Genomic DNA, 55,239 nt, shown 5'->3' with positions numbered 1-55,239 from the left:
TCGAGCCCACGAACTCCTCAGGCACGATGATGGTCATCTTCACAATCGGCTCGTAGACCTCACGGAGCTTGCCGCCAGGCCAGTCCGACGGATTGTGCACCATCGACTCCTCGCCGTCCTCCGCCACCACGCGGTAAGTCACCGAAGGTGCTGTCGAAATCAGGTCCAAGCCGAACTCGCGCTCCAGACGGTCGCGCGTGATCTCCATGTGCAGCAGGCCCAAGAAGCCACAACGGAAGCCGAAGCCCAGGGCTACGGAGGTCTCGGGCTCGAAGGTGAGGGAGGCATCGTTAAGCTGCAGCTTCTCCAGCGCGTCACGCAGGTCCGGGAAGTCCGCCTGGGAGATTGGGAACAGGCCGGAGTACACCATCGGGTTCGGGTCAGCGTAGCCCTTAAGCGGCTCGCTCGCGCCATTCGACGCCCATGTAATCGTGTCACCCACCTTGGTCTCGCGCACGTTCTTCACGCCGGTAATGAGGTAGCCCACCTCGCCCGGGCCCAGGCCCTTACACTTCTGCATCGTGGGGCTGACGATGCCCACCTCCAGCAGCTCGTGGTTCGTCCCCGTAGCCATCATGGTGACCTTCTGCCGCGGGGTCAGCTTGCCATCCATCATGCGGATATAGGTCACCACGCCGCGATAGGTGTCATACACGGAGTCGAAGACCATCGCGCGGGCCGGGGCATCATCGCCAAACTCGGAGGACGGCGCCGGGATGAGCTCCGCCACCTTATCCAGAAGCTCAGGCACACCTTCGCCGGTCTTGCCAGAGACGCGCAGCACCTCCTCCGGCTCGCAACCGATGATATGGGCAATCTCCAGGGCATACTTCTCCGGGTCAGCCGCGGGAAGGTCGATCTTGTTGAGAACCGGGATGATCTCCAGATCATTCTCCATAGCCAGGTAGAGGTTGGCCAGGGTTTGGGCCTCGATGCCTTGGGCGGCGTCGACAAGCAGGATGGCTCCCTCACAGGCTTCGAGCGCGCGCGAAACCTCATAGGTGAAGTCCACGTGGCCGGGAGTGTCGATCATCTGCATGACGATCTCCTGGCCTTCGAACTCACCGGAGCGAGGAATCCAGGGCAGGCGCACGTTCTGCGCCTTAATGGTGATGCCGCGCTCACGCTCGATATCCATGTTGTCGAGGTATTGGTCGCGCATGTCGCGCTCCTCCACCACCTGCGACAACTGCAGGATGCGATCAGCCAGCGTCGACTTGCCGTGGTCGATGTGGGCGATAATGCAAAAGTTTCGGATCTTGGACGGATCCGTAAACGTAGTGGCCGCGAAGTTTGTAGACATGTGTTTAGAATAGACGACATGTCTAGGTTGGCACGCATTCTCGGTATCGGAGGCCCCGAGCCTGTCGACGTCGGTCTCGAGCGCATCACCGAAGGCCTAGGGCTAAACCAGAATGATTCCGTGACGGAGCCCCGCAAAGCCGCCGACATTCGCGTCGAGTGTGCCGACGCCCACCCGCGCAGCGTTTTCTTCACCCCCGACATGGACGGGCAGGCGGACTCCGGGGAGGTCGTGTGGGTATGGGCGCCCTCGGATGGCAAGCAGTCCCCGCCGCGTGAGCGCGCCGTGCTGATTGTTTCGCGCACGCGCACCACCGTGCTGGGCCTGCTTATCTCCTCCAACCCGGGCCACGCGAACAAGGAAGAATGGCTCGATATCGGCACCGGCGAATGGGATGAATCTGGCCGGCAGTGCTGGGTGCGGATGGACCGCGTGCTGGAAATCTCCGAGGAACAATGCCGCCGACAGGGCACGCTCTTCCCAGAGCGGCGCTTCGAGCGCATTGCCAACCGCCTGCGCTCCCGCTATCACTGGGCGTGATTTGGGAATTAAGCCCACGCCCTGCTAAATTTTTTGGGATGCCGGGGCACGCTGGCGGTCAGGACCTTGGGTCCGCCTTCCTCGGTAAAGAATTCCTACGACTCTAAGAGGTATATCGATGGCAAACATCAAGTCCAAGCAGAAGCGCATCCTGACCAACGAGAAGTCTCGTCAGCGCAACAAGTCCGTACGCTCCGCCGTGCGTACCGAGATCCGCAAGTTCCGCGAGGCCGTCGCCGCTGGCGACAAGGCTGCCGCTGAGAAGCAGCTGCGCGTTGCTTCCCGCGCACTGGACAAGTCCGTGTCCAAGGGCGTCTTCCACCGCAACACCGCGGCTAACAAGAAGTCCGGCATGGCCACCGCCTTCAACAAGATGGCCTAAATGAAACCGCTCCTGAAGTGGGTGGGGGGAAAGCGCCAACTGCTGCCCGTTATCCACTCCGTGCTGCCCGAGAGCTTCGACACTTATGTCGAGCCTTTCTTGGGCGGCGGAGCGGTTCTTTTTTCTTTGGCGCCCGAACGCGCCCGGGTCAATGACCTGAACACCGAGCTCATCACCGTCTACGAGGTGGTCCGCGATAACGTGGACGAGCTCATCGCCCTGTTAAAGGGCTATCCGAATGATTCGGATTTCTTCTACGAGATGCGCGCCCGCGACCGCGAGCCGGGTTTTGCGCACTTGAGCCCCGTCGAACGGGCTGCCCGCACGATTTATCTGAATAAGACCTGCTACAACGGGCTTTATCGGGTGAATAACGCCGGCCAGTTCAATGCCCCATTTGGCCGCTATGCCAACCCGAAGATTTGTGATGAACCCAATCTGCGCGCGGTTTCGGAGTATTTGTCCACCCACGACGTGACGTTTTATAACGGCGACTATGCGGCGGTGGAGGCCAACGAGGGGGATTTCGTTTACTTCGACCCGCCTTATGATCCTGTCAACCCCACGAGTAATTTCACCGGCTACCAGTCGGGTGGTTTTGGGCGCGCGGACCAGATTCGGTTGAAGGAAACCTGCGACGACCTCAACGCCCGCGGGGTGAAGTTCCTGCTATCGAATTCGGCGACGGACTTCATCAAGGAGCTGTACGCGGACTACCTCATCGAGATCGTGGGGGCTACGCGCGCGGTGAATTCCGTGGCGTCGAAGCGCGGCAAGGTCGATGAGGTGCTCGTGCGCAATTATGCTTAACGACGCCGCCTGGGACCGTGTCTATCCCCACCTCGCCGCCGACATCGCGGCTCAGGGCTTTGCGGTGTTGCCCGCCGCGAAGCTCAAGGAGCTCTCCGGCCGCGAGCCGCGGTTGATGGCTAAGCATGATTTTTCCGCCGCGCGCCCCGAGGTCTTTCGCCAGCACGGGTTGTCCATGCTGCCGATTCGCCGCGATGCCTACCTGATTGGCCGCTTTGACCTGTACCAGCCTTTCCCGGAGCAGGCTGGGCCGTTGAAGTCGATGCCGGTTCCGCGACACATCCAATCCATTGACTTCGAGAACCTGACCTCGGAGGCAGCGGCACTCACCGCGGCGAGCTTAAGCGGGATGCTCGATGATTTCCTGGGCGGTGAGCTGGTGCCGACGGTCAGCGGACGCATGTCGACGCTCACGCTGCCCATGCGTATCGGCGGGCGCGACGTGGTGGTGGACCGCGCCCAGATGGAGATCGATGCTGGCTTCGAATCCGCCGAGCACCTCGTGCTCGTAGAGGCGAAGAATCACCTCTCCCCCGACTTCAACATCCGCCAGCTCTACTTCCCTTTCCGCCGCTTCTCGCTGGCTCTGGACAAAGAGGTGGTGCCGGTGTACCTGGTGTATTCCAACGGCATCTTCCACTTCTACCGCTACGTGTTTAGGCAACCGGAGGACTTCCGCAGCATCGAGCTGGTCAGCGCGGCGCGCTATGTTTTGGGCGAGTCTGGCGTGACTGAGGCGACGGTGCGCGCGGTGCTGGCGCGCACACAGGTCGAGGGCACGCGCGTTCCTTTCCCCCAGGCGGATTCCTTTGCGCGGGTCATCAGCTTACTGGAGAACCCAGTGGCCAAAGCGGAGATGCCCGAGAAATTCGGATTTACCCCGCGCCAGGCTGATTACTACACCAACGCCGCCCTCTACTTGGGCCTGACGAAGCTCAGCGGCACGCGCGATGAACGCAACCTCACCCTCATCGAGGCGCTGGCTTCCCGACCGGTGCTCCGGGACATGGTGCAACACGTCGTGACTAGCCGCCGAGCGGTGAATAAAGAAGAGGCGATGGTCTTCATGCGCGCGGCCAACCTGGGTCTCAATGACACGACCCTGCGCCGCCGTTCCGGCACGGTCGCGGCGTGGTCGCAGTGGCTGGCGGAGCTCCTCGCACAGGCTTAGGTGGCTTGAATGCCGGCCCACGCCAAGGCGCAGCCAGCCACCACGAAGAAAACGCCGGAGGCGATATCAATCCACGGGCCCACGGCCAGGAGGCGGCGGCGAATCGCGCGAGTGGAAATCACCGTCGAGAGGAAGACGAAGAGCAGGTAGCTCGACAGCGACAGGCTCAGCACCAGTGCCACAGAAATCCACACCGGCGGATGCGGCGGCAGCAGCGGGGCGACCATGGCGGCGAGGAAGAGCACGATCTTGGGGTTGGACAGGTTGGTGGCCAACCCCGTGCGGAAGACCTTGCCCACCGAGCCCAAGCGCGCGGCGGCCTCCTCCTCATCCACCGGCGGCTGCTTACGCAGCTCCAACCCGGAGCGAATGGAGAGCACGCCCATGAACACCAGGAAACAGCCACCGATCACCTGAATCAGCGAGAGGACGCCAGGGAAGGCGGTGAGCAGGGCGGCCGCGCCGAACACGGTCAACGTGCACCAAAACAGCACGCCCACCTGGATGCCCGTCGCCGCAGCAATGGCGTGGCGGCGCGAGCGCGTGGCATAGCGCGTCACCAAGACGATGTCGGGGCCGGGCGCTGCCGCACCGACGAGGTTCATCAGGAGAATGGCCGCGAACGCGGACCAGCTCATGACAGGCGCTCGAGAAGGTCCTCGCGTCCAAACATGCGGGCCGAGTCGAGGGCATTAGGCTGGCCGGCGGAGGGGTCGGCGCCGGCGTCGAGAAGGGCGTCGATCACCGCGTCTTCCTTCTTAAAAACCGCCCCAGCCAAGGGCGACTGGCCGCGATCGTTGAGGAGGTTGACGTCGGCCCCCGCCGCAGCGAGCTGGCGCACCAGCTCCGCGTGGCCGTGGTAGGCGGCGAGCATGATGAAGGACTGCCCGTCCTGGTTCACCATGTCCACGTTGACGCCCTGCTGGATGTACTCGAGCAGCGTGGCATCGCCGTTGCGGGCAAAATCAAAAAGCTTGGTGGCAAAGTTCTGGATATCATCCATGGAGGGTTAGTCTAGCGCGCCAGCTCCGCCACCCGTTTAACGGCCGCCTCGATGGCGAAGGACTCGTCGCCCCCCTGCCCCTTGACCGCGGCATCCAGCTCCGCCATGAGGATGACGGCCTTGGTGATATTCTCCCCCGACCAGCGCCGCGCCACGGGCTGCGTGAGCTTTACCGCATAGGGCGCCATGCCGGTCTGGGAGGCCAGCGAGTACTGGTCACCGCGCGCGGAGTAGAGCCGCGCGATATTGCCCACCTTGTTAGCCAATGCCGAGGCGATGGCCACCGGGCTCGCCCCCAACTGCAGCGCTCGGCGGCACGTGGAAACCGCCGCCTCCACGCGGCCAGCCACAGCAGCATCTGCGATATCCCAGTTGGCCACCTCGGCCACGCCCACGTAGTACGCGTGCACCGCCTCACGGGTCACCTTGCCGCCTGTGTCGAAGACCAGCTGCGAGATGGCGGAGGCCAGTTCGCGGAGGTCGGAGCCAACACCGTCGAGAAGCGCCTGCACCACATCCGGTGTAGGCCGCACCCCGTGCGAGGCGAACTCACGGGTAGCCCACTGCGCGAGCTCGTTCGGGTATAGCGAAAAGACCTCATGCACCTCGGCCGTCTTGCGCAGCGCCGCGATGAGCTCCGGCGGCTTCTTCTTTTTCTTCAGCGTCTTCGCCGTCACCGAGTACATCAGGATGAGCGTGATGCCGGGCATGGGGTTGGCGCAGGCGTCGAGAAGGATCTTGGTTACCTCTTTGCCGGCCCTCTCCACGTCACTGATGACGATGACGCGGTCTTCCCCGAACAACGAAGGGCTCGTCGCTTCCAGGATTTCGCCTTCGCTCACCTCGGAGGCCTTGAGCTTGGTTACCTCGCCGTGTTGGATACTCAGGCGGGCGCGCTCGGCCAGGAATTCATCATCGCCGAGGATGAGGTGCACGGGGGCTGAAGACATGCCTGTCATCTTAGCAACGCCGCAATGACCCACCCGCCAAGCAGGAGCATCGCAATGGGCCCCGCCGCCACGGTGGTCACCGGCATGGCCGCGGCGACGAAGTGGATCCAGTCCGCCAGCGGTTCAATGAGGATAACCAGCGGCCTGCCCAGCCCCACTTGTGCAAGCGCGGCGGCGATGAGCCCCACGACGGTGATGACCGGCACGACGGGCGCCACCAGCACGTTGGCGATGACAGAGACCACCGAGACACGCCCGGTCATCAACGCGATGAGCGGCATGGTCACGATATCCGCGGCAATGGCCACGGCGAAGGCACGCGCAACGATGCCAGTCCCCAGCACCCGCAGCAACAGGGGGCTAAGCACCACGATGCCGGCGGTGGCCGCCACGGAGAGCGCGAAGCCGAAGCTGACGGCTAGGTCGCTATCCGCCGCCAGCAGGAAGAGCACCCCGAGGGACAACGCGTGCAGCGGCTCCATCCTCGAAGAGTTCAGCACCGCCACCAGCCCCGCCAGCCCGGCGACGGTGGCGCGTTGGACGGAGGGCTCCCACCCCACCAGCGCTACGAATAACGCCAACGCGCTTGCCGACGCCCCCACCCGCACCCGCTGCCCCGACACCACCAACGCGGCTGCAGTGCACACGATGGCCACGTTGGAGCCGGACACAGCACTCAAGTGCGAGAGCCCAGTGTCGATGTAGAGCTGCTGATCCTCGGGGCTTTGCAGGCTAGTATCGCCCAGCACCATGCCGGGGATCAGCCCGTTATCGCACACGGCGCGGAAGTTTTCCGCCACCGCGGCGGTCCAGCTGTGGGCGTGCGCGGTGAGCTCGCCGCTAAAGACAGTTGTGCCTACCCCGACCTGCTCCGAGGGGCCGGGGTGGCCGTGCACCGTCACCAGCGAGCCACCGAAGGCCTCCGGTTTTTCTTTGAGGAAGACCGGCAGCTGCGCCGGGTAGCCCGGCACGCGCAGGCGCACCATCCACCCGGATGCCGTCTGCAGAGGATCTGCGGCAAGCCTTCCCGTCACCTCCGTACCAAAGTGAAAGCCCGCTGCACGCACCGAGCGCACAAAAGCCAGGGTGGCAAAGATGACTCCGCTCGCCGCGCACAGGATGCCCTGGCCGCGCCACTGACCGCGCGCGAAAGCGAAGAGCACGAGCCCGCACAACAGCCACGGATGCCCGAAAAGCACGGCGAGCGTGGCCAACCACGCCACCACCGCGGCGGGCACGAGCCGCAGTTCCCTCACGGACGGACCTTATCCTTCAGCTGCGCAAACTTCGCCGGACCAATACCGGAGACGTCCATGAGCTGCTCCACGGTGGTGAAGCTGCCGACCTCCTCGCGGTGCGCAATAATCGCCGCAGCCGTGGCCGGCCCTATGCCGGGCAGCTCCGTCAACTCCTCCTCGCTGGCAGAGTTGAGGGACACCAGCCCCTCCCCCGCGGTTTCTGGGGCGTTGGGTGGGCCGCCGACGGTGATCTGCTCGCCGTCGTTAAGCTTCTGCGCCAGGTTGAGGTTATCGGTGGGCACGCGCGGGCGCGCCACCTCGAGGGCGTCGTTGATGCGCGCGCCCGGCGCCAAGGTCACCAGCCCGGGCTGCTCTACCTCACCTACGACCGAGACCACGATATCGGCCGCTACCTCGCTGCTCGGCGCGGCCACCTCATAGGGGTTCTCCGCGCTACGGCTCATCCCCAGCCAGGCCAGGAGCGCGACGCCGGCCACGCCCGCCGCGACAAGCGCCAGCCAGGGTGGCACGCGCACGCGCGGGAAATCGACGTTGAGCAGTTCTTCTTCGCCTGTCGGGCGGGTGAGGTCACGGAGGCGATCAGCAATGGCATTCATGCCCGCGACGCTACGTAAGCGCCTTCACCCCCGTCGAGGGCTCAAGCCGCAGCCTGTGGATAACTTGTTGAAGGCATCAACAACGTCAGCTAAAGACCGCGGAGACGCCGATGGCTCCGGGGCCGACGTGGACGGAGAGGACGTCGGTAAGCGGCACCAGCATGAAAGAGGAATCCGGCAGCGCCAAGCGCAGCAGGTCCTCCAGCCGGCGGGCCGAGACCTTATCCTCGTTGTACTGCACCGCAATGAACGCCGGATTGCCCTCCGCACGGGAGGCCACCAGGTCCACGAGCTTGGTAAAGGCCTTGGTTTGGGTGCGGGTCTTGCCCACCATCTCCAGCTTGCCGCCTTGGATAGCCATGATGGGTTTGGTGGCCAGCAGGGCGGTGGACAGCATCGCCGTGGCCGCAGACATGCGCCCGGAACGGCGAAGCTCCTCCGTTGAGTTGAGATAGACCCAGGTGTGCCCGCGCTCAAGGGTGTTGATGGCTGCGGCATAGCATTCGTCGAGTGAGGCGCCTTCCTGGGCAAGCTTGGCCGCCGCCATGGCGGCCGCGCCCATCGCCATGCCGGCGGTGCCAGAATCGATAACACGCACGGTGTCCGGGAAAACGCCAGAGGCAGTCACCGCCGCTGACCACGTCGAGGACAGCTCCTTCGACAGGTGGATGGCCAGCACCCCATCATCGCCGGAGCGCTCCATCTGACGGCCATACAACGCAGCCAGCTCGAGGGCAGTCAGACCCGAGGTGGACAGCTCCGCGCCGTCCTTGCCGTGGCTTTCCATGACGTGCAGATCGACAACACAAATGTCGAGCTCCTCGACGATATCCGCCGGCAAGCCCGCGGCAGAATCGGTGACGACGCGAATCACTAGACGTCCGCCCCTGCACCACCAACGACAGCGCCACCCATGTTCCAGCCGTCGAAGTACCACTGGGCACGGCTGACGTTCTCCGGGGTGAATTCCAGCGGGGAGAGCGGACGAGCGGCGTCGAACTCGGGCCGCGCGGTCAGCTGCGACCAATGGGTGTTTTTCAGACCGGACAGGATCCCGTACTGGTGGTGCTCAAGGCCCAAAAGATGGCAGGTCAGCGCGGAGATAGCGCCGCCGTGCGCGACGACGAGCACCGCTCCCTCGTCCCACTGCGGGTGCCTCTGCATGAGCTCATCAATAACGGGGCGCGCGCGGTTAGCCACGTCGACACGGCTTTCGCCCTGCGGCGGGGCCCAGGTGGGGTCGTGGCGCCACAGCGCACGCGCCCCGGGAAACTGCTCATCTACTTCAGCGGAGGTCATCCCCTGCCACTCACCGAGGTGGGTTTCGCGCAGGCGCTTATCGACGGACACCTCAAGCCCCAAGCGCCGAGCAATAATCTCGGCGGTATCGCGGGCACGGATGAGATCCGAGGAGACGATCGCGGTGATGTCTTTGCCCTCCAGCAGGTCGGCGGCGGCACGGGCCTGAGAGTGGCCAGCTTCCGAAAGCTCGGTGTCCAAGTGCCCCTGCATCCGGCCGGTGGCGTTGTAGGTGGTCTGGCCGTGGCGGATGAGGAGGAGGCGGCGGGTCATAATTCGTCGTCTTCCGGCTCTGGCTGGGCCAGGGGAATCTCATCGATCGAGTCCACGTCGCGCGGGTTGACTTCATTAGACCACTCGCCGGGGCGTTCCGGGGTGTCCACGCCGGGGATGTCGAGAAGCGGGCAGTCGTGGTACAGGCGGTCCAGACCGTAGAACTCGCGCTGATCATTGCGCTGAACGTGGACCACGATGGGGCCATAGTCCAGCAGGACCCACCGGTTCTCGCGATTGCCTTCGCGGCGCTTGGGTTCAAAGCCCTTCTTGGTCAGCTCGTCTTCGACTTCCTCCACGATGGACCCCACCTGGCGCTCGGTATCAGCGGAGGCCAAGACGAAGACCTCGGTAATCGCCAGCACGTCGGAAACGTCAATAGCGGCGATGTTGGTGGCCAGCTTTTCATCCGCAGCCAAGGCGGCGGTTTCCGCCATCTGGCGTGCTTCATCAGTAATCGACATGACAATCCCTACACAAGTACGTTTTCTTAAGATCTCTAGTGTTACACGACAAGGCTCATTTTCCTAGTCGAATTCCCCGAGAATGCGCGGAGGCTACAGGGGCTTTTCCGGGTGGGGGCTATAGAGGTGGTTCTTGGCAATGTATTGCACCACCCCATCCGGAACGAGGTACCACACCGGCTGGCCCTGCTGGGCGCGGGCGCGGCAATCGGTGGAGGAAATGGCCATGGCGGGGATCTCAATCAGCTCGATATCATCCTGGGAATCCTGCGGCAGCATGTCCTTGCGCAGGTCATAGCCGGGACGGGTCACACCGACGAAGTGGGCCATCTCCAGCATCTCCTCCCAGTTGCGCCAGCTCATGATGGAGGCCACCGAATCCGCGCCGGTGATGAAGTAAAGCTCGGCGTCCGGGAAAATTCCGCGCAAATCACGCAACGTATCGATGGTGTAGGTGGGCCCCTCGCGGTCAATGTCCACACGCGAGACGGTAAAGCGCGGATTCGACGCCGTGGCCACCATGGTCATCAGGTAGCGGTGCTCGGCGGCGGTGACCTGCTTATCGGCTTTTTGCCAGGGCTGACCGGTGGGGACGAAGACCACCGTGTCGAGGCGGAAGCGGTGAGCTACCTCGCTGGCGGCGACGAGGTGACCATTATGGATGGGGTCGAAGGTGCCACCCATGATGCCAATGCGTTGTGGACTAGTCATGGCTGGTGAGTATACCGGCCACTGCGTCAATGACCTGCACGTCCTGCTCGGAAGACTCCCCCAAGAAATAGGAGGCGTGACGCTCCGCCTTGGTGGCTAGAGCGCGGTTGGCGGCGCCGAGGGAAAAATCGCATACGAAATCACCGTCGAGGCAGTAATCGACAGAGCGGTTCCCAGGGAGCCCGGCGCGGTTTTTAGCCCACGGGACCTGGTGAAGCGGGTTACCGAAGGTGAGCATGGCGTGCAGGCGCCCGGTCTCGGCCAAATAGCCCTCCACGCTCGTTGCGACGAGCGCTCCCTGCGAGTAGCCGGCGGCTACCCACCTCGGGTGGCAACCGGTGGTGGTCTCATAGTTGTCCACCACCTTCGGTGCGTTGCGGGCACCGGTACGCAAACTATCGATGGCCCCGAACGTGACCGAATATGCCATTTCCCCGAGGGAGTGCTGCTGGAGAATCCCGAATGCCCGCTGCATCAGCTGAAGTGGGCTTAAGTCCTCGCCCTCCTGCGCCAAAGGCGGCAGGTTCATGGCGGCCGGATAGGCCTCCGAATCCAGCGCCAGCACGTACACGCCTTCCATAGCGCCCGGATGACGCTGCTCTACCTTGTGGAACAGGGCAGCAAAGTTGCGCCCTTCAAAGCCCGTAGACTCTGGTGCGCGCTCGGAGTAGCGCTGCGGGCCCACGTACTCGCCTTGCTCCTCGTTCTGGTCCGAACCGCGTGCGACGAGCACCACGGTCTCGGGGCAGGCTTCAACGCCGCTCGCCGACGCCACCGGCGCGCTGAGAAGGGACGCCGCCGTGCCAAAGGCGGCAGCTACACAGGAAACACGAAAAGAAAGAGACTTCATTCTTTCTGTTTAGCGGAAACGGACGCCATCTACCATGCGGCCGATGGAATCGTAGACCTGATTATCCCACTGGTGGTTGGTGAAGAAGTACTGGCTATGGGAGCCGCCGGTGGGCTTAGCGGCGTAGAGGGTCTGGGCGGAGAGGTCGCACACTGCGTCGAGCGGCAGGCAGTAGTCTACGCGGCTGACGTTGGCGCGCATCTGTGGGAAGTAGCCCATCGGGCCACCCGCGCCCTGGGTTGCGCCGACGACGGCCGGGTCCCCTGCGCGGGTCAGCGGGTTGCCAAAGGTCACGACGCCTGCGAGCTGACCGCGGTGGGCCAGTTCCACCTCGTGGTTGGACAGGATCATGGCGCCCTGGGAGTAGCCAGACAGGATGTATTGCGGGTGGCAACCGGTGGCGGCTTCATAGCTGTTGATCGCGCTGGTCGCGCCACGATTGCCGGTCTGCACGGAGTACATGAACTGGTTGATGGCGGAGACCGCGGTGTTGATGACCGGGTTGGCGTACTGCGTGGCCAGGCGCACGAGGTCAGCCGCGGTGTTCGGAACCGACTCGTTCGGAACAGAGTATTCCGGGTAGGTCGCCGGGTAGTATTGCGGCTCCAGCCCCAACACGTAGACGTCCTTCATCAGCGAGTTGCCACCGTGTGTGGCCTGATAGCGTGCTTCAGCACCCTGAAGCATGGCGCGGATGGATTCTCCTTCCCACCCGTTGGAGGCTCGGCCACCCTGGTTGGAGTACTGCGTGGGGTAGATCTGGCCGTTCTGGCCGGAACCGCGCGCGGCGACGACGACCACAGCGGGGCACTGTTCGTCGGCATGCGCGGCGGGGGCGGAAATGGTGTGGGGGACGATGAGGGCGGCTGCGGCCACGACGGCGGCGGCGACGGAGGAAGCAATGCGGGACAGCATGAGAGGAAGGCACCAATCAGTTCTTTGTTATTACCGCGCTTTAGAGTACCCAGTCCTGTCCCGCCGCGCAGCACGAACCCCACACAAGGCGAACAATCTACTCGAAAAGTTTTCGAGTAGGATGTTTTGCGCAGGTCAGGCTCGAAAAATTCCTTTCGAGTAGCTTTCGAGTAGCCTCCAGCGGCGCGTCTGGCCAGTGCATTAGAGCACCCACTTGGTAGACGTCACCTGATTTAGGCCAATGTAGCGTGTAACAATCCCACCCCACCACCGAAAACCACCAGGTAACAGTGTCAAGAGTCACGTTGCCCACCCATCCAAGACTTAAGTCAGGTCACAACGACCGTTTCCGTAAAACACTGCACGTATCTTCGCGAAATGAATTACCTTCTTTGCTCCCCTCGCAACGCGCAACGTCTGCATGCCTCCATCGACATGCTGGAGACATCTGACAAAAGGCGTCTGGCAAAAGGCATCTGCCATAAGGCGTTTTCACGGCTAAAAACGCCTTTTACTCATTGCAGATGGCGTTTTTGGACCCAAAGATGCCTTCTGCCAGATGCCTTTTGCGAGACGCCCTCCTGACTGAGGGCAATGTAGTGCGGAACAATCCCACCCCACCGCCGAACAGCACCAAGTAGTAGTATCAAGAATGACGTTGCTCACCCACCTATGTCCTAAGTCGGGTTAGAGGACCCAGTGCTCCCCCGGCGTGCAGCACGAACCTCGCGCAAGGCAAACAATCTACTCGAAAAGTTTTCGAGTAGATTGTTTTGCGCAGGTCAACCTCGAAAAATTCTTTTCGAGTAGCTTTCGAGTAGCTTTTCTAGCTGCCTCTAAGGGCGGGTCTGGCCGGTGCCCTGCAGCACCCACTTGGTGGACGTTAGCTCCGGCAGCGCCATCGGGCCGCGCGCGTGCAGCTTCTGGGTGGAGATGCCGATTTCAGCGCCCATGCCGTAGACCTCACCGTCGGTAAACGCGGTGGAGGCGTTGAGCATGACCGCTGCGGCATCCACCTCGTTAGCAAAGGTCAGCAGCACGTCAGCATCTTGGGCGGCAATGGCTTCGGTGTGGCCGGTGGTGTACTCGGCAATGTGCGCGATGGCGCCGTTGACACCATCGACCACCTTGGCGCAGATATCCATGGAGAGGAATTCTTCGCACCACTCCTCGTCGGTTGCCTCCACGGCGTCCTTGACACCGAAGGCCTCAAGCTCCTTCACATCGCCGTGGATGGTAACCCCTGCCTCCTGAAGGGAGGTGATGATGCGGAGCTTGGAGGCGTCGTCCAGCGCGGCGTCGATCAGAACGCCCTCCGTGGCATTGCACACCGAAGTGCGGCGGGTCTTGCCATTGATGACCATGTCGATGGCCTTGTCCAGGTCGGCGGAGGCATCAACATAGAAGTGGCAGTTGCCGGTACCGGTCTCGATGGCGGGGACGGTGGCGTTTTCCACGACGGCGTTGATAAGGCGCGCGCCGCCACGCGGGATGACCAGGTCCACCAGGCCGCGGGCGGTGATGAGGTCCTGCACAGAATCGTGGGTCTCACAGGGCAGAAGCTGCACGCCTTCGCGCGGCAGATCGAACTCCACGAGGGTGTCCTGGAGGAGCTCCACGAGCTTGGCGTTGGAGTTCTTCGCGGACTTGGAACCGCGCAGCAGCGGCACGTTGCCGGACTTGAGGGCCAAGCCGAAGGCATCGACGGTGACGTTCGGACGGGCCTCGTAGACCATGCCCATTACACCGAGTGGCACACGAACCTGCTTCATCTGAATGCCGTTATCCATGGTGCGGCCCTGCAGGATCTCCCCCACCGGGTCCTGGAGGGAAGCTACCTGGCGCAGGCCGCCGGCAATGCCTTCGATGCGGTCGGCGTCCAGCGACAGGCGGTCGATGAGGGACTCGGACATACCGTTGGCGCGGCCGGCCTCGATATCAAGCTGGTTAGCAGCAAGGATATCCTCAGTGTGCGCGATGAGGTTCTCGGCAGCGCGGTTGAGGATTTCATTCTTGCGCGGGGTGGGCAGCTGCGCGAACTGTGGCGCCACCGCCTTGGCGGCGCGGGCTTTGGACAGAACTTCTTCACGTTCGGTGTTGCTCATGCCATACCAGCGTACGGAAGGTCTGCCCGCTTGTCAGGGATTCTGTGCAGCTATGGGTTCTTAATGAGCGCCAGTTTTAGGCCCCAAGTTCGCGGCGGCGCTCCGCCGCGGCACGCAGGCGCTCGGCGCGCTTTTTCTTTTCCCCTTCGGAAAGCTCATCGAAGAGTTCTTCATCCGACTCGCTGAACTTCAGTACCCCGCGCGCAGCCCAGGAAGCGAAGAACGCGATGACGGGCGAGATCCAGAAATAGCTCCAGTCGAAGACAAAAAGCCCAAGGAAGAGGGCGATCATCGCCACCGACCAGATGACGGAATCCACTATCTGCACCTTGCGCCCGCGGGAGAGCATATCCTCCAGCTCCGCCTCGTGGGGGGTGGCGGGTGCCGAAGCACGTGGGGTGGAAAGCTCCGGCAGGTCCGCAAAGAGCTTTTCGACGTCTCCGCGCGTGCGCGCCGCGGCAGCCTCGCCGGTGCGCTGCTCAAATTCATCGGGACCCAACGCACCGTTGACGAAGTGCTGGCTCAGTTGCTCCAGGGCCTCAGAGCGCTCCGCATCACCAACACGGATATCGGGGTTCTCCATTAGTAGCCTGCCTTCGGGTCAACCAGAGTAGGCAGCTTGTCCCCCGCCGCGAAAGCCTTGGCCACCTTGATGGTGTGCGCGCCAATCTTCTCGCGCACGGAGCGCTGCGTATTAGCAATGTGTGGGGTGATAACCACGCGCTTATCCTGCCACAGCGGGTGGTCCTCCGGCAGCGGTTCAGGGTCGGTGACGTCGAGTGCCGCACCCGCGATTTCGCCTGCCTCCAGTGCCGCGACGAGGTCCTCCGTCTTGATGAGCGGTCCGCGGCCCACGTTGACCACGACCGCGTGATCCGGCATCTGCTTAAATGCCTCCGCGTCCACCATGTGACGGGTCTCCGGGGTCAGCGGGGCGATGAGCACGAAGTAGTCTGCTTGCGGCCAGACCTTGTCGACCTGGGAAATCGGGTAAGTCTCCTCCGCGCCCTCGACCGGGTTGCCGGAGCGGTTGACCGCAATGATGCGCGGCCCAAAACCGGAGAGCATGCTGATCAGACGCTTGCCAATGCCACCGGCGCCAATAATGGCCACCGTCTTGTCGTCGTAGAGGTAGGAAGTGTGCGCCTCCATCTCTGCATAGGAATCAAACGTGCCGTTGACGCGGCGGTGCGCATGTAGCTGCGCCAAAAGTAGCGCGATGGTGGATTCCGCCACCGTGTTGTCATAGACACCGGCCGCGTTCGACCACGGCACGCTGCTCCCCTTCATCACTTCAAGCACGTGGTCCACGCCCGCCGAAGGAATCTGCACGAAGCCAATATTCTCCGGCAGCGGGTCCGGGAAATCGCTGCCGTCGCCGGTGTAGATGAGGAAGGAGGCCTCATCTAGCGGGGCGCGCTCAAAGCCCGCGGCGTCAAGCACCTTGATGGTTTCCTCCCAGGGGTGCGGTTCGATGGCGTACTTCATGCATATCCTCCTTAACTAGTAGCCGGCGTCCGGGTCGACGCGCGTGGGCATGTCCTCGCCGCGCTCCCACGCGGCGGCGTTGGCATTGAAGATAGCACCCAGGTGGTACTGGGCCACGTGATCCGAGGCCGCCATGTGCGGCGTCAGCGTGGCGTTGGGTAGATCGTAGAGCGGGTGGCCATCCGGGAGCGGCTCCGGGTCCATGACCTCTAGGCCCGCGCCGGCAATCTCGCCGGAGCGCAGGGCCTCCACGAGATCGTCCGTGACCACGGTGCTGCCGCGGCCGACGTTGACGAATACCGCCGAAGGCTTCATGGCGCGGAACACCGCTGCGTCGAAGAAAGCTTCCGTGGCGGCCGTCGCCGGCAGGATGCTCACGACGAAATCCGCCTCAGACCAGGCCTCGTCGACGCGCTCGATGGGCAACGTCACGTCTGCTCCCTCTACCGGGCGGCCCGAGCGGTTCACCGCGGTGATGTGTACACCGAAGGGCGCGAGGTAGGCCATGAGCTGCTTGCCGATGCCTCCCGCGCCCACGATGAGCACGCGCGTTGGCCCCTGCTGCTCATAGAGCCAAGCCTGGGATTCATCGAGTTCACGCGCCACCGACCAGGACTTCGCCAGGGCGAAAGCCTTGTGGTGGTGCGCTTGGGAGAGCATGAGCCCCAGCGCAGATTCCGCCACGGGCTTAGCAAAAGCGCCGGCGGAGTTGCACCACGGCAGGCCATCCCGCCGGATGAGCCCGGCATCGATGTGCCGGTTAACCCCGGTGAAGCAGTACTGCACCCACTTGATGTTCTCGGGGATCTCCGGGGTCTGCGCCGGGTCCGAGGCGGTATTCACAAAGACCTCGGCGTCCTCCAAGCTCTCGACACGCTCGTGCCCGGCGGCGTCGATATCTGCCACGGTTGCCGCCCACACGTCGGGGCCCATGAAATAACGCATTAAATACGGGAGGCGAAGTTGGACAGGTAGTCGGCATGGACAACCGGGCGGCGCATATCCTCCGGCAGCTCATCGGTGTGCTTGCCCAGCAGGTTGTGCAGCGTGGTGGAGTCATAGCCCACCTCGCCGCGGCCGATGACCTGGCCTTTGGGGCCCATGATGTCCACGATCTCGCCGGCGTTGAACTCGCCCTTAATGTCGGTAATGCCCACGGCCAGCAGGGAGTTTCCACCGCGGACTACGGCCTCCATGGCGCCCTCGTCCAAGCGCAGGGATCCGCCGGTATCCGCGCAGTAGAGAGCCCAGAACTTCCAAGCAGACAGGCGGCGCTCCTCGCGGGTGTGGAAGACGGTGCCTACGGAGGCGTCGTCAAGCGCCTGCCCGATGTTATCGGCCGAGGTCAGCAGCACGGGAATGCCGCCGCGCGTGGCCAGGCGGGCAGCCGAGACCTTCGTGGCCATGCCGCCGGTGCCGACCTTGCCGCCATCGCCGGCAACGACCGCCTTGAGGTCCTTGCCGGTGCGCACCTCCTCCACGAACTTGGCATCGGGCTCCGCCGGGTTCTTGTCATAGAGACCGTCCACGTCGGAGAAGAGGAAGAGAGCATCCGCGCCGACCAAGTTGGCCACGAGCGCAGACAGGCGGTCGTTGTCACCGAAGTGCATCTCGGAGGTCGCGACGGTGTCGTTCTCGTTGACGATGGGCACCGTGCGCATCTGGCGCAGGCGGTCAATGGTGCGCTGGGCATTGCGTGCGCGATCGCGCTTGCCGACGTCCGACGCAGTCAGCAGCACCTGCCCAATGGTGCGGTTATAGCGAGCAAAGGACACGCCCCACTCGTAGGCGAGGTGGACCTGGCCCACCGCGGCGGCTGCCTGCTTGGTAGCCAAGTCGGTGGGGCGCGTGGTCAGGCCCAGCGGGCCCATGCCCGCAGCCACCGCACCAGAGGAGACGATAATGATGTCCGAGACACTCATGCGGGCGCACACGGCATCGACGATCTTGTCAATCTTCTCCGTCGAGGTCACGAAGTCATCGCGCGTCAGCGAGGAGGAGCCGATCTTGATGACGATGCGCTTGGCTTTGGAGATCTCCTCACGCAGGGGTGAGGAGAAGCCGCTGGATTTTTCCGACAGCGTGGTCGTTTCCGGATAGTCCATATCCGGGGTTGGCCCCTCAAAGGGTTCGAGGGGAAGAGGATAGTCGATCTGGTTGTCGTGTTCGGATGACATACCGGCTCAGTATACCGGGCTAGCCCTGCCAGCGATCGCGGTTTGCGGACTCGCGCGTAACCTCCCCATCGGTACCAAAGTCAAACTCGTCGACGAGACCGCGGCGTGCCTGGGAAGCGCGTTTACGCTCGGCAGCCGAGACTCGCTCGGTGCTCATGAGGCGGCCATCCTGTCCGCGGCCAGCATCAGTCGCGCGGCCACCAGCCATGGGCTCATACTCGAAGGTGATGTCCCCGATGGTCACCGGGCAGCCTTCCTCCGCGCCCTGGCGGTGCAGTTCCTCTTCGACGCCGGCCTTCGCCAGACGGTCTGCGAGGTAGCCCACGGCCTCGTCGTTTTCGAAGTCGGTCTGGCGAATCCAGCGGTCGATCTTGTCGCCCTCGACGATGAATCCGCCCTCCACCTCGGGGTCTGGGGTGACGGTGAAGTCGGCGAACCTGCCCTTCTTTTTCTTGCCCACGGACTTGGGCTGAATGATGGTGTGGTTCTTGTCCGCGGCGACCTTGGGCTGGGACTTGCGGTGCTCGTTGACCATCTCCATGAGCTTGTATTTGAGTGGGTCGAGGCCCTTGCGCGCGACGGCGGAGATGATGAAAACCGGCCAGCCGTACTTCTCCTCGAGGTCCTCCTTGACGAACTCCGCCAGCTCTTCGGCTTCGGGGATATCTGCCTTGTTGAGGATGATGACGCGTGGGCGCTCGCGCAGATCACCCAGGCCGGTGTCCTGCTCGAGCAGTTCTTGGTACTTGGCCAGCTCGGTTTCAAGAGCCTCGATATCCGAGAGCGGATCGCGGCCGGGCTCGATGGAGGCGGTATCTACCACGTGCGCGAGCACGGCGGTGCGCTCGATGTGGCGCAGGAAGTCGAGTCCCAAACCCTTGCCCTCGGCGGCACCGGGGATCAGACCCGGAACATCCGCCATGGTGAAGGACTCATGGCCCATGTCCACCACGCCCAGATTGGGTTGGAGGGTGGTGAAAGGATAGTCGCCAATCTTTGGCTTGGCCGCCGAGAGGACCGAAATGAGCGAGGACTTACCCGCGGAAGGAAAGCCGACGAGGCCGACGTCCGCCATGGACTTCAGCTCCAGGATGAGATCGCGCGCCTCGCCCGGCTCGCCCTGGAGGGCGAAGCCCGGGGCCTTGCGGGCTGCGGAGGCCAGTGCTGCGTTGCCGAGTCCACCGAAGCCGCCCTCCGCGGCCACGAAGCGGGTTCCCGGGACCGTGAGGTCCGCGAGCATCTCCCCATCCTCGGTATAGACCACGGTGCCTGCCGGCACCTCCAGAATGAGGTCCTTGCCGCGCGCACCGTTACGCCAGTCGCCAGCACCGTTGCCGCCGCGCTCGGACTTGATGTGCGGGCGGTAGTGAAAGTCCATCAGTGTGTGGATCTGGGTTGAGACCTCCAGCAGGATGTCTCCACCGTGGCCGCCGTTGCCGCCATCGGGCCCGCCGAGCGGCTTGAACTTTTCGCGGTGAACGGAGGCGCAGCCATGTCCGCCGTCGCCTGCCTGCAGGTGCAAAACCACTCGGTCAATGAATCGTGCCATGCCCGCTAGTCTAACGGTTCCTGGCATACCGTCCTAGTTGAATGCTGCCGGGGATCTGAAGCAACGCCCCTTTAGTTTTCTCCACGCTCCCCCACCACGCCGGACGCGTGAAAACGACAAAATCCCGAGCAAAAAGCTCGGGATTAAGCCATGAAGCTCTTAGGCAGTAGCTTCTGCAGCGGCCTCTTCAGCCGGAACAATGTTGACCAGACGACGTCCACGCTTGACGCCGAACTCAACAGAACCTGCAGCGAGAGCGAACAGGGTATCGTCGCCGCCGCGACCAACGTTCTCACCCGGGTGGAACTTGGTGCCGCGCTGACGCACGATGATCTCGCCGGCCTTAACCTGCTGACCACCGAAGCGCTTGACGCCGAGACGCTTGGACTCGGAATCGCGACCGTTGCTGGAGCTGGAAGCACCCTTCTTGTGTGCCATGTGGTTTCCCCTCCTTCAGGGATGAATTAGTGCCGGTTAAGGCTTACTTGATACCGGTAATCTTCAGCGTGGTCACCGGCTGACGGTGACCGAGGCGACGCTTGTAACCAGTCTTGTTCTTGTACTTGAGGATGTCGATCTTCGGGCCCTTGCCCTGCTCGACAATTTCAGCGGAGACGGAGACCTTCTCCAGGTCTGCAGCCTTCGACTTGACGGTTGCGCCATCGACGAGCAGAACCGGGGTGAGAGCAACGGAGGAACCCGGCTCACCCTCGATCTTCTCGACCTTGACGAGGTCACCTTCAGCAACCTTGTACTGCTTTCCGCCGGTCTTGACGATCGCGTACATAGAGGGCTACCCCTTATCTAAACTCGGCTCGCTAGCAGCTGGGTGGTGCCGCTAGCGAATGGACATTGGACAATTGCGTTCAGATCATAAGCCGCGAGAGACGCGCGAAAACCGCGTTCGTCCCATCCAGCGCATTCATGGTCTAAACAGCGACTGTCAAAGACTACCCCGTGAGGGGGCGAAAAGGCAAAACGCCTTTTCTAGCGCGACCTGCGCCGTGTCACACGACGCCTCCCGCGCCCACCCCTACGTGTCGTCGGCGCGCCGGTCCGTGCGGCGCCCTCGCGCTCCTTCGCCTCGGTGCTGCGCTCCACGTGCGTGCCACGTTCATTCGGAGTTTGGGCGGAGTGGCTCTGCGCCATCTTGCGCACCACTCGGCGGCGGCCCCGTCCGCGGGAAGTACGCGCGTTTGTGCTTACACCGGAGTCCGCGTTCTTTCGCTCAGCCTTGCCCTCCTTCTTAGAGGTAGCCAGCTGGGCGTCCTTAGCCGGAGCCTCCTCCTGTGCGAAGTCTTCGCGCTTCGGGCGAATATCCGAGCGGGAGTTTCCGCGTGTGCGGCGCTTGCGACGCGGTGAGTTCTCGAAGGCCGCTACGGCCTCCTCGTAGGTCTGCTCCGAGCGCTGCGCGGAGGATTTTTCCGCTTCAGCGTTGTTAGCGTTCCTATCCTGCTTCTCCTGCTGTGCGCGTGGGTCTTCGCTTATTTCCTCGCGCTGCGGTTCCTGGAAGGTACGCGTTGCCCGGCGCGGCTTGCGCGAGCGCTTCTGCTTTGACTTCGGCCTCGAACGCTGTGCTTCCAGACTTTCCGCTACGGCATAACCAATGGACGCGCTATCCGGCGTATCCGTGTCATCTTCATCGACAACGACCACGCTGGCCACGAGCTCTTCCAGTGAGGATTCCTCGTCACGCGCCGCTTCTTCGTTATCAGCCTGGGAAACCTCGTGCTCAGACGGTGTGTCCTCGTCATGGCGGTGCATGCGGACGGCTGCCGGGTGTTTCTTTGGATCCCGCTGCGGTGCGCGGCGTTCCTTCCGAGCATGGCGCTGCGGCTTCGAGTTCTCTTCCTCGGTGTCCTCATCAACCGGGTAGTCGTGGATGATGATTCCTCGGCCGTGGCAGGCCTCGCACTCGGTGGAGAAAGTCTCGATGAGGCCGGTGCCCACGCGCTTGCGCGTCATCTGCACCAAGCCCAGTGAGGTCACCTCGGAAACCTGGTGGCGAGTCCGGTCACGCCCCAATGCTTCCTTGAGGCGGCGCAGCACCAAGTCTTGGTTCTCCGGCAGGACCATATCGATGAAGTCCACGACGATCATGCCACCGATATCGCGCAGGCGCATCTGACGCACGATCTCCTCGGCTGCTTCGAGGTTATTGCGCGTCACCGTCTCCTCGAGGTTGCCACCGGAGCCGGTGAACTTGCCGGTATTGACGTCGATGACCGTCATAGCCTCCGTACGGTCAATAACGAGCGTGCCGCCCGACGGCAACCAGACCTTGCGGCCGAGAGCCTTCTGCAGCTGCTCATCGATGCGGTAGGAGCTGAAGGCATCCTCACCATCGTGCTCGCGCGCGTCATAGCGCACCACGCGGTCGGCCAAGTCATGCGCCATGGAATCCACGTAGGCGCTGACCGTGTTGTAGGAACGCTTACCATCCACCACCAAGGTACTGAAGTCCTCATTAAAGAGGTCGCGCACCACCTTGATGAGCAAATCCGGCTCTTCATACAGGGTGACCGGCTTGGCGCCCTTCGTTGCCTTTTCATGCGCGGCGCGGGCGCTGATGTCCTCCCACAGGGAGTGCAGGCGGTTGACGTCGGAGGCAATGTCCTCCTCCGACACGTTTTCCGCGGCCGTGCGGATGATGGCGCCGCCATCTCCTGGGATGACGCGCTCCAGGATTCCCTTGAGGCGCTTGCGCTCCGGTGCCGGCAGCTTGCGGGAGATTCCCGCGCTGCGCCCGCCGGGCACGTACACCAGGAAGCGACCGGCCAGGGAAATCTGGGTGGTCAAACGCGCGCCCTTATGACCGATGGGGTCCTTGGCCACCTGGACGAGAACCTGATCACCAGACTTCAAGGCGTTTTCTACCTTGCGGCTGCGCCCGCCAATCCCCAAGGCGCGCCAGTCGATGTCGCCCGCGTACAGCACGCCGTTTCGGCCCTGTCCAATATCGACGAAGGCCGCCTCCATCGAAGGCAAGACATTCTGCACACGGCCCAAGTAGATATTGCCTATCTGGGAAGGGTGCGTTTCGGTCGTGACGAAGTGCTCGACCAAAAGGTCATCCTCCAACACACCAACCTGCGTGATGATGCCCGCGCCGTCGGTGCGCTGCTTATCGCGCACCACCATGGTGCGCTCGACCGATTCGCGGCGCGCCAAGAACTCCGCTTGGGAGACAATGTGCTGGCGCTCCCGTCCCTTCTCCCGCAACTCCGCGCGGCGACGGCGCTGTGCCTCGATACGGGTCGAGCCCTTAATCGCCTTCGGCTCTTCGATGTGCTCGACTTCCTCACGGGCGGGCCCACGGCCTTCTGCCCCGCGGCCACGGGAGGTGCCGCGGCTGCCACGCCGGCGACCGCGCGGCTGGCTTAGCGGCGCTGCATCCTCTTCGGTCTCTTCCTCGCGTACTTCCGGCTTCTGGCGCTTGGCTGGCGGCGTGATCTTCGGCGCCATGAAGACTGGCGCAAAGTCGTACACGTCCGGGTCTTCCTCCGCCATCGGGGTAATCAGCGGGGTGAGGTCATCTTCCTCGTCGCTTTCGCCGGCCTCAGCGAGCGCCTCGTGCAGCATTTCTGCATCGACCTTGTCGACGATCTGCGAAATCTCGTTATCAACGTTCTTACGAACGCGCTCGCGCAGCTTCTCTTCTTCCTCGCTCAGCTGCTCCGGCTCCGCAGTCTGTACCGGCGTGACTTCCCGGGACTCCCCCGCGCCATCCGGTTGCGCCGCAGACTCTTCCGGTGCAGGTTCCTCTGCCTGCTCCTTCGACTCAGCCTTCTTGCCTGCCTTGCTCACGCGCTTGACCGCACGCTTGGTCCGCTTCTTCTTGACGGTCTTCTCTGGCTTGTCCTCTGCCGGAACCTCCGGCTGGTCAGCATCGTCGACCTGAGCTGCCGACTGGTCGGCGTCCTCGGCTGCGGCCTGCTCGGGGGCTTCGGTGGCGGGCGCGAGGGCGTCGATAAGCTGGCCCACCTCTTGCGGTGTCAGCGAAGACTGCGCGGACTTCTTGATTCCCATCTCCGCAAACTGAGCCACCAACTCCTTGGAGGCCACACCCAGCTGCTTTGCCAAAGCATAAAGGCGGGTCTTGGGTGCGAGCGCCTCGCGGTCAATCCCCGCTACAGCTGCGGCCAGCGTCGATTCAGTGCGTACTTCTTCTGTTTTCTTCTTGGATGCCATCAGTGGCTAATCTCCTGAGGTTGTGCTCACCCCGGGCGCAGGTTGCCGCCACACGGTAGTGAGTCTTTGAAAAAATTCTCTTCGTCTTTATTAAGTTGTCAGCGCCTTCCATTCTGGCACAGAGCTCGAACGAGGCTCACATGTTAGTATCGCCGCTATGCCCGATAGCGCGCCCACAAACACACCGGCAGAGCGGAAATTGCCTGAACCGGCACCACGTACTGTGGCCCAGGCGCGCGCCCGGAACGAGATTGCGCTACAGGATATTGTCACCGTGGCCGTGCCCGCGGGCATCGCCTCCGGCCTTCGCGTCGTTGACTTCCCTTATCCCTACGCGGTTCCGGTCTACGGGGTGCTCATCATGGTGATGCTCTACGGAGCCTTCCGCATCATTCGCAGCGAGCCAAAGTTCGTCCAAGCTGCGCAAGAAGAGTACCGGGCGGGCGATTACCCTCTTCTCGCCTACTTTCTACCGGTGCTTGCTATCTTCTCCCCTCTCATCACTGAGGGAATTAAGTCCACCGGGATTATCGGCGATATCTCACCCAACCCCATCCTTATCGCCGCTGGACTTACTGCCTTCTCCATCCCCGCGTTCATCTTCGGCGGCCGTGCGTTCGGCACAACCTCCTACCGAGTGGGCAGGCGCCGCATCAAGGCGATCACCGAACAAGGAAGCCTCGAAGGCGTCACTCAAGCGAGCATCGCCGCGGTAGAAACTCACCCGGAAGTCCTCAGCGGGCTGGTCGCCGCCGGCGCAGTCACTGGCAATACCACCTCCATCTCTGAGCTGGGGCGGCTGATCGGCTACGAGGAGGGGCTCGAAGAAGAACTCCGTGAACTCGAAGCAGCCGGCGTGGTGAAGCTGCCTGGTTTCATCAAGTGGAGTGGTGAGCGGACCTTTAACATCACTCTGACCGAATCCGGCGTGCGCAGCATGGACGCTGCACGCACGCGCTAGCGCGGAAGAGTGTCATCTCCTGGGAAGAGTTTCGGACCAATCCACAGCATGAAATAGACCAAACCAACGAGGACTGGGATCTCAACAAGGGGACCAATCGTTCCGGCAAGGGCTTGAGCAGACATCGCTCCGAAGGTGCCGATGGATACCGCAATAGCAAGCTCAAAGTTATTTCCTGCTGCAGTGAACGCCACGCTGGCAGACTGCGCGTAATTCATGCCAACGGCCTTTGCTACGCCCAGCGACAGCACAAACATGCCCACGAAGTAGATAACCAGCGGCACGGCCACGCGCACTACCGTTGCTGGCTGCTCCACAATGTGCTCGCCCTGCAGGGAAAAGAGCAACACAATTGTGTACAGCAGACCAATCATGGCCAGGGGCGATACGGCTGGGAGGAAGCGGTTCTCAAACCATTCCCGTCCTTTTACCTTTTCGCCCCACACGCGAGACAGCGCACCCAACAGGAACGGTATGCCCAAGAAGACGAGTACGGCCTTGACGATGGCCCAGAAGGAAAAGTCAGCGCTCGTCGTGTCCAGTCCCAGCCATCCGGGGAGGACGCGCAGGTAGAACCAGCCCAGAACACCAAACATAGCGACCTGGAAGATGGAGTTCAGGGCGACAAGCACAGCCGTTGCCTCGCGGTCAGCGCATGAGAGGTCCGACCACACAAGCACCATGGCGATACAGCGAGCAAGGCCCACGATGATGAGGCCGGTGCGCAGCTCCGGCTGGTCCGCCAAGAACAGCCACGCCAGGGTAAACATAAACGCCGGCCCCACCAGCCAGTTGAGGACGAGCGATACCGCCATGAGGCGGCCATCCGTGGCAATTTCCTTGGTCTTCTCGTAGCGAACCTTGGCCAAGGGTGGGTACATCATGACGAGGAGACCAATGGCGATCGGAATGGAAATCCCGCCGATTTCAACGGCGCCCAAGGCTTGGCCAATCCCGGGAATGAAGTGGCCAATGAGCAGTCCGGCAGCCATCGCCAGAATGATCCACATGGGTAAAAATCGGTCAAGAAAAGACAACGTCGGGCGCTGCGACACGGCCATGCCTCTCCCTCCTTCAAGGTTGAACAGAGCACGATACGAACATGCAATGTACAGCACGTATTGATACACGTCAATATAACGTAGGGTGCAAGGATAACCCCTATACTGATCGCATGGCTTCCTCTTCCACGCCCGAAACCAGCGCGCCCAGCACTGAGTGTTGCTCCTTAAGCACAGGCCCGCTCAGCGACGCCGAGGCGAGGCATTTTTCGCAGCAATTCAAAGTGCTGGCAGACCCTGCCCGCCTGCGTCTTTTGTCCATCCTGTGTGATGAAGGCTGTGGGCCCATGAGTGTCACGGAACTCACCGAGCTCACTGCGCTGAGTCAGCCCACGGTCTCGCACCACCTAGCGCGCCTGCGGGAAGCCGGCTTGCTATCCAGACAGCAATGCGGCCGCACCGTCACCCATCAGGTGCACAAAGACGCTTTTGCGGCCTTGCGCACGCTGCTGTCGTTCGACTAACCGGTACCTGATCGGATCTGCGCTCGAGCACACAGGACGGGTTCGGGGTAAGGGGCAGAAATAACAAAGGCCCGAGCGCTATGCTCGGGCCTTATTGCGCGCTAGGTGCGATGAACTTCTTAGAGGTTCGGGAACCAGATGGAGATCTCGCGCTCAGCGGACTCCGGGGAGTCGGAACCGTGGACAACGTTCTCGCCAACGGTCAGAGCGAAGTCACCGCGGATGGTGCCCGGGGTGGCCTTCTCAACCGGGTGGGTGCCACCGGCCAGCTGACGCCATGCGGCAATAGCGGACTCGCCCTCGACGATGCCAGCAACCAGCGGCGCAGAGGTGATGAAGTCAACGAGCTCGCCGAAGAAAGGCTTGTCCTCGTGCTCGGCGTAGTGCTTCTTTGCGGTCTCCTCGTCGGCGACACGCAGATCCATGGCGACGAGCTTCAGGCCCTTGCGCTCGATGCGGGAGATAATCTCGCCCACGTGGCCGTTCTTGACGCCGTCCGGCTTGATGAGAATCAGTGTACGTTCAGTCATAGGGCACATAGTACAGAATGGGTGCTCCCGCGTCCTGCCAGTGGGCCAATTATTAAGCGCTACGTAAGACGTTGCACGATTTCCTCCGCGCGCTCATGGCTCGTGCCACGAAACCACAACTGCACTTGGCGCACCGCCGTGCCGTACTGGCCGCTGTCTAGCAGGCTTTTCAGCTCCTCGCGATGCCACTCTTCCAGATCCGCAAACTCCACCGGCCGCTCATCGCGCTGCTGCTTGAGCATGCCAACAACAAGGAAGACGAAAGCCGGAATCAGCAATGCGAGCGGAAACGCGAAGCCACCAAAGTACAGTTTGGCCACGAGTGCGGCGATGCACAGCAGTGCGGAAAGACCGTAGAGCAGAAAGAGCATGCCCGTTAGTCTAGCGCGTTGAGAATCGACTGCAGCCAGACACGAGAGCTCATGAGCAGGCGCTTTGCCGCCGCAGTATGGGGAGCCCACAGCTCGAAGGCATGCACCCCGCCGTCGATGACCTCGCACTGTGTAGGCACGCCAGCAGCTTTCAGGCGCTCGGCGTAATCCACGATTTCGCCGTAGAAAAGCTCGCTGCTGCCCGCGTACAGCCACGCCGGCGGTAGGCCAGACAGATCCGCGCGGCGGCCGGGCACGGCATAGGGGGCGTCCGGGTTGCCGTTGACGTAGTAGCGCCAAGCCTGTGCGTTGGAGTCCGCGTCCCAGATGGGGTTGCGGTCGGTGGAGGCTGTGCGGTCATCGAGCATCGGGCAGAACAACCACTGCCCTGCTGGTTGAACCCCGCCTTCATCGTGGAGGCGTTGGCACAGTGCCGCGGCGAGCCCTCCCCCGGCGCTCTGCCCGCCGATAACAATCCGATCCTGGCTGATTCCCAGCTCTTCCGCATGCGTGAGGAGCCAGTGGTGGGCCGAGTGGACGTCGTCAAGCGCGGCCGGATAAGGGTTCTCCGGGGCGAAGCGGTAGCGTGGCGCGACAACGGCGACTCCAACCTCCGCGGCCGTCTCCTTGAGGTGTTTGACGTCCTGGCGCGGATGCCCCATGAGCAGCCCGCCACCGTGGATCCACAACACAGCGCCGCGCGGTTTCTCCGGGCTATAGATAGTCGCGTGGATTTCGGCGTTCTTCACCCGCCGCGTGCGCACGCCCTGGATTAAGGGCGCGGGCCACAGCGCTGGCATGATGCGCCCGGCGCGGCGGATCAGCGGGTTGGTCGGATCCCACAAAGACATGAATACCGCTCCCGCGCGCAGCTCGGGCCGGATATACACCGCAGCGACCTACTTCTCAGTCAGGTGCTGCGTGGTGAGGTAGCCGCGCTCCATGCGGGCGACGATCACCGAGCGCATATAGGCCGCGAGTGCCCAGAGCAGGGCGAAGATGATGAAGATGGTCGCCACGGACCAGTGGACCATAAAGCCGAGAACGATACCGATGACGTGGAGGACAATCTGCACTCCAACGATCCACGGCTTATTCATGAAGGGGAAGGACGCCAGGAGCAGCACCATAAAACCGATCACCACGCCATAGTTGAACGGGGTCCACAGGGTGCCGTCATAGAGCTTGTACAGCATCGGCAGCGCCAAGACAAAGGTGATGAGTTCCAGTGTGAGGGAGCTGGCCACCACCATGCCGCCGAATTGCTTGAGCGGATCCTTGGCTGGTGCCTCGCCCAAGCCAAGCGGGCCAATCTCTTCCTCAGGGACGGGTTTGCGGGGGCTCATGCGGGTTCCTTTCCAAAGAGTGCGCGGGCGTCACCGGCTGTGACCACCGAGCCAGTAATCACGATGCCAGACCCAGACTGCACGTCGGCATCCTCCGCCAATTCAACGGCCTGAGTATAGGCACTGGGGAGGTCGGGCTCGACGTACACGCGCTCTTCGCCGAAGATGTCGCGGGCGAGCTCCGCCAGCTCATAGGCATCGCGGGCACGCGGGGAGGTGTTCTGCGTGATCACGACTTCCGTGAGGACCGACTCGAGGGCAGTGAGGATGCCGGCGGCGTCCTTGTCCGTGAAGATGGACACCACGCCGATGAGGCGCGCGAAATCGAAATCGCGGTCGAGCGCTGCGGCCAGGGCCTTGGCCCCGTGCGGGTTGTGGCAAGCATCCAGGAAGGTCGTGGGGCTGGTGCGCACGCGCTCCAAACGGCCGGGTGAAACGGCCTTGGCAAAGCCGGTGCGCACGGAGGCGATGTCGAGCTGATTGCCTGCCGACGCCCCGAAGAAAGCCTCCACCGCAGCCAAAGCGACGGCCGCGTTCTTGGCTTGGTGCTCGCCGTGCAGCGGCAGGAAGATGTCTTCGTACATCCCACCCAGGCCCTGGATGGTGAGCTGCTGGCCGCCGACGGCAATGCGGGATTCCAGCGCGGCGAACTCAGAACCGGCGCGGGCCACGCCCGCACCGACGTCCACGGTGCGCTGCAGGATAACCCGCATTGCCTCGGGGTCTTGCTCGGCCACAATGGCGATGTTCTCCCCGGGCGTAAGCACATCATCGGCATCGTGTTCGCGGGCCTTGATGATCCCGGCCTTTTCACCGGCAATCTCCGTGATGGTGTCACCGAGGTAATCCGTGTGGTCGAGGCCCACCGGCATGACCACGGCCACCTCTGCGTTGACCACGTTGGTGGCATCCCACGTGCCGCCGAGGCCGACCTCGACGACGGCGACGTCGATGGGGGCATCGGCGAAGGCTGCGTAGGAAATACCGACCAGCACCTCGAAGGTGGACATGGGGATGTCGGAGCGGGAATCCACCATTTCCACATAAGGCTTGATTTCGCGCCAAATGCGCACGAAGTCGCGCGGGTGGATGGGGTGGCCGTCGATGCCAATGCGCTCGGTCACCAGCTGCAGGTGGGGGCTGGTGACGAGGCCTACCCGCCGATGGAAGGAGCGCAGCAGCGAATCGATCATGCGCGCGGTCGAGGACTTGCCGTTGGTGCCGGCGACCTGGATGACGTGGAAGGAACGCTCCGGATTACCCAGGAGATCCATGAGCATCTCGATGCGCTCGAGGCTGGGCTCAATGATGGTTTCGGGGGCGCGGGCGTTAAGCTCCGCCGTCACCTGAGCCAGCTCCGCTAGCTCCTCTGGCGTGGCCTGCTCAGGCGCTGCCTCCTCGTAGTCATCCTCGCCGCCGAGGTTGAGGGTTAGGCCAGAATCGGTGATTTCCACCGGCCCACCATCGGTGCCCTCCGCGAGGGCATCGACGACCTCAAATTCCTCGAGGTTCTTCTCCTCCGCCACTACTTGAGTCCCTCCAGACGTGCGGTGATGCGCTCGACCTCCTCCTGGGCCACCTGCTGACGCACGCGGATCTTCTCCACGACTGCCTCCGGCGCCTTGGACAGGAAGGCCTCGTTCCCCAACTTCTTGCCGGTCTGGTCCAGTTCCTTCTGGGCCTTGGCCAGATCCTTCTCCAAGCGCTTGCGCTCAGCGACGACGTCGACGGCACCGGAGGTATCCAAGGTGACCTCAACGGTGGCCTGGGACAGACGCACCTCGATGGAAGCAGACGCGGTGAAGTCCTCGCCCGGCTCCGTGGTATTGGCCAGGTTGCGGATGAGTCCCTCCTGCTCCTGCAGGTCAGCCGCGGCGAAGTCGAGGCGGCCCGGGACCTTCTGGGAAGGCTTGACGCCCTGATCGGAGCGGAAGCGGCGCAGCTCGGTGATGAGCTTGTCGGCATCCTGAATGCGGCGGGCAGCCACCTCATCCTTCTCCGCGCCACCGTTGGTGTGCTCCTGGGTAGGCCACTGCGCGGTGACGATGGTCTCCCCGCCAGTCAGAGCCTTCCACAGGACCTCGGTGACGAAAGGCATGGTCGGGTGCAGCAAGCGCAGAACCAGGTCAAGAACGCGGCCCAAAACGATCTGGGTCGTGCGTCCGGTGGCCTGCTCCTCGGCGCTCGCCGCATCGAAGTCGCGCGGGATCTGGGTCTTGGCAATCTCCAGGTACCAGTCACACAGCTCATCCCACACGAAGTGGTAGAGCAGCTCATTGGCCTTGGCGAACTGGTAGTCATCCAGGTAGGCGTCGACCTTGGCGCGGACCTCCTCGGAGCGGTCGAGGATCCAGCGGTCGGCGTCGGTCAGCGCGTCGCGTGCCGGCAGCTCCGCCACGCCCGCGCCGTTCATGAGCGCGAACTTGGTGGCGTTAAAGAGCTTGGTGGCGAAGTTACGTCCGGCGGCGGCAGCGTCGACTGCCAGCGGCAGGTCCACGCCCGGGTTGGCACCGCGGGCCAGGGTGAAACGCAGCGCGTCCGCACCATAGTCGCGCACCCAATCCATCGGGTCGATGCCGTTGCCCAGGGACTTCGACATCTTGCGGCCCTGCTCATCGCGCACGAGACCATGGAGGTAAATATCCGTGAACGGCACCTGCGGGCGGCCATCCTTGCCTTCGCCGAGCAGCTCCGGGGTGTGCGCGCCGGCAAAGGTGCCGAACATCATCATGCGTGCGACCCAGAAGAAGAGGATGTCATAGGCGGTAACCAGCACGTTCGTGGGGAAGAACTTCTCCAGATCGGCGGTCTTTTCCGGCCAGCCCATCGTGGAGAAAGGCCACAGCGCAGAGGAGAACCAGGTGTCCAGAACGTCCGGGTCCTGGACGTAGCCTTCCGGCGCTTCCTCGTCGGGACCAAGGCAGATGATGTCGCGCTGGCCGTCCTCGCCCTCTGGCCCGTACCAAATGGGGATGCGGTGACCCCACCACAGCTGGCGGGAGATGCACCAATCGTGCATGTCATCGACCCACTCGAAGTAGCGCGGCTCCAGGGACTTCGGGTGGATGGTGGTATCGCCCTCGCGGACGGCGTCGCCGGACATCTTCGCCATCTTCTCCACGGCCACAAACCACTGCAGGCTCAGGCGCGGCTCAATCGGCTCGCCGGAGCGCTCCGAGTGGCCCACGGAGTGGACGTAGGGGCGGATCTCCTTGACAATGCGGCCCTGTTCGCGCAGCGCCTCACGGATCTCTACGCGGGCCTCTTCGCGGGTCAGGCCGTCAAACTTCGTGCCGGTATTCGCGATGTGTCCGGTGGTGTCCATGATGGTGGGCATGTCCAGGTCATGGCGCAGGCCCATGGCATAGTCATTCGGATCGTGTGCCGGCGTGATCTTCACTGCACCAGTACCGAATTCCATGTCCACGTAGTCATCGGCAATGATCTTCAGGCTCAGGTCATCGCGGAAGGGGTGTGGCAGCTCCTGGCCCACCAGGTGGGCGTAGCGCTCGTCCTCGGGGTGGACGGCAATGGCGACATCGCCCAGCATCGTCTCCACACGGGTGGTGACCACGATGAGGTGCGGTTCATCGTCGTTCAGCGAGCCATAGCGAATGGAGACAAGCTCGCCCTCGACGTCCTTGTACACCACCTCGATATCGGAGACGGCGGTCTCCAGCACCGGGGACCAGTTGACCAGGCGGTTGGCCTGGTAGATCATGCCCTCGTCGTAGAGGGTCTTGAAGATGGTCTGGACGGCGCGGGAGAGGCCATCATCCAGCGTGAAGCGCTCACGGGACCAATCCACCGAGTCACCGATGGCACGCATCTGGTTTTGGATGGTGCCGCCGAACTCTTCCTTCCATTCCCAGACCTTGTTGATGAATTCTTCGCGCTCATAATCCCAGCGCTTCTTGCTCTCCTGCTCACGCAGGCGGGCCTCCACCTTGGTCTGGGTAGCGATACCGGCGTGGTCAGCGCCCGGCAGCCACAGGGTGGCATAGCCCTGCATGCGCTTACGGCGAATGATGGAATCGATCAGAGTGTGGTCCAACGCGTGGCCCATGTGCAGCTGGCCGGTGACGTTCGGCGGCGGCAGCACGATGGAATAGGGCTCGGCCTCCGAGGACGCGTCCGGGGTGAAGTAACCGGCGTTTACCCAGCCTTCGTAGAGGTCTTTCTCTACTGCCTGCGGCTCCCAGGACTTGGGAAGCTGGTCCGCGCGGTTGGTGCCAACGAGTTGCTCTTTATTCTGATCAGTCACCTGGCCAACTCTACCCTGTACGTCAACTGGCACTAGCGCCCTGTCTAGAGTAAGAGCATGTCTCACAATCCTGGCCACCGCGCCCGTCTCCGCACCCGCTTCTTTGCTCAAGCCAAAGAGAACTCTCAGGCCTTTGCGTGCCTGACGAGCTATGACTGCATGACCGCCGAAATCTTCGATGAAGCCGGGGTGGATCTCCTGCTCGTCGGCGATTCCCTGGCCAATGTGGTCCTGGGCCGCGAAACCACGCTCTCGCTTACCCTCGATGAAATGATTCCGCTGGCCCGCGCCGTGGTTTCAGCTACCTCCCGCGCCTTCGTGGTGGTGGACTTGCCCTTCGGTTCCTATGAGGCCGGCCCCGCCCAGGCACTGGAGTCTGCCGTGCGCGTCATGAAGGAAACCGGCGCGCAGGCCGTGAAGCTCGAGGGCGGTGCCGAGCGCGCACCGATTGTTGCCGCGCTTGTCGCCGCCGGCATCCCCGTCTGCGCCCACATCGGATTCACGCCCCAACAGGTTCACGCCTTGGGCGGCTTCGTGGTCCAGGGCCGCGGTGCCGGTGCGGAGAAGCTGCACACGGACGCCCGCGCGCTTGCCGACGCCGGCGCCTTCGCCGTGGTACTGGAGATGGTCCCAGCTGCGTTGGCTGAGGAGGTGACCAAGGAACTGCCCATCCCCACCATCGGTATTGGCGCCGGCGCACAGACCGACGGCCAGATCCTCGTGTGGACCGATGCCTTCGGGCTGGGCGGACCCAAGGCGCCGCGCTTCGTGCGCCGCTACGCAAACCTGCGCGGCGCGCTGCTGAAGGGTGCGAAGAATTACGTGGCCGATGTGGGCGAGCGCTCCTTCCCCAACGCCGAGGAATCCTTCGAGGACTAAAGTTTGGGCCATGCAGATCCTTACAACTAAATCTGAACTCCGCGCCTTCCGCGCGGCCGCATCCGGCACCGTGGGATTGGTGCCCACGATGGGCGCGCTTCACGAAGGCCACGCTTCCCTCGTTCGCCGCGCCCGCGAGGAGAATGACACCGTGGTGTGCTCGGTCTTTGTCAATCCCCTCCAATTCACCGACCTCGGCGATTGCGAGGACTACCGCGCCTACCCGCGCGACCTCGACGCGGATGCAGCACTGCTCGATTCTCTAGGCGTGGATGCGGTTTTCGCTCCCACCGTGGAGGAGATGTACCCGGGTGGCACCCCGCGGGTGTGGGTGCGCACGGGTGAGATGGGCTCGGTCTTGGAAGGCGCTTCGCGCCCCGGTCACTTCGACGGCGTGGCCACTGTGGTGAGCAAGCTATTCACTCTCGTGCGCCCCGACCGCGCCTACTTCGGGCAGAAGGATGCCCAGCAGGTAGCCATTATTCGGCGCTTGGTGGCGGACCTCGACCTGCCACTCGACATCGTCAGCGCGCCCATCGTCCGCGCGGCGGACGGCGTGGCCGAGTCCAGCCGCAACGCTCGCTTGAGCCCTGCCGAGCGCGAGCAGGCCGTGGCGCTGTCCCAGGCGCTCTTCGCACTGCGGGATGGTGCATCCCTCAAGGAGGCTGAAGCCCAGCTTGCTTCCTCCCCCGGCGTGACGGTGGACTACCTCACCGTGGTGGATCCAGCCACGCTCGAGCCCGTTGATGCACAACACCGGCCCGCCCTGGCGCTCGTTGCAGCGCAGGTGGGGCCAGTGCGGCTCATCGATAACTTAGTGCTTGAGTCTTAGTCCTTGAGCAGGTGGGCTACGGCCTCGCGCTCCTCACGCAGCTCTTGAACCGAGGCCTCGATGCGTTCCTTCTGGAAATCGTTGAGCTCGAGGCCTTGCACGATTTCCCACTTGCCGTCGCGGGCGACGGTGGGGAAACCTGCGACGAGGCCCTCGTCCACGCCATAGGAGCCATCGGAGACGACGGCTGCGGTACGCCAGTCCTCGGTGCCATGGATCCAATCGTGCATGTGATCCACCGCGGCAGAGGCTGCGGAGGCAGCTGAAGACTTACCGCGCACGGCGATGATCTCAGCGCCGCGCTTGGCCACCTTCGGAATCATCTCTTCCTTGTACCAGGTCTCATCAACCTCGGCGTTGGAGAAGGTCAGGTCCGGAAACTGGGAGGCAGAGTGATTGCCCCACACGGCAACCTTGGTCAGCTCCGCGGTAGGCACGCCCGTCTTGAGGGAGACTTGGCTCTGGGTGCGGTTGTGGTCCAGGCGCATGAGCGCGGTGAACTGGCTCGGGGCCAGGTCCGGTGCGCTGTTGGCAGCGATATAAGCATTGGTGTTGGCCGGGTTACCCACGACGAGGACGCGGACATCGCGCGCAGCGACGTCGTTCAGCGCCTTGCCCTGGACCGTGAAAATGGCACCGTTGGCTTCCAGCAGGTCGGCGCGCTCCATGCCCTTGCTGCGCGGGCGGGAACCGACGAGGAAAGCAGCCTTGGTGTCCTTGAAGGCCACGTTCGGATCATCGGTGACGGTAATGCCGCGCAGGAGGGGGAAAGCAGAGTCATTAAGCTCCATGGCCACGCCTTCAGCGGCGCCCACGGCGTCCGGGATTTCCAGCAAAGCCAGCTCCACCGGGGTGTCCTTGCCATAGACATCGCCCGCAGCGATGCGCCACAGCAGAGAGTAGGCGATGTTGCCGGCGGCGCCGGTCACGGTGATCTTGACGGGTTTCGATGCAGTCATGTGCGAGTCCTTTCGGCTGGGTATTCACCTTCCCACCCTAGTCCCGTTTTTCGCCCCCGTGGGGTGTGATTTTACCCCCGAAAGATGCGAGTTCTTTGTACTTGAGCTCCACGGCCGTCTTTTTTCGGCATAGTGGACAACTGTACGCATATCCATCGACTAGACGGGACCTTCCATGAGCACTGAGACTTCATCGGTCGACTCCGGCTCTGTTGAGCACGTGATCGATGTTGCGATATCGGAGTTTTCGGAGCATGGTTATGCCGAAACCAAGCTCGAGACCGTATCGAAGCTGTCTGGGATGTCCAAGCGCATGATCCACTACTACTTCGGGGATAAGAAGGGGCTCTACCAGCAAGCCTTGGCAGCGGCAGCGCGGCGCCTCAACCCGCCAGAGGGCAGCCTCGAGATCAATTCTGCTGTCCCAGTCGAGGGCGTGCGCACCTTGGTGGATTGGTTGTTCCGCCAACATGTGAATAACCCCGAAGCCATCCGGATGCTAACGATGGAATCCTCCCACAGTGTGCTGGAGTCCTCGCAGGCGCTTGTCGACGTGTCCGAGATCTCCCTCCACCTCGACAGGCTGCTCATGCTGGGCCAAGATTCCGGCGCGTTCCGCCCGGGAATTTCCGCCAACGATATTTTCACGCTGATTTCTGCGCTCTCGATGTACCGGGTGACGAATCACGCGATGATGAGCAACCTGCTCGACATCAACATGTACACCCACAACAACACTGAGGGGCTGCACCGCATGGCGGTCGATGCTGTGCTGGCTTTCCTTACGGCGAACATCCCGGACATCGGCTTCGAGTCCTACCTCACCCAGAACGAAACCGAGCTCGATGCTGAGTCCGCGCCCTTGGATGTCTACTCCACCGAGGACGAGGGCGACGCGTCAGCGAGCCTCTACGAATGACGCGCCGGCGGGGACTCTACGGTTAGAGCCCTCTCCCCAGCACCGCGCGAGCAAAGAAACCAAAGTAAAGGAACCATCTGCGCGCCGGCCTGAGCACAAGCCCAGGTCACAATTTCACTCCACAGCTACATGGTCCCATTCATCTGGTTCCTTTGCCCCAACAGGCAGATGGCATCTGACAGAAGGCGTTTTTAGACCTGAAAACGCCATGTAGACAGCACAAAAGGCATCTTCAGCCTTGAAGATGCCTTTTAAGAGATGCCGTTTAGGCGGATTCCTTCGCCTCGTCCGAGTACACGAACTCCGGCTCGCCGCCGTCAGTCACGCAGTCCTGCGTGATGTGGACGCTGGCGATGTCCTCGCGGTCTGGGAGGTCATACATGATGGGCACGAGCAGCTCCTCCATGATGGCACGCAGGCCGCGGGCACCGGTCTTGCGCTCGAGCGCGAGCTCGGCGATTGCCTCCAGCGCCTCATCCTCGAAGTGCAGCTCCGCACCATCCATGCTGAACAGGCGCTGGTATTGCTTGACCAGCGAGTTCTTCGGCTCCACGAGCACCTTCACCAGCGATTCGCGGTCCAGGTTATCCACCGTGGCAACCACCGGCAGGCGGCCGATGAATTCTGGGATGAGGCCGAACTTCACTAGGTCTTCCGGGCGCACCTGGGAGAAGAAGTCGACTGATTCCTTCTCGTCTTTGGTCTCCAGCTTGGCGCCGAAACCCACGCCCTTCTTGCCCACGCGCTCCGAAATCACCTTATCCAAGCCCGCGAAAGCACCGGCCACGATGAAGAGGATGTTCGAGGTATCCAGCTGGATGAACTCCTGGTTCGGGTGCTTGCGCCCGCCCTGCGGAGGGATTGCTGCAACGGTTCCCTCAAGAATCTTCAGCAGGGCCTGCTGCACGCCTTCACCGGACACATCGCGGGTAATCGAGGGGTTCTCCGACTTGCGGGAGATCTTGTCCACCTCATCGACGTAGATGATGCCGTGCTGCGCACGCTCCACGTCAAAGTCCGCTGCCTGCAGCAGTTTGAGCAGGATGTTCTCCACATCCTCGCCCACATAACCGGCCTCGGTCAGGCTCGTGGCATCCGCGATGGCGAAGGGGACGTCGAGCAGGCGCGCCAGGGTCTGCGCCAGGTAGGTCTTTCCGGAGCCCGTCGGTCCCAGCATCAGGATGTTGGACTTAGAGATCTCCACCTCTTCATCCTGCGACTTCTTCCGACGGCCCTCCAGGCCCGCGGCTTCCTCAGCCTTGATGCGCTTGTAGTGGTTGTACACAGCCACCGACAACACGCGCTTGGCCTGGTCCTGGCCAATGACGTACTTATCCAGAAAAGCCGAAATCTCCGAAGGGCGCGGAAGGCGCATTTCCTTCTCTTCGTCCGCCTCGGCCTGAGCCGCGCCGAGCTCCTCCTCGATGATTTCATTGCAGAGCTCGATGCACTCGTCACAGATGTAGACACCGCCGCCGGCGATAAGCTTCTTCACCTGCTTCTGACTCTTTCCACAGAAGGAACACTTGAGCAGGTCAGCGCTTTCTTGCATACGTGCCATGAAGGCCTTTCAACTCTTTTCTCTGGGGTTGGGTGGAGCGATTTTACCGCAGTTTATTCCACTCTAGTAAACCACCCAGACCCCAGCGCTATTCCGCACGCGGCGGCGCGCCACTGAATTTAAAACGGCAGTCAGTAGACATAGACAGAGCGGTTCACTAACTTACATCGAAACCGCTCCATCAGCAGAAAGATTTTCATGGACATCCGCGAACTCATCGACCGCTCCCCCATGGGCGCGCGCCAGTGGCTCATCATCGTCATTGCCCTCTTCCTCAATGCCCTCGACGGCTACGACATGGTCGCCATGGCCTTCGGCGCCGGACCTGTCAGCGGAGAATTCGTCTTATCCGATTCCTCCCTAGGCTGGCTCCTCTCCGCCGCACTCATCGGTATCGGCCTCGGCTCACTCTTCCTCGCCCCGTTAGCTGACCGCCTCGGGCGCACCACCCTCATTACGGTCTCGCTGATCATCGACCTCGTCGGCCTCGTGCTCACCGCGCTCGCGCCCACGTTCAGCCTTCTCCTGATTTGCCGCCTCATCACCGGCATTGGCGTCGGCGGCGTGCTTGTCTGTGTCACCGTACTCGTCAGCGAGTACTCCAACCTGCGCTTCCGCGGCCTAGCCGTCGCCATCTACGCCTCCGGCTATGGCCTGGGTGCTTCATTCTGCGGAGTTATCGCCTCCTCCTTCGATAGCTGGCAGCCCATCTTCTGGGTTGGCGCAGCGCTCACCGTCTTAGCCCTTATCCTCACGGTTGCTTTCGTCCCCGAGTCCGCCGACTTCCTCGCCGCCCGCGGCCGCATGGATTCGGTCCGCACCATCGCCGCCAAACTCGGCCTCAAGGGCGAGGTCAGCGTCCGCCCCCGCACCACCCACAAGGCCTCCTACAAAGACCTCGTCTCGCCACAGTTCCTGCGCACCTCCATCAAGCTCTGGCTGGCGTTCAGCTTCATCATGTTTGCCTACAACTTCACTTCACAGTGGACCCCGAAGCTGCTTACCGCCGAGGGGCTAACCGCCCAGCAAGGCATCATCGGCGGCATCATGCTCTCCTTCGGCGGTGCAATCGGCGCCATCCTCTTCGGCCTTTTCACCACGCGCATCGACGCCCGCCCGCTTCTCATCGCCTTCTGCCTCGTCTCCTCCGTCGTGCTCGTCGGTTTCATCAACTCCACCGCGGTGCCCACCCTCATGTTCACCCTCGGTGTCGGCGTAGGTCTTACCCTCAACGCCTGCATCTCCGGCCTTTACACCGTCACCCCGGAGGCTTACCCTTCGGCGCTGCGCACCACGGGTACGGGCGCTGCCATCGGCATCGCTCGCGTGGGCGCTACCCTCGCTCCCATCCTGGCGGGCTATCTGCTCGAAAGCGGCTGGACCCCAACGGGGCTCTACACCCTCGCCGGCGCTACCGCTGTGTTGGCCGCAATCTCCCTCATCGGTGTGCGCGCCTACACGGCAACCACCAAGCAGACAGCACCCCAGACCGTGGCGGCCTAGGCTGGAGGGGCACACAGCCCCAACCGCTTAGGAGCAGTACATGTTTAATCTTCAGGACCACGTTGCCATCGTCACCGGCGGCGCCGCCGGAATCGGCCGCGGCATCGTCAGCGCTCTACGCGAAGCCGGCGCGACCGTCGTCATCGCTGACCTCAACCTCGAGGCCGCGCAGAAGACTGCCGAAGAACTCGGGGCGGACGCCCTGCTTGTCGACGTCACCTCGCGCGACTCCGTCCGCAACCTCTACAGGGACGTCGTCAAGCGCTATGGCCGCATCGACATCGTCTGTTCCAACGCCGGTGTCTTCCCCAACTGCCCGCTCGAGGACATAACCGACGAGCAATGGGACGCCATGTTCGCCATCAACACGCACGGCACGTTCACCGTGGTGCAGGAAGCACTGCCCTACATGAAGAAAGCGGGCTACGGGCGCATCGTCATCACGACGTCTATCACCGGCTCGCACACCGGCTACCCAGGCTGGGCGCACTACGGCGCTTCGAAGGCCGCACAACAAGGCTTCATGCGCTCCGCGGCACTGGAAGTTGCCCGTGATGGCATCACCATCAATGGTGTTCTGCCAGGCAACATCCTCACCGAGGGTTTGGAGGGCCAGGGTCAGGAGTACCTCGACCAAATGGCACGCTCCGTCCCTATGCACCGCTTAGGTTCCCCGCGCGATATCGGCAACGCCGCGGCCTTCCTCGCCTCCCGCGAAGCAGGCTACATAACGGGCCAGACCATCATCATTGACGGCGGCCAGATCCTCCCCGAGTCCCCCGAGGCCATCCTGCCGCCCTACGAAGCCTAAGCATGGCCGAAGCCCCGCTATCTACTAGACAGCGGGGCTTTAAGCTTGATTACTTAGGCGTTGAGCTTGCGGTAATCAAAGACGGTATCGATGAGACCGTAGTCAACGGCTTCCTGCGCGGTAAGAATCTTGTCGCGGTCAGTATCGATGCGCACCTGCTCCGCAGTGCGGCCGGTGTGCTCAGCCAGGGTCTCCTCCATGAGGCGGCGCATGCGCTCGATCTCGTTGGCCTCGATCTCAAGGTCCGACACCTGGCCCTGCGTGCCCTGCGTACGCGGCTGGTGAATCAGCACACGAGAGTTCGGCAGCGCAGCGCGCTTGCCCGGAGCACCGGCGGCCAACAGAACAGCCGCTGCGGATGCCGCCTGGCCCAGGCACACGGTCTGCACGTCCGGGCGGACGTAGCGCATGGTGTCGTAGATAGCCATCAGCGCAGTAAACGAGCCACCCGGGGAGTTGATGTACATCGTGATATCGCGGTCCGGGTCCTGGGACTCGAGGACCAGCAGCTGCGCCATGATGTCGTTGGCGGAGGTGTCATCGACCTGGGTGCCCAGGAAGATGATGCGCTCTTCAAAGAGCTTGGAATACGGGTTGGTGGTCTTCGATCCCTGTGCGTTCTGCTCAATGAACTCCGGCAGAACGTAGCGGGAAGAAGGCATCTGAAGGTTAGACATAGTGATAAAGCTCCTTGTTCCCTAGTTGGTGATAGGACCGTTGACGGACTCGATGACGTGGTCGACGATGCCGTATTCCTTGGCCTGCTGGGCGGTGAACCAGCGGTCGCGGTCCGAATCCTTGGTGATTTGCTCGAAGGTCTGGCCGGTGTGCTCAGCGATGAGCTCAGCCATCTCGCGCTTGGTCTGCGCGAACTGCTCGGCCTGGATGGCGATATCTGCGGCGGTACCACCCACACCAGCGGAAGGCTGGTGCATCATGATGCGTGCGTGCGGCAGGGCGTAGCGCTTGCCCTTGGTGCCGCCGGAGAGCAGGAACTGGCCCATCGAAGCGGCCAGGCCCATGCCATACGTAGCCACATCGCACGGCGAGTACTTCATCGTGTCGTAGATGGCCATGCCCGCGGTGACCGAGCCACCCGGCGAATTAATATAAAGCGAAATATCGCGCGTGGGGTCCTCTGCGGACAGCAGGAGGATCTGGGCGCACAGTTTGTTGGCAATCTCATCATCCACCTGGGTTCCCAGGAAAATAATGCGCTCGCGCAGCAGGCGCTCATACACGCTATCGCTCAGATTCATACCCGTAGACGACGAGTTCATTGAAATCTTCTCAGACATTAATGGTTCTCCTTCAAGTGAAGAATGCTTTAACTGGCCCCACCTTACCGGCATTCCTCTCAAACTTGGCCTCTGTTCGCTATGAGCGTTGGGGCGCAGCACCAAAGGCGCATACGGAAGCTGGGTTAACATTTGCTCATGTCTGTTTCCGAGCTATCCACCAGTACCCAGAACTATTTGAAAGCAATCTGGGGGCTAAAGGAATGGTCGTCCGAGCCCGTTACCGCCACACTTATAGCGAAACAGTTGGGACTCAAGCTCTCCTCGGTTTCCGATGCAGTGCGCAAAATGTCGAAGCAAGGGCTCGTGTCACACACGCCCTATGGCTCTGTGGAGTTAACCGAACTTGGCAGGCAGTACGCATTGGTCATGGTGCGCCGCCACCGATTGCTTGAGTCTTTTTTGGTTCAAGCATTGGACTACACGTGGGACGAAGTCCATAATGAAGCCGAAAATCTCGAACACGCGGTGTCCGACATGCTCATAGAACGTGTAGATAAGTTCCTTAATTACCCCACTAGGGATCCGCACGGCGATCCTATCCCTACGGTTGATGGACAGATCACAATCCCCAGTGCGCACCGTCTCACCGACAGCGGTGCGCAACCGCAAGTGACCGTGGAACGCATTTCTGATTCCGACCCACAACTGCTGAAGTTCCTTGAAGAGCGCGGCATTGTCACAGGGGCTGTTCTTAGCACGCGCGAGGGAGCGCCCTTTTCAGATTCTCTCGAAATACAGGTGGCCGGCAGCACTCAGTGGGTAGTGCTTGGACGCCCAGCTACCGACGCAGTGTTTGTAGCACACCACAGCCGTTAGACCTTCCCCTTTGCATTAATCCTACTCTCACCTGCCCTTTTCAAAACTACGTTGGGCCGTAGTTGCAACTACGCCATTGCGTAGTTAGTCTTTTCGAATATCACCTATCCCACTTATGGCTAAGGCCAGGATGAGCAGGATTGCTATGTCAGACTCACCAGATTTGGTGTATTTTTCTAGCGTTTCAGAAAATACAAAAAGATTCGTCGAACGCTTAGATAGACCCGCGGTGCGCATTCCACTGCGCCCCAAGAAAACCGGGATGATCCAGGTTTCACACCCGTACGTACTCATCGTTCCCACCTACGGCGGAGGCTCGCTCAAACGCGCAGTCCCCAAACAGGTCATCGACTTCCTCAATGACCCAATCAACCGCTCCTTTATCCGGGGCGTTATTACCTCAGGGAATACCAACTTCGGAAGTGCTTACTGCGTCGCCGGACGCATCATTTCCGCCAAGTGCCACGTACCGGAGCTGTATCACTTCGAGCTTCTCGGCACCCAGAAGGACATTGCCGCCGTAAAGCAGGGCCTTCAAAAGTTTTGGGAGCAGCAAAAGCAGCTAACGATGACACCCCATTAATCCCCCGCAAGATGAAGAACCCATCCGCATCACACAGATTGGAAGACACAATGTGGCCTCTCGATGCCACCCCCACACAACCTCATGGCACTACGCTCCGCACCGCTTCAGCAAACAATGCCGGCGGTGTCGGCAAGCGCAAGAGCTACCACGCACTCAACGCGCAGCTGAACTTGTTCGACGCTTCTGGAAAAATCCAGTTTGACAAGGACATTCAGGCAGCACAAGACTATGTCACGCACCATGTCGCTCCCCGCATGCATCAGTTCGATTCCACCAAGCAACGCTTGGAATGGTTGGTTGATAACGAGTACTACGAGCGGGATTTCCTTGAGCTTTATGATGACGCCTTTCTGTGCGCCATGTATGACAGAGCTCATCGAGCTAAGCACCAGTTCCGCACCTTCCTCGGCGCATTTAAGTTCTTTACTTCATATGCACTGAAAACCTTTGATGGCTCCCGATTCCTAGAAGGCTACGAAGAACGCGTCGCCACCACAGCTTTATACCTTGCACAGGGCGACGAAGAGCTCGCAGAAAAGCTGGTGGATGACATCATGACAGGACGATTCCAGCCCGCCACCCCTACTTTTCTCAACGCAGGCAAAGCCCAGCGCGGCGAAATGGTCTCCTGCTTCCTCCTGCGAATCGAAGACAATTTGGAGAGCATTGGTCGCAGCGTGAACTCTGCACTGCAACTATCAAAGCGCGGTGGTGGAGTGGCCTTGTTGCTGAGCAACCTGCGCGAATCCGGAGCCCCAATCAAAAAGATAGAGAACCAGGCTTCCGGCGTAGTCCCAGTCATGAAGATTCTCGAAGATAGCTTCAGCTATGCCAACCAATTGGGCGCCCGGCAGGGCGCTGGAGCCGTCTACCTGCATGCGCACCATCCAGATATTCTTCGCTTCCTGGATACCAAGCGGGAAAATGCCGATGAGAAAGTCCGCATCAAGACTCTTTCGCTGGGGGTTGTTATTCCAGATATAACCTTCCGGCTGGCCAAAGAGAACAAGGATATGCATCTTTTTAGCCCGTATGACATCGCTCGCGAGTACGGCGTAGCCATGTCTGACATGTCCATCACCGAGTGCTACGACGAGTTGGTTGCCAATCCGCGAATTTCTCACACGACCATTAAGGCCCGCGAGTTTTTCACCACGCTGGCTGAGCTTCAGTTTGAATCCGGATACCCCTACATCCTCTTTGAGGATACGGTCAACCGCGCTAATCCCCTCAAAGGACATATCAATATGTCCAACCTGTGTAGTGAAATCCTCCAGGTCAACACGCCATCGACCTACGGAGCTTCGGGTGACTACACCACCGTCGGCCAGGATATTTCCTGCAATCTAGGTTCGCTCAACATTGCGAAGGCTTTTGAATCACCGGACTTTGGGGAGACCGTCGAAACCGCAGTACGTGCCCTCACGAAGGTTTCAGACCTGACGAATATCGAAGCTGTTCCTTCCATCGCTCACGGAAATGCCTCCATGCATGCCATTGGTCTGGGCCAAATGAATCTCCACGGCTTCCTTGCTTCACAGCGTATTCCTTATGGCTGCGCCGAGGCACTGGACTTTACAAATATCTATTTCCTCACGGTGACCTACCATGCGCTCCGCGCATCCCATGCACTCGCGGTTGAAAAAGGTCAACGATTCACAGGCTTCGAAGAATCCACCTATGCCACTGGCGCCTACTTTGACAAATACATCGACCAAGACTGGGTGCCAGCCACTGAACACGTAAAACAGCTCTTCCATGAAGCAGGCGTGCAGATTCCTCAACGCGAGGATTGGCTACGGCTCAAGAAACAAGTGATGCAAGACGGCATCTACAACGCCTACTTGCAGGCAGTTCCACCCACTGGATCAATTTCCTACATCAATGACTCCACCGCGTCCATCCACCCGATTGCCTCCAAAATTGAAATACGCAAGGAAGGCCGCTTGGGGCGCGTGTACTACCCCGCGCCGGAAATGACCAACGACAACCTGGAGTATTTCGATGACTCCTACGCCGTGGGATACAAAAAAATCATCGACACCTACGCCATGGCCACCCAACACGTGGACCAAGGACTTTCCCTGACCTTGTTCTTTACCGCTGATACGACCACGCGAGACATCAACAAGGCACAAATCTATGCCTGGAAAGCCGGAATCAAGACCCTCTACTACATCCGTTTACGCCAATCCGCGCTCCAAGGAACCGAGGTCGAAGGCTGCGTCTCCTGTGCTTTGTAGGAGCACGGTCCTCCCCTTGTCTACAACCATTCACTCAGAAAGAAGGAAGCTATGTCTTCAACATCGAACAGTGCTGAACTAACCAGCATTTCAGTTACCCCGCCGAGCTACCGGCATGATCCTTCAGCCCGCATCCGCGCCATCAATTGGAACCGGGTGAGCGATGACAAGGATCTTGAAGTGTGGAACCGTCTCACCGCCAATTTTTGGTTGCCAGAGAAGGTCCCGCTTTCTAATGATCTCCCGGCGTGGCAGAAGATGACGCCCGAGGAACGCAACCTCACCATGCGGGTGTTCACGGGACTCACCACCCTGGATACTGTCCAGGCCACTGTGGGAGAAATCTGTCAGATTCAAGATGCCCGCACCGAACACGAGGAGGCCGTGTATACCAACATCGCCTTCATGCAGTCAGTCCATGCCCGTTCATACTCTTCAGTGTTTTCTACCCTGAGCAGTACAAAGGAAATTGATGAAGCATACCGCTGGGCGGTGAATAACGACCTTCTCCAGGCACGCGCCAAGAAAGTGCTCGCGCACTATTTTGGGCCGGATCCACTCAAACGCAAGGTGTCATCGACGCTCCTTTCCTCATTGCTTCTCTACGCGGGTTTCTATCTTCCCTTGCACTTTTCTGTCCACGCCACCCTGACAAATACGGCAGACATGATTCGCCTCATTCTGCGTGACAAGGCAGTGCACGGCTACTACTCGGGCTACAAGTATCAGCGCGGTTTGGAATCCACGACCCCGCTACGGCAGAAGGAAATGCATGATTTCACCATTTCTTTGCTCGAAGAGCTTTATGCACTAGAGCTGGACTATTCCGGCGAGCTATATGAGCCTTTGGGACTCATGGATGATGTAGCCGTGTTCGTTCGCTATAACGCCAATAAGGCACTCATGAATTTGGGCTACCCGGACTATTTCCCGCCCGAAGAAACGGAAGTGAACCCAGAAATCCTCGCGGCCCTAGCCCCCGGAGCAGATGAGAACCATGACTTCTTCTCCGGATCTGGTTCCTCCTATGTCATTGGTACTGCTGAAGAAACGAGTGATGATGACTGGGATTTCTAAACCTTTTCCGCGACCGGACCAAGGAAGCTGGCTTGAGACCATCGCGCTGTTTGAAGCCATCCGCGAAGGAAACCAACCCGCAGCCATGCGGCTGTTGAATACATCCGCCGCACGAGAGGCCGTCCTCGGGGGTCTTCTAGGGCTCATCGAACTGTACTTCCGCCATGAAGAAGGAGACAAAGTAGATGGCTTCCTCACCGCCGCCCACGCTGCCGGCCCACCACCGGCCTTTGGCTGCAAGCCTTTTCTCCCTTGACCACGTCTCCCTACACCCAACTAAGAAAGAAGGTTTACCATGACCACCCCACGTATCAGCGTTATCGTCGGCAGCCTGCGCCGAGAGTCATTTGCACGCAAGATTGCACACGAGGTGCTCACGATGATCCCTGAAGACTACGAGGCAAACATCGTGGAAATCCGTGACTTGCCGCTCTATGACTTCGACTACGATGACCCCGCCGTCACGGACAAGCCCACTCCGGCTGAGTACACCACCTTTCGCGAGACCATCAAGAACTCGAGCGGGATCCTCTTCATTACGCCAGAGAACAACCGCACTATCCCTGCCTGCCTCAAGAACGCAGTGGACATCGGCTCTAAGCCCAACTCAGATGTGGCGTGGAAGAACCTTCCCGCAGGTATCATTAGCCACTCTGTAGGCCGCATGGGCGGCTACAGTTCACAGAAGAACCTTCGCCTCGCCCTGTCCTACTTCGATATGCCGCTCCCTGGTCAGCCCGAAGTATTTCTGGGCCAATCCCCCACCCTTTTCGAAGAGTCCGGACATCTCAATCAACGCACCGCAGACTTTGTCAAGGATTACGTTATGCGCTTCCTGCAGTTGACCGACGAGGCCTTTAGAGCCACGAACGGCTAGCGGTATCCCCAGCCAACACCCATCGCGCCCTCTACGAAGTACTCAAAGACTCCTAGAGGGCGTTCACAATGACACAAACCCCGGATTCAGGCTCATCCTTGAGTTACCTGAATCCGGGGTTTCATGCGCGCTCGCCACCACACATGTGGCAGCAGCGCGTTACAAGCGGGAGATTACTTCTCCTCGGAAGCTTCAGCAGCGTCCGCTTCTTCGATTTCACCGAAGTACTGGTCAACGTCAACCTTGTTGCCCTCTTCATCGGTGACCTCGGCACGGCAGATGGCCATTGCCAGGGCCTTGCCACGGCGAACGTCAGAGAACAGGTTACCCAGCTGGTTGCTGGACTGCAGCTGCTGGATGAACTGGTTCGGGTCCATGCCGTAAGACTGCGCGGTGAACAGGATGTGGTCGGTCAGCTCCTGCTGGGACACCTCCGGCTCCTCGATCTCAGCCAGGGCGTCGAGGAAGAGCTGGGTGCGGACGGATTCCTCAGCGGACTTGCGAGCATCAGCGTCGAACTCCTCGCGGGTCGTGCCCTGTGCCTCAAGCAGCTGGGCCAGAGCCTTCTCGTCGTGAGCCAGCTGGCCCATGACCTGGTGCAGCTGAGCGTGAACCTGCTCATCAACGATGGAGGACGGCAGCTCGAAGGAAACCTCAGCCAGAGCAGCCTTCAGGACCTCATCGCGGATGGCAGCAGCCTGCTCGGACTTCTTGGTCTCCTCGACGCGGGACTTGGTGTCCTCACGCAGCTCGTCGATGGTGTCAAACTCGGAGGCCATCTGTGCGAACTCGTCGTCGAGATCCGGCAGCTTGCGCTCCTTGCTCTGCTGGACGTGGACCTTCACGGTGGCCTCTTCGCCCTCGTGCTCACCGGACTGGATGGTGGTGGTGAACGCGTTGTCCTCGTCAGTCTTCATGCCGCGCAGTGCGGTATCGAGACCCTTAATCAGGTTGTCGTCACCGATGCGGTAGGTCATACCCTCGTGGGAAGCCTCATCCAGCTTGGTGCCGTCCACCTCGGTGGTGATGTCGATGACAGCGAAGTCACCGGTCTTCATCTTGCGCTTGGTGTCCTTGAGCTCACCGAAGCGGAAAGCCAGATCCTCGAGCGCCTTGTCGACGTCCTCTTCGGAGGTCTCCAGTGCAGGCACCTTGACAGAGATCTTGGAGAAGTCCGGCACCTCGAACTCGGGGCGGATATCTACCTCAGCGGTGAACTCGACGAAGTCGTTGTCCTCCAGCTTGGCAATGTCAATCTCCGGCTGACCAATAACCTTGAGATCGTTTTCGGTAACGGCCTGCTCGTAGCGGGACGGCAGCATGTCGTTGACTACCTGCTCGAGGATGGGGCCACGACCAAAGCGGGCGTCGATAAGCTGGCGCGGAGCCTTGCCCTTACGGAAACCCGGGATGGAAACCTGCTGCGCGATCGCCGCGTAGGCCTGATCGATTTCCTTGTCCAGCTCAGCGAACGGAACGTTGACGGTGAGCTTGACGCGGGTATCGCTCAGCTTGTCTACGGTGGTCTTCACGAGAAACTCTCCTGATTGTGATCGTTCAAAGATGAAATTAGGGGGCCTGGATGAGTGTCCAGGCCCCCATACGTCGGGGCGACAGGATTTGAACCTGCGACCCCCTGCTCCCAAAGCAGGTGCGCTACCAAGCTGCGCCACGCCCCGTATGGAAAGCCTCTGCGCCCGGAAGTTCCGCACGCAGCTGCGCTTCATACTGGGGCTAGTGTACCGATAGCAGCTTGACTATCCCAACACCGGCCCCATTTTATGTTCATTTGCGCATGTCAGATGATATTTCTATTCCTAGAAGTCGAAGTCGAAATCAAACATGCCGCCATCGCCTCCGTCGCCGCCGAAGAGGCCATCGAAGAAGCCACCTTCGTCGCCTCCCCCGGCATCACCGGCACCCATATCGCCGCCGGCTCCGTCCATGGCACCACCGTCCATGCCTTCAGCGCCGCCGAGGCCTCCGCCCCAGTCGCCGCTTTCAGCCGCCGCTGCGGAGTAGCCGACGCCGGACATGCCCGCGAACATGGCGTTGAACATCATGGAGTAGCCCACCATCCACACGCCGGTAGTCAACGCGTCAGCCCACCACGGGCGCGAGTACCAACCGGCCGGGACCGGGCGCCCAGCCACGACACCGCCCGGGTAGTAGTTCGGGGTTTCTGCAGATGCGCTTGGCGACGCCGTCAGCGTCTCCCCGTTTGCCTCCACCGTACGGGTCTCCGTCACCTTGCCGGCCTGGCGCTGGCCCTCCAGCGGTGGCAGCTCCGGGCCCGGATCCATGCCCATAATCTCGCGCGCGGCCGCAACGTAGTAGAGCCCCTCCAGTGCAGATTCGCGCGCCAGGTGCGCCTGCTTCGCTGTCGTGGCCTGAGAAATTGCCGAGTTTGCAGCGGTAAAACGCTCGGAAGCATCCGCCATGGCCTGCTGGGAGGCGGTATCCGTGCCGCTGAGGTTCATCACCTGACCGCCGAGACGCTCAGTCCAGCGGCGCGCATCCGCCATCGCGTCATCAAAACGTTGGGATTCTCGCAGCTCCTGCTGCTTCTTCCCGTTACGCGAGGACAGAAACCATGCGCCGCCACCGACGACAAGGATAAGGAGCAATAACGAGCTCACGAAAGCACCACTTTCATCTCAGAGTCGAATTGTGTGTTGTTGTAATTGTCTACCTACCCAAACTAACGCCCTTGGCCCTGTTCTAGTTCCCATTTTTCTTTCAGCGACCACGTGCGCTAAAGTAATCGGCACGCCGATTCAACGGCTTTCAAAGTCAAGTCCTTGAAAGTTGAAGATCCTCGGTTGTGGGAATGTCGTATAGTGGCTAATACCTCAGCCTTCCAAGCTGAAGACGCGGGTTCGATTCCCGTCATTCCCTCCAAGAAAAAGCTGTACCGAGCACCTCTTTTAGGTCGTCGGTGCGGCTTTAGTCGTTTTCAAATTCTTCGGTGCTAGGCCGCGCTCGAGGCATCCCTGTGATTCGATTAGGCCATCATTTCCCGTTTCTGCACGGGTGACCATGCTCTGCGTAGAGTGGGCCGCATGACTGTACCTAATATTAAACTCAACGACGGCAACACCATCCCCCAGCTCGGCTACGGCGTCTTCAAGGTAGACCCCGACAAGACCGAGGAACTGGTCCTCGAAGCCCTCAAGGTGGGCTACCGCCACATCGACACCGCTGCCATCTATGGCAACGAGGAAGGCGTGGGTCGCGCGATTGCTAAGTCCGGCATCCCACGCGAAGAGCTGTTCATCACCACGAAGCTGTGGAATGACCGCCAGACCGACGCAGCCGCAGCTCTCGACGAGTCCCTGGAAAAGCTAGGTCTGGACTATGTGGACCTCTACCTCATCCACTGGCCCTGCCCAGACAACGGCCACTACGTCGAAGCGTGGAAGCAGCTCATCGAGTTAAAGAAGGCCGGCAAGGCCAAGTCCATCGGTGTATCCAACTTCGAACTCGAGCACCTGGACCAGCTGGAAACCCAGACTGATGAAACCCCCGTGGTCAACCAGGTGGAGCTGCACCCCTACCTGCAGCGCTGGCGCGAGCTCGATGCCTTCCGCGCTCACAAGGTACAGATTGAGGCGTGGGGCCCACTAGGCCAGGGCAAGACGGATCTCTTCGAGCAGCCGGAAATCACCGAGCCTGCCGAAAAATACGGCGTTTCCCCCGCCCAGGTGATTATCCGCTGGCATCTACAAAATGGCGTCATCGTCTTCCCGAAGTCCGAAAACCCGGAGCGCATCGCGCAGAACTTCGATGTATTCGGCTTCGAGCTTGATGAATCCGAGATGGCTGCGATTACTGATCTTGACCTCGGGGAAGAGGGCCGCGGCGGCACCCACCCCAAGGATATGAACTAAGCCTCCGGAAGCTCCGGCGGAATGTTGGTGCGCTCGTACTCGGCAAGAATGTCGATGCGGCGCTGGTGGCGCTCGGCACGGGACCATTCCTGATCCAGGAAGGCATCCACGATGGCGAGTGCCTCCTCCTCGGAGTGCATGCGGCCACCGATGCCGATGAGCTGGGCGTTGTTGTGCTCGCGGGCCAGGCGTGCGGTCTCCGGGGACCACGCCAGGGCGCAGCGCGCGCCCTTTACCTTGTTAGCGGCAATCTGCTCACCATTGCCGGAACCGCCCAGCACGATGCCGAGCGAGCCCGGATCGTTGACGGTCCGCAACGCGGCCTCAATGCAAAATGCCGGGTAGTCATCCTCGGCGTCGTACTCGTGGGCACCGCAATCAATGACGTCGTGGCCCTGCTTTTTCAGGTGTTCGGCAATGACGTTCTTCGTCTCGAACCCTGCGTGGTCTGCTCCTAAATAAACGCGCATGGCCCACATCCTACCGGCCTGTGGGCCATCCCACGCACTAAACCTGCGGGGATTCGGTGCGGGAGCGCTTGAGCTCGAAGAAGTAGGGGAACTGGGCGAGGCGCACGGAGGCGTCGAAAAGCTCGCCGGCTTCTTCACCGGTGGGAACGCGCGTGATGACCGGGCCGAAGAAGGCAGTATCACCGAACTTCACCACCGGGGTGCCGACCTCATCACCGACCTCGGAGATGCCGCGGTTGTGGAACTCGGTGAGCTTTTCATCCATCTCTTCGGTGTTGGCCACGGAGGCGAAGTCGGCGGGGAGGGAGACGTCGTCAAGCGCCTGCTTGATGATGTCGTCGTAGGCGCCGTAACCCTTCTTGCCGCCCTGGCCCTCCGTGTGGATGCGGGTGCCCATCGCGGTGTAGAAGGCATCGACCTTCTCCGGGGCCTCCACGGCAATCTTGGCCGCCACGCGGGCAGGACCCCAGTTGGCTTCCATCATCTTCATGTACTCCGGATCCAGGTCGCGGCCCTTGTTGAGCACGGACAGGGACATCGGCTGGAAGGTAACCTCGATATCGCGGACCTTCTCCACCTCCTTAATCCAGCGCGAGGTTAGCCATGCGAAGGGGCATGAGCAGTCGAACCAGAACGTAACTTGTTGAGCCATAGTAAATCTCCTTTGTTTGTGTGGTCTTTGGCACCCCACCCTAGGCGGGTGACTACGCTGGTGCAGAGACTTTAGGTACAGAGAAAGAGGAGATGCACCTTATGACCTCGATTAACCTCACCCGCGAGGAAGCCCAGCAGCGCTCCGACATGGTGGAGGTAAGCCACTACGACGTCGCCTTGGACCTCACCGGAGAGGAGTATTTCACCTCCACCACGGTGGTGAAGTTCCGAGTTAAGAAGGCCGGTTCTACGTTTATTGACTTGCGCGGTGACGAGCTTCTCGAGGTCCGCCTCAACGGCGCTCCCCTGCCCACCAGTGCTTATGACCCGACGTACGGGATCCCGCTATCGGGTTTGCAGGTGGCGGAGTATGAGCTGAAGGTCGTGGCGAAGATTCGTTACTCCCGCACCGGCGAGGGCCTGCACCGCTTCGTTGACCCAGTCGACGGCGAGGCTTACCTCTACACCCAGTTCGAGACTGCCGACGCCAAGCGCGTCTTCGCCTGCTTTGACCAGCCGGATCTGAAGGCGACGTACTCGCTGGCTTTTGAGGTTCCGGAGCACTGGACAGTGATTACCAACTCCCCCATCACGCGTTCAGGCAATACCGTGCGCGCGGCGGTGGATTACCCGCTGTCGACCTACCTGATTGCCCTGTGTGCGGGCCCGTATGTGGGCGTGACGGATACGTGGACCGGCACCTTGGCGGAGCACCCGGAGGGCTCACCGGCTAAGTCCGTGGAGGTGCCGCTGGGCATTTACTGCCGCCCCTCGCTACTGGAATCGCTCGACGCCGAGCGCTTGTTCACGGAGACCAAGCAGGGCTTTGATTTCTACCACCGCAACTTCGGCTTTGCCTACCCCTTTGGCAAGTATGACCAGATTTTCGTGCCGGAATTCAACGCCGGCGCGATGGAGAACGCCGGCTGCGTGACCATTCGCGATGAATACGTCTTTACGTCGCAAGCCTCGCACTACAAGTATGAGCGCCGTGCAGACACCATCCTGCACGAGCTGGCGCACATGTGGTTCGGCGACTTGGTGACCATGCAATGGTGGGATGACCTGTGGCTCAACGAGTCCTTTGCTACCTGGTCGGCGGCGATTTCCCAGGCGGAGGAAACCCAGTACGACACCGCGTGGGTGACCTTTGCCAACGTGGAGAAAGCCTGGGCCTACCAGCAGGATCAGCTGCCCACCACGCACCCGATTTCCACGGATGCCTCCGATATTGAGACCGTGGAGCAGAACTTCGACGGCATCACCTACGCCAAGGGGGCCTCGGTGCTCAAGCAGCTGCAGGCCTACGTGGGCCGTGAGAACTTCTTCGCCGGGGTGCGCCGCCACTTCCAGGAGCACCAGTGGTCGAACGCCACGTTCGGGGATCTGCTGCGCCACTTGGAGGAGGCCTCGGGCCGCGACCTGTCCTTCTGGGCGCAGCAGTGGTTGAAGACTTCAGGAGTCAACACGCTGGGCATGGCATTGGCGACGGACGAGTCCGGCACCATTACTCAGGCCTATCTCACCCAGCGCGGCGATACTCTGCGCACGCACCGCGTCGCTGTCGGCGTCTACGCCCTGCAGGGTGAGAAGGTGGTGCGCACCGAGCGCATCGAGATGGATATCGATGGCGCTTCCACCGAGATTCCGGAACTCATCGGCCGCAAGCAGGCGGACATCGACTTCGTGCTGCCTAACGACGATGACCTGACTTACTGCCTCATCGAGCTGGATGCGGGTTCCCTGCAGTTCCTGTTGGAGAATATCGACAAGTTCGAAGATCCCATGGCCCGCACTCTGTGTTGGTCCACCGCGTGGGAAATGACCCGTGCGGGCTCGATGCGCGCCCGCGATTTCGTGGCGCTCGTGGCCCGCGGTGCGGCGGCGGAGACCGAGCTCGCCGTGCTGGAGCGCATCCTCTCCCAGGCCGCTATGGCCCAGTCCACCTACGCCGACCCGGAGTGGGCAAAGGAGGACACACAGCTTGCCGACGCCCTCCTTGACGGCGCCCGCTCCGAAAACGCCGAGCGCTCCATCGTCTTCACCCAGGCGCTGGCCGGCATCAAGCTTCACGACGCCTCCCGCGCCTTCTTCCAGGAGCTCCTTAAGACCTCCTCGGATGCGGGCCTGCGCTGGAAGGCGCTCACCGCGCTCATCGCCGATGGCTCGCTTGCCGACGTCACCGGCCCCGAGGCCGCCGGCGCCGCCATGACGGCGGTGGCTGAGGAACTCAAGCGCGATAACACCGCGACGGGCTACCAGGCCTCACTTAAAGCGTTGGCCGCGGTTAATACCGAGGACAACAAGCGCGCGGTGTGGGACGAGATTGTCGCCGGTGAACTGGGCAACCGCGACTTGGAGTCGAAGCTAGCGGGCCTGGCTTTCGTGGGTTCCGATGAACTCCTGCCGAGTGCTGAGTTCTTCGACGTGGCGGAAAAGATTTGGTCCGCGCAGTCCAACGAGATTGCCTTGACCACGGTGACCGGGTTGTTCCCGCGCTGGGATGTCAGCCAGGAGACCCTCGACCGCGCCGACGAGTTCCTCTCCCGCGACCTGGCCGGTGGCCTGCGCCGCGCCGTGACCGAGCAACGTGACCGCCTCGCCCGCGCCCTGCGCAACCGCGCCGTCGACCGCGGCTAACAAACACCGCGTCTAGCCCCTCCCCTGAGGGGCTTTTCTCATGCCAGTTCCTCCTCCCCCCTTGCCCGCAGCCACTCCCTTTCCCGCCCTTTGGCCGGCATTAACCCGACCTGTGGCCAACCTTCCCCCTCCGCCATGACACGCCCCACCTAAGCAGGAATTTTGTTCCTCCGGTTGCGGGGTTGCGG

The 55,239-nt window shown here is 61.6% G+C and carries 55 protein-coding genes and 2 tRNA genes (1 of these 57 only partly in view); 20 read left to right on the top strand and 37 right to left on the bottom strand.

The annotated features are described in order from the left end of the window. Window positions 1-1,303, bottom strand: partial view of a translation elongation factor 4 gene (gene lepA / locus HMPREF2978_RS09355; RefSeq protein ID WP_070745165.1) — the 5' portion only. The gene continues 545 nt to the left of window position 1, outside the view; 1,303 of the gene's 1,848 nt are visible here — the first part of the coding sequence; its start codon is at window positions 1,301-1,303; its stop codon lies beyond the left edge, outside the window. An 18-nt stretch (window positions 1,304-1,321) separates the two neighbouring features. Between lepA and HMPREF2978_RS09350 the strand changes: the two genes are divergently transcribed. The 4 genes from HMPREF2978_RS09350 to HMPREF2978_RS09335 all read left to right on the top strand — a co-directional run bounded on the left by HMPREF2978_RS09350 (window position 1,322) and on the right by HMPREF2978_RS09335 (window position 4,206). Next, window positions 1,322-1,843 (top strand): type II toxin-antitoxin system PemK/MazF family toxin, encoded by a 522-nt coding sequence (locus HMPREF2978_RS09350; protein ID WP_070447893.1) that lies wholly within the window; start codon window positions 1,322-1,324, stop codon window positions 1,841-1,843. 118 nt (window positions 1,844-1,961) lie between these two features. Further along, entirely contained in the window at window positions 1,962-2,225 is a 264-nt protein-coding gene (gene rpsT / locus HMPREF2978_RS09345) for a 30S ribosomal protein S20 (protein ID WP_010190855.1), read from the top strand. Next, the gene (locus tag HMPREF2978_RS09340) at window positions 2,226-3,035 is read left to right on the top strand and encodes a DNA adenine methylase (RefSeq protein WP_070525744.1); all 810 of its coding nucleotides are present in this window, start codon (window positions 2,226-2,228) and stop codon (window positions 3,033-3,035) included. Next, window positions 3,028-4,206 (top strand): type II restriction enzyme, encoded by a 1,179-nt coding sequence (locus HMPREF2978_RS09335; RefSeq protein ID WP_246818758.1) that lies wholly within the window; start codon window positions 3,028-3,030, stop codon window positions 4,204-4,206. Before HMPREF2978_RS09340 ends, HMPREF2978_RS09335 begins: the two co-directional genes overlap by 8 nt. Here HMPREF2978_RS09335 and HMPREF2978_RS09330 read toward each other — a convergent pair. The 20 genes from HMPREF2978_RS09330 to HMPREF2978_RS09235 all read right to left on the bottom strand — a co-directional run bounded on the left by HMPREF2978_RS09330 (window position 4,203) and on the right by HMPREF2978_RS09235 (window position 24,036). Further along, window positions 4,203-4,844, bottom strand: coding sequence for a LysE family translocator (locus HMPREF2978_RS09330; protein WP_070525741.1), 642 nt, complete (start codon window positions 4,842-4,844; stop codon window positions 4,203-4,205). The genes HMPREF2978_RS09335 and HMPREF2978_RS09330 overlap by 4 nt on opposite strands. Further along, window positions 4,841-5,209: an ankyrin repeat domain-containing protein gene (locus HMPREF2978_RS09325; RefSeq protein ID WP_070745160.1), complete on the bottom strand. Its 369-nt coding sequence runs from the start codon at window positions 5,207-5,209 to the stop codon at window positions 4,841-4,843. The genes HMPREF2978_RS09330 and HMPREF2978_RS09325 overlap by 4 nt, the downstream gene beginning before the upstream one ends. Before the next feature lie 11 nt (window positions 5,210-5,220). Beyond that, the gene (holA, locus tag HMPREF2978_RS09320; protein WP_070745158.1) at window positions 5,221-6,168 is read right to left on the bottom strand and encodes a DNA polymerase III subunit delta; all 948 of its coding nucleotides are present in this window, start codon (window positions 6,166-6,168) and stop codon (window positions 5,221-5,223) included. Next, window positions 6,165-7,415 carry a ComEC/Rec2 family competence protein gene (locus tag HMPREF2978_RS09315; protein ID WP_070745156.1) on the bottom strand — a complete coding sequence of 417 codons (1,251 nt, stop codon included), beginning with the start codon at window positions 7,413-7,415 and terminating at the stop codon, window positions 6,165-6,167. The genes holA and HMPREF2978_RS09315 overlap by 4 nt, the downstream gene beginning before the upstream one ends. After that, window positions 7,412-8,014 carry a ComEA family DNA-binding protein gene (locus tag HMPREF2978_RS09310; protein ID WP_070565183.1) on the bottom strand — a complete coding sequence of 201 codons (603 nt, stop codon included), beginning with the start codon at window positions 8,012-8,014 and terminating at the stop codon, window positions 7,412-7,414. The genes HMPREF2978_RS09315 and HMPREF2978_RS09310 overlap by 4 nt, the downstream gene beginning before the upstream one ends. 85 nt (window positions 8,015-8,099) lie before the next feature. Then, the gene (locus tag HMPREF2978_RS09305) at window positions 8,100-8,888 is read right to left on the bottom strand and encodes a DegV family protein (protein ID WP_010190864.1); all 789 of its coding nucleotides are present in this window, start codon (window positions 8,886-8,888) and stop codon (window positions 8,100-8,102) included. Beyond that, a complete protein-coding gene (locus tag HMPREF2978_RS09300; protein ID WP_070525732.1) occupies window positions 8,888-9,586 on the bottom strand; it encodes a histidine phosphatase family protein in 699 nt (232 codons plus the stop codon). Before HMPREF2978_RS09300 ends, HMPREF2978_RS09305 begins: the two co-directional genes overlap by 1 nt. Beyond that, window positions 9,583-10,050 (bottom strand): ribosome silencing factor, encoded by a 468-nt coding sequence (gene rsfS / locus HMPREF2978_RS09295; RefSeq protein WP_070565180.1) that lies wholly within the window; start codon window positions 10,048-10,050, stop codon window positions 9,583-9,585. Before rsfS ends, HMPREF2978_RS09300 begins: the two co-directional genes overlap by 4 nt. Before the next feature lie 93 nt (window positions 10,051-10,143). Next, window positions 10,144-10,761: a nicotinate-nucleotide adenylyltransferase gene (gene nadD, locus HMPREF2978_RS09290; protein WP_070519506.1), complete on the bottom strand. Its 618-nt coding sequence runs from the start codon at window positions 10,759-10,761 to the stop codon at window positions 10,144-10,146. Next, complete coding sequence (locus tag HMPREF2978_RS09285; protein ID WP_070745154.1) at window positions 10,754-11,611, bottom strand: cutinase family protein; 858 nt, start codon at window positions 11,609-11,611, stop codon at window positions 10,754-10,756. Before HMPREF2978_RS09285 ends, nadD begins: the two co-directional genes overlap by 8 nt. A gap of 9 nt (window positions 11,612-11,620) precedes the next feature. Further along, window positions 11,621-12,526, bottom strand: coding sequence for a cutinase family protein (locus tag HMPREF2978_RS09280; RefSeq protein WP_070745152.1), 906 nt, complete (start codon window positions 12,524-12,526; stop codon window positions 11,621-11,623). An 836-nt stretch (window positions 12,527-13,362) separates the two neighbouring features. Further along, on the bottom strand, window positions 13,363-14,631 hold the full coding sequence (locus tag HMPREF2978_RS09275) for a glutamate-5-semialdehyde dehydrogenase (RefSeq protein ID WP_070525725.1): 1,269 nt from the start codon (window positions 14,629-14,631) through the stop codon (window positions 13,363-13,365). Between the two features lie 76 nt (window positions 14,632-14,707). Next, complete coding sequence (locus HMPREF2978_RS09270; RefSeq protein WP_070745151.1) at window positions 14,708-15,214, bottom strand: DUF1707 SHOCT-like domain-containing protein; 507 nt, start codon at window positions 15,212-15,214, stop codon at window positions 14,708-14,710. Next, on the bottom strand, window positions 15,214-16,119 hold the full coding sequence (locus tag HMPREF2978_RS09265) for a D-isomer specific 2-hydroxyacid dehydrogenase family protein (protein WP_070745149.1): 906 nt from the start codon (window positions 16,117-16,119) through the stop codon (window positions 15,214-15,216). The genes HMPREF2978_RS09270 and HMPREF2978_RS09265 overlap by 1 nt, the downstream gene beginning before the upstream one ends. 15 nt (window positions 16,120-16,134) lie before the next feature. After that, window positions 16,135-17,064 (bottom strand): D-isomer specific 2-hydroxyacid dehydrogenase family protein, encoded by a 930-nt coding sequence (locus tag HMPREF2978_RS09260; protein WP_070745147.1) that lies wholly within the window; start codon window positions 17,062-17,064, stop codon window positions 16,135-16,137. Further along, window positions 17,064-18,224 (bottom strand): glutamate 5-kinase, encoded by a 1,161-nt coding sequence (proB, locus tag HMPREF2978_RS09255; protein WP_246818759.1) that lies wholly within the window; start codon window positions 18,222-18,224, stop codon window positions 17,064-17,066. The genes HMPREF2978_RS09260 and proB overlap by 1 nt, the downstream gene beginning before the upstream one ends. A gap of 91 nt (window positions 18,225-18,315) precedes the next feature. Then, window positions 18,316-19,845 carry a GTPase ObgE gene (gene obgE, locus HMPREF2978_RS09250; RefSeq protein WP_070525715.1) on the bottom strand — a complete coding sequence of 510 codons (1,530 nt, stop codon included), beginning with the start codon at window positions 19,843-19,845 and terminating at the stop codon, window positions 18,316-18,318. Between the two features lie 159 nt (window positions 19,846-20,004). Beyond that, window positions 20,005-20,283, bottom strand: a complete 279-nt coding sequence (rpmA, locus tag HMPREF2978_RS09245; RefSeq protein WP_010190882.1) for a 50S ribosomal protein L27 — start codon at window positions 20,281-20,283, stop codon at window positions 20,005-20,007. Window positions 20,284-20,326: 43 nt separating this feature from the next. Then, window positions 20,327-20,632 carry a 50S ribosomal protein L21 gene (gene rplU, locus HMPREF2978_RS09240; RefSeq protein WP_010190885.1) on the bottom strand — a complete coding sequence of 102 codons (306 nt, stop codon included), beginning with the start codon at window positions 20,630-20,632 and terminating at the stop codon, window positions 20,327-20,329. A gap of 200 nt (window positions 20,633-20,832) precedes the next feature. Further along, window positions 20,833-24,036 carry a translation initiation factor IF-2 N-terminal domain-containing protein gene (locus HMPREF2978_RS09235; RefSeq protein ID WP_070745143.1) on the bottom strand — a complete coding sequence of 1,068 codons (3,204 nt, stop codon included), beginning with the start codon at window positions 24,034-24,036 and terminating at the stop codon, window positions 20,833-20,835. Between the two features lie 157 nt (window positions 24,037-24,193). Here HMPREF2978_RS09235 and HMPREF2978_RS09230 point away from each other — a divergent pair, with 157 nt between their 5' ends. Further along, entirely contained in the window at window positions 24,194-24,997 is an 804-nt protein-coding gene (locus HMPREF2978_RS09230; RefSeq protein ID WP_246818757.1) for a hypothetical protein, read from the top strand. Here HMPREF2978_RS09230 and arsB read toward each other — a convergent pair. Further along, window positions 24,994-26,058 carry an ACR3 family arsenite efflux transporter gene (gene arsB / locus HMPREF2978_RS09225; RefSeq protein WP_070745141.1) on the bottom strand — a complete coding sequence of 355 codons (1,065 nt, stop codon included), beginning with the start codon at window positions 26,056-26,058 and terminating at the stop codon, window positions 24,994-24,996. The genes HMPREF2978_RS09230 and arsB overlap by 4 nt on opposite strands. Window positions 26,059-26,171: 113 nt before the next feature. On the opposite strand from arsB, the gene HMPREF2978_RS09220 reads away from it, so the two are divergent. Beyond that, window positions 26,172-26,522 carry an ArsR/SmtB family transcription factor gene (locus HMPREF2978_RS09220; protein ID WP_046648980.1) on the top strand — a complete coding sequence of 117 codons (351 nt, stop codon included), beginning with the start codon at window positions 26,172-26,174 and terminating at the stop codon, window positions 26,520-26,522. Between the two features lie 119 nt (window positions 26,523-26,641). Here HMPREF2978_RS09220 and ndk read toward each other — a convergent pair whose 3' ends face one another. From ndk to HMPREF2978_RS09190, 6 genes are read right to left on the bottom strand one after another with little or no spacing between them, the layout of a single operon-like run. Beyond that, window positions 26,642-27,052, bottom strand: a complete 411-nt coding sequence (gene ndk, locus HMPREF2978_RS09215; protein WP_039676402.1) for a nucleoside-diphosphate kinase — start codon at window positions 27,050-27,052, stop codon at window positions 26,642-26,644. Between the two features lie 59 nt (window positions 27,053-27,111). After that, window positions 27,112-27,423 (bottom strand): hypothetical protein, encoded by a 312-nt coding sequence (locus HMPREF2978_RS09210; protein ID WP_070745139.1) that lies wholly within the window; start codon window positions 27,421-27,423, stop codon window positions 27,112-27,114. Between the two features lie 5 nt (window positions 27,424-27,428). Next, window positions 27,429-28,274, bottom strand: coding sequence for an alpha/beta hydrolase (locus tag HMPREF2978_RS09205; protein ID WP_070525748.1), 846 nt, complete (start codon window positions 28,272-28,274; stop codon window positions 27,429-27,431). Window positions 28,275-28,322: 48 nt separating this feature from the next. Next, window positions 28,323-28,769, bottom strand: a complete 447-nt coding sequence (locus tag HMPREF2978_RS09200; RefSeq protein ID WP_010190895.1) for a DUF4233 domain-containing protein — start codon at window positions 28,767-28,769, stop codon at window positions 28,323-28,325. Then, on the bottom strand, window positions 28,766-30,295 hold the full coding sequence (locus tag HMPREF2978_RS09195; RefSeq protein WP_070745138.1) for a bifunctional tetrahydrofolate synthase/dihydrofolate synthase: 1,530 nt from the start codon (window positions 30,293-30,295) through the stop codon (window positions 28,766-28,768). Before HMPREF2978_RS09195 ends, HMPREF2978_RS09200 begins: the two co-directional genes overlap by 4 nt. After that, on the bottom strand, window positions 30,295-33,033 hold the full coding sequence (locus tag HMPREF2978_RS09190) for a valine--tRNA ligase (protein ID WP_070745132.1): 2,739 nt from the start codon (window positions 33,031-33,033) through the stop codon (window positions 30,295-30,297). Before HMPREF2978_RS09190 ends, HMPREF2978_RS09195 begins: the two co-directional genes overlap by 1 nt. A 57-nt stretch (window positions 33,034-33,090) precedes the next feature. On the opposite strand from HMPREF2978_RS09190, the gene panB reads away from it, so the two are divergent. Both panB and panC read left to right on the top strand, forming a co-directional pair. Continuing rightward, window positions 33,091-33,912 carry a 3-methyl-2-oxobutanoate hydroxymethyltransferase gene (gene panB, locus HMPREF2978_RS09185; RefSeq protein ID WP_070525703.1) on the top strand — a complete coding sequence of 274 codons (822 nt, stop codon included), beginning with the start codon at window positions 33,091-33,093 and terminating at the stop codon, window positions 33,910-33,912. A gap of 10 nt (window positions 33,913-33,922) precedes the next feature. Beyond that, window positions 33,923-34,744, top strand: coding sequence for a pantoate--beta-alanine ligase (gene panC, locus HMPREF2978_RS09180; RefSeq protein WP_070645367.1), 822 nt, complete (start codon window positions 33,923-33,925; stop codon window positions 34,742-34,744). Here the strand turns inward: panC and HMPREF2978_RS09175 are convergent. After that, window positions 34,741-35,703 carry a malate dehydrogenase gene (locus HMPREF2978_RS09175; RefSeq protein ID WP_070745130.1) on the bottom strand — a complete coding sequence of 321 codons (963 nt, stop codon included), beginning with the start codon at window positions 35,701-35,703 and terminating at the stop codon, window positions 34,741-34,743. The two genes, panC and HMPREF2978_RS09175, sit on opposite strands and share 4 nt — an antisense overlap. A gap of 175 nt (window positions 35,704-35,878) precedes the next feature. Between HMPREF2978_RS09175 and HMPREF2978_RS09170 the strand changes: the two genes are divergently transcribed. Continuing rightward, window positions 35,879-36,622: a TetR/AcrR family transcriptional regulator gene (locus HMPREF2978_RS09170; protein WP_070447801.1), complete on the top strand. Its 744-nt coding sequence runs from the start codon at window positions 35,879-35,881 to the stop codon at window positions 36,620-36,622. Window positions 36,623-36,887: 265 nt separating this feature from the next. Here HMPREF2978_RS09170 and clpX read toward each other — a convergent pair whose 3' ends face one another. Then, complete coding sequence (clpX, locus tag HMPREF2978_RS09165) at window positions 36,888-38,183, bottom strand: ATP-dependent Clp protease ATP-binding subunit ClpX (RefSeq protein ID WP_070525692.1); 1,296 nt, start codon at window positions 38,181-38,183, stop codon at window positions 36,888-36,890. 198 nt (window positions 38,184-38,381) lie between these two features. Here clpX and HMPREF2978_RS09160 point away from each other — a divergent pair, with 198 nt between their 5' ends. Together HMPREF2978_RS09160 and fabG are read left to right on the top strand one after the other, a co-directional pair. Further along, the gene (locus HMPREF2978_RS09160) at window positions 38,382-39,686 is read left to right on the top strand and encodes an MFS transporter (protein ID WP_070745128.1); all 1,305 of its coding nucleotides are present in this window, start codon (window positions 38,382-38,384) and stop codon (window positions 39,684-39,686) included. Window positions 39,687-39,726: 40 nt separating this feature from the next. After that, window positions 39,727-40,497 (top strand): 3-oxoacyl-ACP reductase FabG, encoded by a 771-nt coding sequence (gene fabG, locus HMPREF2978_RS09155; protein ID WP_070525688.1) that lies wholly within the window; start codon window positions 39,727-39,729, stop codon window positions 40,495-40,497. 53 nt (window positions 40,498-40,550) lie between these two features. Here the strand turns inward: fabG and HMPREF2978_RS09150 are convergent, their stop codons facing one another. Continuing rightward, complete coding sequence (locus HMPREF2978_RS09150; RefSeq protein ID WP_010190916.1) at window positions 40,551-41,174, bottom strand: ATP-dependent Clp protease proteolytic subunit; 624 nt, start codon at window positions 41,172-41,174, stop codon at window positions 40,551-40,553. A 21-nt stretch (window positions 41,175-41,195) separates the two neighbouring features. Next, the gene (locus tag HMPREF2978_RS09145; RefSeq protein WP_010190917.1) at window positions 41,196-41,795 is read right to left on the bottom strand and encodes an ATP-dependent Clp protease proteolytic subunit; all 600 of its coding nucleotides are present in this window, start codon (window positions 41,793-41,795) and stop codon (window positions 41,196-41,198) included. 138 nt (window positions 41,796-41,933) lie between these two features. Between HMPREF2978_RS09145 and HMPREF2978_RS09140 the strand changes: the two genes are divergently transcribed. The 6 genes from HMPREF2978_RS09140 to HMPREF2978_RS09115 all read left to right on the top strand — a co-directional run bounded on the left by HMPREF2978_RS09140 (window position 41,934) and on the right by HMPREF2978_RS09115 (window position 47,397). Continuing rightward, a complete protein-coding gene (locus HMPREF2978_RS09140) occupies window positions 41,934-42,614 on the top strand; it encodes a metal-dependent transcriptional regulator (RefSeq protein WP_010190918.1) in 681 nt (226 codons plus the stop codon). Window positions 42,615-42,759: 145 nt separating this feature from the next. Then, on the top strand, window positions 42,760-43,197 hold the full coding sequence (gene nrdI / locus HMPREF2978_RS09135; protein ID WP_012715214.1) for a class Ib ribonucleoside-diphosphate reductase assembly flavoprotein NrdI: 438 nt from the start codon (window positions 42,760-42,762) through the stop codon (window positions 43,195-43,197). A gap of 50 nt (window positions 43,198-43,247) precedes the next feature. Further along, window positions 43,248-45,443 (top strand): class 1b ribonucleoside-diphosphate reductase subunit alpha, encoded by a 2,196-nt coding sequence (gene nrdE / locus HMPREF2978_RS09130; protein WP_070525685.1) that lies wholly within the window; start codon window positions 43,248-43,250, stop codon window positions 45,441-45,443. A 51-nt stretch (window positions 45,444-45,494) separates the two neighbouring features. Then, complete coding sequence (nrdF, locus tag HMPREF2978_RS09125; RefSeq protein WP_023020918.1) at window positions 45,495-46,520, top strand: class 1b ribonucleoside-diphosphate reductase subunit beta; 1,026 nt, start codon at window positions 45,495-45,497, stop codon at window positions 46,518-46,520. Beyond that, window positions 46,501-46,776, top strand: a complete 276-nt coding sequence (locus tag HMPREF2978_RS09120) for a hypothetical protein (protein WP_070564615.1) — start codon at window positions 46,501-46,503, stop codon at window positions 46,774-46,776. Before nrdF ends, HMPREF2978_RS09120 begins: the two co-directional genes overlap by 20 nt. 39 nt (window positions 46,777-46,815) lie before the next feature. Beyond that, on the top strand, window positions 46,816-47,397 hold the full coding sequence (locus HMPREF2978_RS09115; protein ID WP_070447780.1) for an NADPH-dependent FMN reductase: 582 nt from the start codon (window positions 46,816-46,818) through the stop codon (window positions 47,395-47,397). 173 nt (window positions 47,398-47,570) lie between these two features. Here the strand turns inward: HMPREF2978_RS09115 and tig are convergent, their stop codons facing one another. The 3 genes from tig to HMPREF2978_RS09100 all read right to left on the bottom strand — a co-directional run bounded on the left by tig (window position 47,571) and on the right by HMPREF2978_RS09100 (window position 50,036). Next, entirely contained in the window at window positions 47,571-48,929 is a 1,359-nt protein-coding gene (gene tig, locus HMPREF2978_RS09110; protein WP_070745126.1) for a trigger factor, read from the bottom strand. Window positions 48,930-49,002: 73 nt separating this feature from the next. Further along, a tRNA-Pro gene (locus tag HMPREF2978_RS09105) sits at window positions 49,003-49,076 on the bottom strand. A 138-nt stretch (window positions 49,077-49,214) separates the two neighbouring features. After that, window positions 49,215-50,036 carry a hypothetical protein gene (locus tag HMPREF2978_RS09100; RefSeq protein WP_070525681.1) on the bottom strand — a complete coding sequence of 274 codons (822 nt, stop codon included), beginning with the start codon at window positions 50,034-50,036 and terminating at the stop codon, window positions 49,215-49,217. Window positions 50,037-50,223: 187 nt separating this feature from the next. Here HMPREF2978_RS09100 and HMPREF2978_RS09095 point away from each other — a divergent pair. Next, window positions 50,224-50,298: transfer RNA gene (locus tag HMPREF2978_RS09095), tRNA-Gly, on the top strand. Window positions 50,299-50,459: 161 nt separating this feature from the next. Continuing rightward, complete coding sequence (locus HMPREF2978_RS09090; RefSeq protein ID WP_070525679.1) at window positions 50,460-51,287, top strand: aldo/keto reductase; 828 nt, start codon at window positions 50,460-50,462, stop codon at window positions 51,285-51,287. Here HMPREF2978_RS09090 and HMPREF2978_RS09085 read toward each other — a convergent pair. Next, window positions 51,284-51,757 carry a ribose-5-phosphate isomerase gene (locus tag HMPREF2978_RS09085; RefSeq protein WP_010191143.1) on the bottom strand — a complete coding sequence of 158 codons (474 nt, stop codon included), beginning with the start codon at window positions 51,755-51,757 and terminating at the stop codon, window positions 51,284-51,286. The two genes, HMPREF2978_RS09090 and HMPREF2978_RS09085, sit on opposite strands and share 4 nt — an antisense overlap. A 37-nt stretch (window positions 51,758-51,794) precedes the next feature. After that, window positions 51,795-52,409 (bottom strand): mycothiol-dependent nitroreductase Rv2466c family protein, encoded by a 615-nt coding sequence (locus HMPREF2978_RS09080; protein ID WP_070525677.1) that lies wholly within the window; start codon window positions 52,407-52,409, stop codon window positions 51,795-51,797. A gap of 101 nt (window positions 52,410-52,510) precedes the next feature. Between HMPREF2978_RS09080 and pepN the strand changes: the two genes are divergently transcribed. After that, window positions 52,511-55,051 carry an aminopeptidase N gene (gene pepN / locus HMPREF2978_RS09075; protein WP_070745124.1) on the top strand — a complete coding sequence of 847 codons (2,541 nt, stop codon included), beginning with the start codon at window positions 52,511-52,513 and terminating at the stop codon, window positions 55,049-55,051. Window positions 55,052-55,239 lie beyond the last annotated feature (188 nt).

Source organism: Corynebacterium sp. HMSC074C01, assembly GCF_001814605.1.
GTDB lineage: Bacteria > Actinomycetota > Actinomycetes > Mycobacteriales > Mycobacteriaceae > Corynebacterium.
The sequence above is the reverse complement of the archived record's forward strand: the minus strand, read 5'-3'. Positions and strand labels throughout refer to the sequence as shown.

Excerpts from the sequence above, each read along its gene's own strand:
- fabG (WP_070525688.1), top strand. The coding sequence starts at position 39,727 with ATGTTTAATCTTCAGGACCACGTTGCCATCGTCACCGGCGGCGCCGCC.
- nadD (WP_070519506.1), bottom strand. The coding sequence starts at position 10,761 with ATGACTAGTCCACAACGCATTGGCATCATGGGTGGCACCTTCGACCCC.
- HMPREF2978_RS09150 (WP_010190916.1), bottom strand. The coding sequence starts at position 41,174 with ATGTCTAACCTTCAGATGCCTTCTTCCCGCTACGTTCTGCCGGAGTTC.
- HMPREF2978_RS09350 (WP_070447893.1), top strand. The coding sequence starts at position 1,322 with ATGTCTAGGTTGGCACGCATTCTCGGTATCGGAGGCCCCGAGCCTGTC.
- HMPREF2978_RS09235 (WP_070745143.1), bottom strand. The coding sequence starts at position 24,036 with ATGGCATCCAAGAAGAAAACAGAAGAAGTACGCACTGAATCGACGCTG.
- rplU (WP_010190885.1), bottom strand. The coding sequence starts at position 20,632 with ATGTACGCGATCGTCAAGACCGGCGGAAAGCAGTACAAGGTTGCTGAA.
- proB (WP_246818759.1), bottom strand. The coding sequence starts at position 18,224 with ATGGACTATCCGGAAACGACCACGCTGTCGGAAAAATCCAGCGGCTTC.
- rpmA (WP_010190882.1), bottom strand. The coding sequence starts at position 20,283 with ATGGCACACAAGAAGGGTGCTTCCAGCTCCAGCAACGGTCGCGATTCC.
- HMPREF2978_RS09120 (WP_070564615.1), top strand. The coding sequence starts at position 46,501 with ATGATGACTGGGATTTCTAAACCTTTTCCGCGACCGGACCAAGGAAGC.
- panB (WP_070525703.1), top strand. The coding sequence starts at position 33,091 with ATGTCTCACAATCCTGGCCACCGCGCCCGTCTCCGCACCCGCTTCTTT.
- nrdE (WP_070525685.1), top strand. The coding sequence starts at position 43,248 with ATGTGGCCTCTCGATGCCACCCCCACACAACCTCATGGCACTACGCTC.
- HMPREF2978_RS09220 (WP_046648980.1), top strand. The coding sequence starts at position 26,172 with ATGGCTTCCTCTTCCACGCCCGAAACCAGCGCGCCCAGCACTGAGTGT.
- obgE (WP_070525715.1), bottom strand. The coding sequence starts at position 19,845 with ATGGCACGATTCATTGACCGAGTGGTTTTGCACCTGCAGGCAGGCGAC.
- HMPREF2978_RS09200 (WP_010190895.1), bottom strand. The coding sequence starts at position 28,769 with ATGAGCCCCCGCAAACCCGTCCCTGAGGAAGAGATTGGCCCGCTTGGC.
- HMPREF2978_RS09325 (WP_070745160.1), bottom strand. The coding sequence starts at position 5,209 with ATGGATGATATCCAGAACTTTGCCACCAAGCTTTTTGATTTTGCCCGC.
- holA (WP_070745158.1), bottom strand. The coding sequence starts at position 6,168 with ATGACAGGCATGTCTTCAGCCCCCGTGCACCTCATCCTCGGCGATGAT.
- HMPREF2978_RS09210 (WP_070745139.1), bottom strand. The coding sequence starts at position 27,423 with ATGCTCTTTCTGCTCTACGGTCTTTCCGCACTGCTGTGCATCGCCGCA.
- HMPREF2978_RS09175 (WP_070745130.1), bottom strand. The coding sequence starts at position 35,703 with ATGACTGCATCGAAACCCGTCAAGATCACCGTGACCGGCGCCGCCGGC.
- rpsT (WP_010190855.1), top strand. The coding sequence starts at position 1,962 with ATGGCAAACATCAAGTCCAAGCAGAAGCGCATCCTGACCAACGAGAAG.
- HMPREF2978_RS09260 (WP_070745147.1), bottom strand. The coding sequence starts at position 17,064 with ATGCGTTATTTCATGGGCCCCGACGTGTGGGCGGCAACCGTGGCAGAT.
- HMPREF2978_RS09310 (WP_070565183.1), bottom strand. The coding sequence starts at position 8,014 with ATGAATGCCATTGCTGATCGCCTCCGTGACCTCACCCGCCCGACAGGC.
- HMPREF2978_RS09335 (WP_246818758.1), top strand. The coding sequence starts at position 3,028 with ATGCTTAACGACGCCGCCTGGGACCGTGTCTATCCCCACCTCGCCGCC.
- HMPREF2978_RS09280 (WP_070745152.1), bottom strand. The coding sequence starts at position 12,526 with ATGCTGTCCCGCATTGCTTCCTCCGTCGCCGCCGCCGTCGTGGCCGCA.
- HMPREF2978_RS09205 (WP_070525748.1), bottom strand. The coding sequence starts at position 28,274 with ATGTCTTTGTGGGATCCGACCAACCCGCTGATCCGCCGCGCCGGGCGC.
- HMPREF2978_RS09115 (WP_070447780.1), top strand. The coding sequence starts at position 46,816 with ATGACCACCCCACGTATCAGCGTTATCGTCGGCAGCCTGCGCCGAGAG.
- HMPREF2978_RS09145 (WP_010190917.1), bottom strand. The coding sequence starts at position 41,795 with ATGTCTGAGAAGATTTCAATGAACTCGTCGTCTACGGGTATGAATCTG.
- panC (WP_070645367.1), top strand. The coding sequence starts at position 33,923 with ATGCAGATCCTTACAACTAAATCTGAACTCCGCGCCTTCCGCGCGGCC.
- rsfS (WP_070565180.1), bottom strand. The coding sequence starts at position 10,050 with ATGTCGATTACTGATGAAGCACGCCAGATGGCGGAAACCGCCGCCTTG.
- clpX (WP_070525692.1), bottom strand. The coding sequence starts at position 38,183 with ATGGCACGTATGCAAGAAAGCGCTGACCTGCTCAAGTGTTCCTTCTGT.
- HMPREF2978_RS09300 (WP_070525732.1), bottom strand. The coding sequence starts at position 9,586 with ATGACCCGCCGCCTCCTCCTCATCCGCCACGGCCAGACCACCTACAAC.
- arsB (WP_070745141.1), bottom strand. The coding sequence starts at position 26,058 with ATGGCCGTGTCGCAGCGCCCGACGTTGTCTTTTCTTGACCGATTTTTA.
- HMPREF2978_RS09170 (WP_070447801.1), top strand. The coding sequence starts at position 35,879 with ATGAGCACTGAGACTTCATCGGTCGACTCCGGCTCTGTTGAGCACGTG.
- HMPREF2978_RS09285 (WP_070745154.1), bottom strand. The coding sequence starts at position 11,611 with ATGAAGTCTCTTTCTTTTCGTGTTTCCTGTGTAGCTGCCGCCTTTGGC.
- nrdF (WP_023020918.1), top strand. The coding sequence starts at position 45,495 with ATGTCTTCAACATCGAACAGTGCTGAACTAACCAGCATTTCAGTTACC.
- HMPREF2978_RS09275 (WP_070525725.1), bottom strand. The coding sequence starts at position 14,631 with ATGAGCAACACCGAACGTGAAGAAGTTCTGTCCAAAGCCCGCGCCGCC.
- HMPREF2978_RS09230 (WP_246818757.1), top strand. The coding sequence starts at position 24,194 with ATGCCCGATAGCGCGCCCACAAACACACCGGCAGAGCGGAAATTGCCT.
- HMPREF2978_RS09140 (WP_010190918.1), top strand. The coding sequence starts at position 41,934 with ATGTCTGTTTCCGAGCTATCCACCAGTACCCAGAACTATTTGAAAGCA.
- HMPREF2978_RS09340 (WP_070525744.1), top strand. The coding sequence starts at position 2,226 with ATGAAACCGCTCCTGAAGTGGGTGGGGGGAAAGCGCCAACTGCTGCCC.
- HMPREF2978_RS09080 (WP_070525677.1), bottom strand. The coding sequence starts at position 52,409 with ATGGCTCAACAAGTTACGTTCTGGTTCGACTGCTCATGCCCCTTCGCA.
- HMPREF2978_RS09270 (WP_070745151.1), bottom strand. The coding sequence starts at position 15,214 with ATGGAGAACCCCGATATCCGTGTTGGTGATGCGGAGCGCTCTGAGGCC.
- HMPREF2978_RS09330 (WP_070525741.1), bottom strand. The coding sequence starts at position 4,844 with ATGAGCTGGTCCGCGTTCGCGGCCATTCTCCTGATGAACCTCGTCGGT.
- nrdI (WP_012715214.1), top strand. The coding sequence starts at position 42,760 with ATGTCAGACTCACCAGATTTGGTGTATTTTTCTAGCGTTTCAGAAAAT.
- HMPREF2978_RS09090 (WP_070525679.1), top strand. The coding sequence starts at position 50,460 with ATGACTGTACCTAATATTAAACTCAACGACGGCAACACCATCCCCCAG.
- ndk (WP_039676402.1), bottom strand. The coding sequence starts at position 27,052 with ATGACTGAACGTACACTGATTCTCATCAAGCCGGACGGCGTCAAGAAC.
- HMPREF2978_RS09160 (WP_070745128.1), top strand. The coding sequence starts at position 38,382 with ATGGACATCCGCGAACTCATCGACCGCTCCCCCATGGGCGCGCGCCAG.
- HMPREF2978_RS09085 (WP_010191143.1), bottom strand. The coding sequence starts at position 51,757 with ATGCGCGTTTATTTAGGAGCAGACCACGCAGGGTTCGAGACGAAGAAC.
- pepN (WP_070745124.1), top strand. The coding sequence starts at position 52,511 with ATGACCTCGATTAACCTCACCCGCGAGGAAGCCCAGCAGCGCTCCGAC.
- HMPREF2978_RS09265 (WP_070745149.1), bottom strand. The coding sequence starts at position 16,119 with ATGAAGTACGCCATCGAACCGCACCCCTGGGAGGAAACCATCAAGGTG.